The 57,671-nt window shown below is 28.1% G+C and carries 43 protein-coding genes and 1 other annotated feature (1 of these 44 running past the window's edge); of the genes, 40 read left to right on the forward strand and 3 right to left on the reverse strand.

Annotation, left to right across the window (positions count from 1 at the left end):
- Positions 1-1,038 (reverse strand): SLC13 family permease (locus I4V63_RS04760; RefSeq protein ID WP_196000157.1); only part of this gene is annotated, 1,038 nt, incomplete at its 3' end.
- Positions 1,039-1,272: 234 nt separating this feature from the next.
- Here I4V63_RS04760 and I4V63_RS04765 point away from each other — a divergent pair.
- From I4V63_RS04765 to I4V63_RS04855, 19 genes are all read left to right on the forward strand, one after another.
- Positions 1,273-2,103 (forward strand): hypothetical protein, encoded by an 831-nt coding sequence (locus I4V63_RS04765; protein WP_196000158.1) that lies wholly within the window; start codon positions 1,273-1,275, stop codon positions 2,101-2,103.
- A gap of 94 nt (positions 2,104-2,197) precedes the next feature.
- On the forward strand, positions 2,198-3,340 hold the full coding sequence (locus tag I4V63_RS04770) for a glycerate kinase (protein WP_196000159.1): 1,143 nt from the start codon (positions 2,198-2,200) through the stop codon (positions 3,338-3,340).
- Between the two features lie 174 nt (positions 3,341-3,514).
- Positions 3,515-4,630: a deaminase domain-containing protein gene (locus I4V63_RS04775; protein WP_196000160.1), complete on the forward strand. Its 1,116-nt coding sequence runs from the start codon at positions 3,515-3,517 to the stop codon at positions 4,628-4,630.
- Positions 4,631-4,705: 75 nt separating this feature from the next.
- Positions 4,706-4,932, forward strand: a binding site (T-box leader).
- Between the two features lie 145 nt (positions 4,933-5,077).
- Positions 5,078-6,982 carry a threonine--tRNA ligase gene (thrS, locus tag I4V63_RS04780; protein WP_196000161.1) on the forward strand — a complete coding sequence of 635 codons (1,905 nt, stop codon included), beginning with the start codon at positions 5,078-5,080 and terminating at the stop codon, positions 6,980-6,982.
- Between the two features lie 211 nt (positions 6,983-7,193).
- Entirely contained in the window at positions 7,194-9,689 is a 2,496-nt protein-coding gene (locus I4V63_RS04785) for an SBBP repeat-containing protein (RefSeq protein ID WP_196000162.1), read from the forward strand.
- Between the two features lie 189 nt (positions 9,690-9,878).
- A complete protein-coding gene (locus tag I4V63_RS04790) occupies positions 9,879-10,595 on the forward strand; it encodes a hypothetical protein (protein ID WP_196000163.1) in 717 nt (238 codons plus the stop codon).
- 155 nt (positions 10,596-10,750) lie between these two features.
- On the forward strand, positions 10,751-11,047 hold the full coding sequence (locus I4V63_RS04795) for a hypothetical protein (RefSeq protein ID WP_196000164.1): 297 nt from the start codon (positions 10,751-10,753) through the stop codon (positions 11,045-11,047).
- 475 nt (positions 11,048-11,522) lie between these two features.
- Positions 11,523-12,359 (forward strand): PRD domain-containing protein, encoded by an 837-nt coding sequence (locus I4V63_RS04800; RefSeq protein ID WP_196000165.1) that lies wholly within the window; start codon positions 11,523-11,525, stop codon positions 12,357-12,359.
- A gap of 369 nt (positions 12,360-12,728) precedes the next feature.
- Complete coding sequence (locus tag I4V63_RS04805; protein WP_196000166.1) at positions 12,729-14,606, forward strand: beta-glucoside-specific PTS transporter subunit IIABC; 1,878 nt, start codon at positions 12,729-12,731, stop codon at positions 14,604-14,606.
- A gap of 22 nt (positions 14,607-14,628) precedes the next feature.
- A complete protein-coding gene (locus I4V63_RS04810; protein ID WP_196000167.1) occupies positions 14,629-16,068 on the forward strand; it encodes a 6-phospho-beta-glucosidase in 1,440 nt (479 codons plus the stop codon).
- Positions 16,069-16,223: 155 nt separating this feature from the next.
- Positions 16,224-17,084 (forward strand): Cof-type HAD-IIB family hydrolase, encoded by an 861-nt coding sequence (locus I4V63_RS04815; RefSeq protein ID WP_196000168.1) that lies wholly within the window; start codon positions 16,224-16,226, stop codon positions 17,082-17,084.
- A 799-nt stretch (positions 17,085-17,883) separates the two neighbouring features.
- The gene (gene glmS, locus I4V63_RS04820; protein WP_196000169.1) at positions 17,884-19,710 is read left to right on the forward strand and encodes a glutamine--fructose-6-phosphate transaminase (isomerizing); all 1,827 of its coding nucleotides are present in this window, start codon (positions 17,884-17,886) and stop codon (positions 19,708-19,710) included.
- 108 nt (positions 19,711-19,818) lie between these two features.
- Positions 19,819-21,168, forward strand: a complete 1,350-nt coding sequence (locus tag I4V63_RS04825) for a glucose-6-phosphate isomerase (protein ID WP_196000170.1) — start codon at positions 19,819-19,821, stop codon at positions 21,166-21,168.
- Positions 21,169-21,294: 126 nt separating this feature from the next.
- Positions 21,295-21,567 (forward strand): DUF4176 domain-containing protein, encoded by a 273-nt coding sequence (locus tag I4V63_RS04830; RefSeq protein ID WP_196000171.1) that lies wholly within the window; start codon positions 21,295-21,297, stop codon positions 21,565-21,567.
- A gap of 242 nt (positions 21,568-21,809) precedes the next feature.
- Positions 21,810-23,924 (forward strand): PRD domain-containing protein, encoded by a 2,115-nt coding sequence (locus tag I4V63_RS04835; RefSeq protein WP_196000172.1) that lies wholly within the window; start codon positions 21,810-21,812, stop codon positions 23,922-23,924.
- 2 nt (positions 23,925-23,926) lie between these two features.
- Entirely contained in the window at positions 23,927-25,765 is a 1,839-nt protein-coding gene (locus I4V63_RS04840; protein WP_196000173.1) for a PTS mannitol transporter subunit IICBA, read from the forward strand.
- A 95-nt stretch (positions 25,766-25,860) separates the two neighbouring features.
- A complete protein-coding gene (locus tag I4V63_RS04845) occupies positions 25,861-26,307 on the forward strand; it encodes a hypothetical protein (protein WP_196000174.1) in 447 nt (148 codons plus the stop codon).
- Between the two features lie 162 nt (positions 26,308-26,469).
- Positions 26,470-27,630 (forward strand): mannitol-1-phosphate 5-dehydrogenase, encoded by a 1,161-nt coding sequence (locus tag I4V63_RS04850; protein ID WP_196000175.1) that lies wholly within the window; start codon positions 26,470-26,472, stop codon positions 27,628-27,630.
- A gap of 213 nt (positions 27,631-27,843) precedes the next feature.
- On the forward strand, positions 27,844-29,661 hold the full coding sequence (locus I4V63_RS04855; protein WP_347707722.1) for a PTS mannitol transporter subunit IICBA: 1,818 nt from the start codon (positions 27,844-27,846) through the stop codon (positions 29,659-29,661).
- Between the two features lie 508 nt (positions 29,662-30,169).
- Here I4V63_RS04855 and zupT read toward each other — a convergent pair.
- Complete coding sequence (zupT, locus tag I4V63_RS04860) at positions 30,170-30,949, reverse strand: zinc transporter ZupT (protein WP_196000176.1); 780 nt, start codon at positions 30,947-30,949, stop codon at positions 30,170-30,172.
- A 119-nt stretch (positions 30,950-31,068) separates the two neighbouring features.
- On the opposite strand from zupT, the gene I4V63_RS04865 reads away from it, so the two are divergent.
- The 12 genes from I4V63_RS04865 to I4V63_RS04920 all read left to right on the forward strand — a co-directional run bounded on the left by I4V63_RS04865 (position 31,069) and on the right by I4V63_RS04920 (position 44,957).
- Positions 31,069-31,752, forward strand: coding sequence for a DUF554 domain-containing protein (locus tag I4V63_RS04865; protein WP_196000177.1), 684 nt, complete (start codon positions 31,069-31,071; stop codon positions 31,750-31,752).
- Between the two features lie 57 nt (positions 31,753-31,809).
- The gene (locus I4V63_RS04870; protein ID WP_196000178.1) at positions 31,810-32,517 is read left to right on the forward strand and encodes a hypothetical protein; all 708 of its coding nucleotides are present in this window, start codon (positions 31,810-31,812) and stop codon (positions 32,515-32,517) included.
- A gap of 189 nt (positions 32,518-32,706) precedes the next feature.
- The gene (locus tag I4V63_RS04875) at positions 32,707-34,041 is read left to right on the forward strand and encodes a CoA-disulfide reductase (protein ID WP_196000179.1); all 1,335 of its coding nucleotides are present in this window, start codon (positions 32,707-32,709) and stop codon (positions 34,039-34,041) included.
- Between the two features lie 336 nt (positions 34,042-34,377).
- Positions 34,378-35,880, forward strand: a complete 1,503-nt coding sequence (locus tag I4V63_RS04880) for a DUF1846 domain-containing protein (RefSeq protein WP_196000180.1) — start codon at positions 34,378-34,380, stop codon at positions 35,878-35,880.
- A gap of 195 nt (positions 35,881-36,075) precedes the next feature.
- A complete protein-coding gene (locus tag I4V63_RS04885) occupies positions 36,076-37,227 on the forward strand; it encodes a LysM peptidoglycan-binding domain-containing protein (protein ID WP_196000181.1) in 1,152 nt (383 codons plus the stop codon).
- A gap of 346 nt (positions 37,228-37,573) precedes the next feature.
- Positions 37,574-39,235, forward strand: a complete 1,662-nt coding sequence (locus I4V63_RS04890; RefSeq protein WP_196000319.1) for a ribonuclease J — start codon at positions 37,574-37,576, stop codon at positions 39,233-39,235.
- A gap of 96 nt (positions 39,236-39,331) precedes the next feature.
- Positions 39,332-40,153 carry a hypothetical protein gene (locus I4V63_RS04895; RefSeq protein ID WP_196000182.1) on the forward strand — a complete coding sequence of 274 codons (822 nt, stop codon included), beginning with the start codon at positions 39,332-39,334 and terminating at the stop codon, positions 40,151-40,153.
- Positions 40,154-40,402: 249 nt separating this feature from the next.
- Entirely contained in the window at positions 40,403-41,080 is a 678-nt protein-coding gene (locus I4V63_RS04900) for an NAD(P)/FAD-dependent oxidoreductase (RefSeq protein ID WP_196000183.1), read from the forward strand.
- Positions 41,081-41,335: 255 nt separating this feature from the next.
- Entirely contained in the window at positions 41,336-42,775 is a 1,440-nt protein-coding gene (locus I4V63_RS04905) for a DEAD/DEAH box helicase (protein WP_279325742.1), read from the forward strand.
- Positions 42,776-42,998: 223 nt separating this feature from the next.
- The gene (locus I4V63_RS04910; RefSeq protein WP_196000184.1) at positions 42,999-43,388 is read left to right on the forward strand and encodes a GH36 C-terminal domain-containing protein; all 390 of its coding nucleotides are present in this window, start codon (positions 42,999-43,001) and stop codon (positions 43,386-43,388) included.
- A gap of 122 nt (positions 43,389-43,510) precedes the next feature.
- Positions 43,511-44,197, forward strand: a complete 687-nt coding sequence (locus I4V63_RS04915; protein WP_196000185.1) for a YjjG family noncanonical pyrimidine nucleotidase — start codon at positions 43,511-43,513, stop codon at positions 44,195-44,197.
- Positions 44,198-44,219: 22 nt separating this feature from the next.
- Positions 44,220-44,957: a GNAT family N-acetyltransferase gene (locus I4V63_RS04920; protein ID WP_196000186.1), complete on the forward strand. Its 738-nt coding sequence runs from the start codon at positions 44,220-44,222 to the stop codon at positions 44,955-44,957.
- Between the two features lie 215 nt (positions 44,958-45,172).
- On the opposite strand, the gene I4V63_RS04925 is transcribed toward I4V63_RS04920, so the two are convergent.
- Positions 45,173-45,844 carry a helix-turn-helix transcriptional regulator gene (locus I4V63_RS04925; RefSeq protein ID WP_196000187.1) on the reverse strand — a complete coding sequence of 224 codons (672 nt, stop codon included), beginning with the start codon at positions 45,842-45,844 and terminating at the stop codon, positions 45,173-45,175.
- A 129-nt stretch (positions 45,845-45,973) separates the two neighbouring features.
- On the opposite strand from I4V63_RS04925, the gene I4V63_RS04930 reads away from it, so the two are divergent.
- The 9 genes from I4V63_RS04930 to I4V63_RS04970 form a co-directional block, all read left to right on the forward strand.
- Positions 45,974-47,698: a glycoside hydrolase family 13 protein gene (locus I4V63_RS04930; RefSeq protein WP_196000188.1), complete on the forward strand. Its 1,725-nt coding sequence runs from the start codon at positions 45,974-45,976 to the stop codon at positions 47,696-47,698.
- A 286-nt stretch (positions 47,699-47,984) separates the two neighbouring features.
- Positions 47,985-49,205, forward strand: a complete 1,221-nt coding sequence (locus I4V63_RS04935) for an ROK family transcriptional regulator (RefSeq protein ID WP_196000189.1) — start codon at positions 47,985-47,987, stop codon at positions 49,203-49,205.
- Positions 49,206-49,277: 72 nt separating this feature from the next.
- Complete coding sequence (galT, locus tag I4V63_RS04940) at positions 49,278-50,801, forward strand: UDP-glucose--hexose-1-phosphate uridylyltransferase (RefSeq protein WP_196000190.1); 1,524 nt, start codon at positions 49,278-49,280, stop codon at positions 50,799-50,801.
- 169 nt (positions 50,802-50,970) lie between these two features.
- Entirely contained in the window at positions 50,971-52,137 is a 1,167-nt protein-coding gene (locus I4V63_RS04945; RefSeq protein WP_196000191.1) for a galactokinase, read from the forward strand.
- Positions 52,138-52,391: 254 nt separating this feature from the next.
- Positions 52,392-53,249, forward strand: coding sequence for an S-adenosyl-l-methionine hydroxide adenosyltransferase family protein (locus I4V63_RS04950; protein WP_196000192.1), 858 nt, complete (start codon positions 52,392-52,394; stop codon positions 53,247-53,249).
- Between the two features lie 42 nt (positions 53,250-53,291).
- Positions 53,292-53,843, forward strand: a complete 552-nt coding sequence (locus tag I4V63_RS04955; protein ID WP_196000193.1) for an ECF-type riboflavin transporter substrate-binding protein — start codon at positions 53,292-53,294, stop codon at positions 53,841-53,843.
- 346 nt (positions 53,844-54,189) lie between these two features.
- Entirely contained in the window at positions 54,190-55,896 is a 1,707-nt protein-coding gene (locus I4V63_RS04960; protein ID WP_196000194.1) for an ABC transporter ATP-binding protein, read from the forward strand.
- On the forward strand, positions 55,893-56,720 hold the full coding sequence (locus I4V63_RS04965; RefSeq protein ID WP_196000195.1) for an energy-coupling factor transporter transmembrane component T: 828 nt from the start codon (positions 55,893-55,895) through the stop codon (positions 56,718-56,720). Before I4V63_RS04960 ends, I4V63_RS04965 begins: the two co-directional genes overlap by 4 nt.
- Positions 56,721-56,935: 215 nt before the next feature.
- Positions 56,936-57,671: the 5' portion of a polysaccharide deacetylase family protein gene (locus I4V63_RS04970; protein WP_196000196.1), read on the forward strand. It continues 188 nt past the right edge of the window; only the first 736 of its 924 coding nucleotides appear in the window; its start codon is at positions 56,936-56,938; its stop codon lies beyond the right edge, outside the window.

Consider the following 57,671-nt stretch of genomic DNA (forward strand, 5'->3'; position numbering starts at 1 on the left):
AGCTAAAAGAATTAAAAATACGTTATCGGAAGTAAATGAGATAATATATTTAACTATAGTATCAAGTATACCTGATTTTTCTAAAACACTAGATAAAATAAATAATGTTGAAATAAAAACTAATGAATCAAGTACTGGAACTGTATTTAATATATTATCCGGTTTATCTATAGTAATTAACAAAAGCAATCCTATATAAATAATAGAAATAAATGAAATAGAAATAGAATAAAAAGGTGCAATACATATAGCAATTATAAAGGAAATAAATAAAATAATTGGGCAATATATCTTTTTAAATTTACTTGCATTAATATGCCTATCATGAAGTATAGGGGGTGTAGGTGGTGGAATATGATTTGGATGATGTGGAGGTGGTGGATCAGTAAATTTATTTTTTAAATACGCATCATCGGATATATTCATAATTTCATTTTTCTTATCATAATTTTTTACCCACCAAAGTGTATATGGAACTAAAAGTCCTGCCAATAGAGCACATGGAATAAATAATTTTGTTAGAAAATCCATAAGGTTAAAACCTGAATAGAGTGTTAAAATTACTGCAGGTGTATCAGCCCAAGGAAGTGGACAACCACCTATATTTGAAGCAATTAATCCAGAAACTAAAATTGGTAAAGGGGAAAGTTCTAACTTTATGGATAACTCTAGGCATATAAAGGTAAATAATAGAATTACACTTAAATTATTCATGAAAAGTGAAGTAAAATACATGACTAAAGGCAAAAGAATATATATAAAAGTCTTTTTACCTTTAGAAATGCTTAGAAATTTATCGCCAATATATTTAAAGAATGAGTTATTCTCAAAAGTTTTAGAAAATAGCCCTAAAGCAAGAATAAGTGTGATTATTTCTATAGGAAAATTTGAAAGAACATCGGATATGGTGAAGGTATTAGTTACAGTTCCATATATTAATATTGCTCCTAATCCAATGCTTGTTATAGCGGTACGATACTTAATAGAAAAAATCATTGTAATATATACTATTAAGGCTACTATTATTGCAAATGTCATATTATCCCTCCTAATTTTTTCTTAGGTTATTTTTAGATAAATACTATGAACACATATTACATAATATGATTTTCTATTAAAAGTGTTAATTAATAATTGATTTAAAATAAGCTATAGTATGTTGTAAGGAACAAAAAGTATAATTGTTAATAATATATAATATAAATTAAATCCATGATTATCTAAATAAAATGAATTTGATATGAACATAGAAATTTTAAGAAGGGAGCGAAAATGGATTATATATTATTAGTTCTTCTTATTATCTTATTTTTAAATAAGCAAAATAAAGATAGATTAATAAAACTTAATCATAAAGAAAAGCCTTATGATGAGAATAGGACAAATAATATAATAGGAAATAATTATAAAAAGTCAAGTAATGATAAGTATTCGAAAAATGAGATAGTAAGAACTAAAAAGTATAATGAAAAGGAATGTGACCTTGATAATTGCGATAATACCATGCAAACAAGGAGTAATAACTATAAAGGGTATTATGAATTAGATAGTAATATAAAAAATGAATCAGATAAAATTGAGATAAATAAGAAGATAGGTGGCAAAAATAAACATAATAAAAAATCAACTTATACTGATTATGATAAGAATAAAAAGTATGAAAAAGAGTATATTGACTTGAATAATAATCAACAATATAAGGTTGTAGATATTTCTGAAAGTAACCAGGAGCTTAAGGAAAGTCAGGAGTTATATAAGGAAAGTGTAATAAATAATATAAGTAATGAAACAATTGATAATATAAATGAAGTTATAACATATAGGGAAGATGAAGAAATTCATATACAAGATAAGGAAATAGATGAGAAAGATAAAGATATACAAACAGACGAAATAAATAAAGAGGGTAACGTTGAAAAGAACAGAAACAAATTTAATAAATTAAAAAAGAGGTATAAGGGGGTCAATGTTTCAGTTTTAGTATCGGGAGTAGGAATTATAGAAGGAGAAATTGTATTTGATTTTCCAAATATAATTGCAGTTAAAAACAAAGAAAATATAATCATATTTATTGATGAATCTAAAATATTAGGTATATATTAAAGAGTAAGTTTTATAGCTTGCTCTTTAAGTAATTATTAATTTATATTAGAAAGTAGAGAAAATTTTAAATATGTGGTCAAATTGGGAGAAAAGAATGAAGAATGATTTTGTTATTGTATTAGCACCTGATTCTTTTAAAGAAAGTATGAGTGCAAAAGAAGTTTGTATTGCAATGGAAAATGGAATAAGGAAAGTAGATACTAGTATAAAATGTATACATGTTCCTATGGCAGATGGTGGAGAAGGTACAATGCAGTCATTAATAGATGCAACTAATGGACAAATATATGATTTGAAAGTTACTGGGCCTTTAGGAAATAAAATTAACGCTAATTATGGAATTTTAGGTGATGGAGAAGTAGGAGTATTAGAGATGGCTAGTGCAAGTGGAATACATTTAGTTCCATTAGATAAGAGGAATCCATTAGTTACTACTACTTATGGTACTGGCGAACTTATTAAGGCTTGTTTAGATAAGGGGGTAAAGAAGTTATTAATAGGTATTGGAGGAAGTGCAACAAATGATGGCGGAGCAGGTGTTATTCAAGCTTTGGGTGGAAAGTTATTAGATAAAGAAGGAAATGAATTGGGATTTGGTGGAGGAGAGTTAGGTAAATTACATACTATAGATTTAACTAATTTTGATTTTAGATTAAAAGGTGTTGTTATTGAAGTAGCATGTGATGTTAATAATCCTTTATGTGGAGAAGATGGAGCATCACATGTATTTGGGCCACAAAAAGGAGCAACCTTAGAAATGGTTAGTATTTTGGATAGAAACTTGAGGCATTATGCTGATATAATTAAAGAACAACTTGGAAAGGATATTTTGGATATACCAGGGGCAGGTGCAGCAGGCGGCTTAGGTGCAGGGCTTATGACATTTTTTAATGGAACATTAAAAACGGGAATTGAGATGGTAATTGAATATACTAGTTTAGAAGAAAAGATTAAAGAAGCAGATATGGTTTGGACAGGTGAAGGAAGTATAGATTTTCAAACTCAATATGGTAAAACTCCATTGGGGGTTGCAAAAATAGCTAAAAAATATAACAAACCTGTTGTAGCTTTTGCTGGAAAAATTGGAGACGATATAGATATTTTATATGAAAAAGGAATAGATTCTGTATTTGGAATTATGAAAGGGGTAACATCTATTGATGAAGCACTTAAACAGGGAAGGGAAAATATAGAAAAAACAGCCGAAAATGTAATACGACTTATTAGATTAATATAAGTATATTGTTTAATAGAACTATTATTTTGATCAATTTGGAAAGATTAAAGGCAAGTAATACAGTCAATTAGTATATTACTTGTTTTTTATTATTTATATAGTATTAAATAATAAATTATTATCTTATAATATTAAATGTAATACTGAAGTAGTCACTCGAGATAAGAGGTAAATATGCAAATAAAAGATAAGAAAAATAAAAGAATAAAAATTAGTAATATAAATGATTTAAATAAAGCATTAAAGTTAAATGGATATAATCTTGAAATATCAGATTTTGATAAATTTAAAGAAGGTTTTATAAAAACTTTTAATATAAGTAATGAATTATTTAATAAGATTTATAAAACTGTAAATGAAGAAGGTATTACTTATAAGGTAAGTGATATTAATGATTTTATAAGATATATAGAAAATATTACGATATTTGAATATGAGCATAAGAAATTATGTGAGAAAATAAGTAAAATGAAAAGACTACATATTGATAGAGTTGAATATGATAGAATACCAAGTACTCAAGATGATGTTCAACATATATTAAAGGTAATAGAAGAAACTAAAAAGCTTATATCAAAAAAAATTAATGATGAAGGAAAGATAAAATTAGAATCTTTAGAAGATGAAATTAATAGAGATTATGTTTATACAAAAGATATTGAGTTGTTAAAAAGAATGTTGATTTTTAATAATGAAAATGTAAATGAAGAGTATGATGAAAAGAATCAAATAAAAACTTTATTTATTAAAGTACCTGAACAAATAGGATTTGCTTATGTAAAAGCAGAAAAGGGTACTGTTGAATATCACCAGCACATAAAAAGTTATATTCCTAGGATGAAGAGATTAATTAAAAATTTAGATAAATATATTATAGAAGAGGAGAAAGGTACATTTAAAATAAATCAAAGTATAGCGATACAGGATTCCGTAAATATGGCAGTTGTAATATTTAATAATATGGAGTTTAGAGCTGTTAGTGGGAAAAATGATATTAAAAATAGTTGTACATTAATACCGTCAGGACAAGATTATTTTAAAAGTTGTAAGGTTAATAAGCTTGGTAAATTAGGAATTGGATATAATAGAATTAATGATAGTGAAAAAAAAATAATTGAAGAGATACATAAACTTATAACTAAGAGAAAGTTAAAAGCAGAAGGTGATTTCATTTTATATAGTAAATGGGAACCATGTCCTAGCTGCTATTATGTTATTAGTCAATTTATTGAAAAGTACCCTAAGATAAATTTGGAGGTTATGTATTATAAAGAGTATGGAGAAAAATAAAAATATTTACAAATAAATGAAAAAAGTAGTATTATTTTAATGTAATTGTATATAATAGTAAATGAGATTAATATTAGTTATACGTTGATAGGGAAAAGTATTATGGAATACAGTTTTAAGAGAGAAAGTGTTATAAGCTGGAAGCACTTTTAAATATGACTATAAGAAAACTACCCTGGAGTTATGGTTAAGTATCATTAAGTGAGAAATACCATCGGTGAAGATCGATAAAACTTTTAAAGATGAATTGAATTTTTTAATTCAATTTGGGTGGAACCACGGATATAGCATTCGTCCCAAGCATTGGGATGGATGTTTTTTTATATCAAAAAATATATATTAACCAGGAAACACCTTCTAATAAAAATGAAGGTATAAGTTTGATTGATGCAATTATCAAGTAGAAGTTGAAATTTGGAATATCAGTTAAAGGAGGTAGAAAGTGAAATGATTAACGTAAAATTAAAAGATGGATCTGTAAGAGAAATTGAAGAAAATTCAACTATTTTAGATCTAGCTAAATCAATTAGTAAAAAGTTAGGAAAGTCGGCAGTAGTAGGTGAAGTAAATGGAACCTTAGTTGACTTAGCTTATAAGCTTCAAAATAATGATGAGGTTAATATAGTAACTTATGATGATGAAGCAGGTATTGAGGTTATGAGACACACTACCTCACATGTAATGGCTCAGGCTGTAAAGAGACTTTATAAAGATGTAAAATTAGCTATAGGACCAACAATAGAAAATGGATTTTATTATGATTTTGATATAGAAACTCCATTTAATAACGAAGACTTAGTTAAAATAGAAGAAGAAATGAACAAAATAATAAAAGAAGATATTTCATTAGAAAGAATGGTAGTAAGTAGAGAAGAGGCTTTGAAATTAATGGAAGATAGAGGAGAGCCTTATAAGGTAGAACTTATAAAAGAACTTCCAGAAGGAGAAACAATTTCACTTTATAAACAAGGTGATTTTATAGATCTTTGTAGGGGACCACATCTTTTATCAACTAAGGGGATAAAAGATTTTAAATTAACTAGTGTTGCAGGAGCTTACTGGAGAGGGAATGAAAAAAATAAAATGCTACAAAGAGTTTATGGAGTAGCATTTGCAAATAAAGATATTTTAAAGACTTATTTAAATAATATAGAAGAAGCAAAAAAGAGAGATCATAGAAGGTTAGGTAAAGAGTTAAAGCTATTTACTTTTGTTGATGAAGGACCAGGATTCCCATTTTTCTTACCAAAAGGAGTTGTTCTTAAAAATAATTTAATTAATTATTGGAGAGAATTACATCAAAAAGCCGGATATGTTGAAGTTGAAACTCCAATAATGCTAAATAAGAAGTTATGGGAAACTTCAGGGCACTGGGATCATTATAAAGAAAATATGTATACTTCAATGATTGATGAAGAAGAATTTGCATTGAAACCTATGAATTGTCCAGGTGGAATGCTTATTTATAAAACAGAAACACATTCTTATAGGGATTTTCCAATGAGAGTTGGAGAGCTTGGAAGAGTTCATAGACATGAACTTTCTGGTGCTTTACATGGCCTTATGAGAGTAAGGGCATTTACTCAAGATGATGCTCATATATTTATGTTACCAGATCAAATAAAATCAGAAATTAAAGGAGTTGTTGCTTTAATTGATGAAGTTTATTCAAAGTTTGGATTTAAATATAGTGTTGAGTTATCTACAAGACCAGAGGATTCAATGGGAAGTGATGAAGATTGGAATATGGCAGAAGATTCATTAAAGGCAGCTCTTGAAGAAATGAATTTACCTTATAAAATTAATGAAGGCGATGGAGCTTTTTATGGACCAAAGATAGATTTCCATCTTGAAGATAGTTTAGGTAGAACATGGCAATGTGGAACTATTCAATTAGACTTCCAATTACCACAAAGATTTGAATTAGACTATATTGGTAGTGATGGTGAAAAGCATAGGCCAATAGTTATCCATAGAGTTATCTTTGGAAGTATTGAAAGATTTATTGGTATATTAATTGAGCATTTTGCAGGTAAGTTCCCAACATGGCTTTCACCAGTTCAAGTTAAGATCTTACCTATTTCAGATAAATTTGTAGATTATGCTAATAAGGTTAAGAGAAATCTAGAGTCAAATGGATTAAGAGTTGAAGCTGATTTGCGTACTGAAAAAATAGGATATAAAATAAGGGAAGCAAGAAATGAAAGAGTACCTTATATGATTATTATTGGGGAAAAAGAAGAAAATGATAAGACTATTTCAGTAAGAAGCAGAGATAATGGTGATGAAGGAGCTGTTGATTTAAATAGCTTTATTGATAGAGTAACTACTGAAATAAAAAATAGAAAATAAAAAATATTATAAGTAAATATATAGGGTTTAACTTACTATATAAAACTATAATTAAAGTTATTTATTGATTAAGAAAAGAGATTATCCTGAGTGATAGTCTCTTTTTATGCATTTAAATGCAATTATATATAAATAGGAATGTAGTGATAATTAAAAATTAATGTACATAAGTTAATATATAGTAGAAATAATGTTAAAGGGATGAGCGAATATGAGTAATGTTAAGATAGCAAATGTATTGAATAATTTACCGTTGATATTTGAAAGAAATATGGGTCAATATGATAATAAAGTACAATTTGTGTTAAATAAAAAAGAATGTACAACCTTTTTTACTGATAAGGAGATAGTATTAGCATTTAGAAGTAATGAAAAAATACAAGAGTTGAAAGAGTTAGATAGCAGTAGCTTATATGATACATCACTAAAAAAAATAGAAGAGTATCAAATTAATGTTTTGAGAGTTAATTTTAAAAATTCAAATAAGGTTCCTCAAATAATAGGTAAAAATGAATTTAATTGTACATTAAATTATTTTAAGGGAGAAGATATTTCAGATTGGAAATGTTCTATACCATTATATGAAAAGTTATTATACAAAGAAGTATATAATGGAATAGATATATTATATTATGAGTGTGAGGGGATTATTAAATGGGAATTTATAGTTCAACCTAATAAAAGTATAAATAACATATTATTAAATTTAAATGGCACAAATAACATAGAGTTAACTGATAATGGAGATATAAATATCAATATACAAGAAAGAATATTAAAAATATTAAAACCTGAGGCTTATCAAAGTAATAATGATGAAAAAATAGAAAGTAACTTTGTAATAGATGAGGATGGGAATATAAGATTTAATATAAGTGATTATAATGAAGAAGATAGTTTAACAATTACCATATCAGTATTATTTGATGACTTTAATTCTACTTGTGTAGTTGATAGGGCAAATTCAATAGCTGTAGATGAAAATAAATGTGTATATATCACAGGAGAAGTAGGATTTCAAAAATTTCCAGATAAGAAGATTTATAAAAATATTTTAAATGGAAAGGATTATGGAGCTTTTTTAGTGAAAATAGATACTAGTAAAAAGGGACAGTCAGCATTAAAGTATGCAGCTTATATTGGGGGAGAAGGTATTGATGAGGCTGTTGGAATAGCTGTGGACAATGAAAAAAATGCATATATAGTAGGAGCAACAAATTCCAGATATGAATTTCCAGTAACAGAAAAATCATATGCATATAGTTATCCAGGAGGAAGTAAAACAGGTTTTTTAATTAAAATAGATACCAAAAAGATTGGATCAAGTAGTTTAGTTTATGGAACATATTTAGGTGGAAATTCGTATGATTATGCCTATTCGGTGGCAATAGATAAGGATAAGAATGTATATGTAGTGGGATTAACTAATTCAAATTTTGGATTTCCTATAAGTGAAAGTGCGTATGAAAAAAATAATGATAAGGCTGTAGATGTTGGATTTTTATTAAAACTAGACATAAAGAAAAAAAGGAAAGATTCATTGTTATATGGAACATATTTTGGTGGTAATGACTCAACTAGTTTTTCAGCATTAGCAGTAGATGACAATGATTATGTATATGTTACAGGCGTTACTCAATCAAAAGACTTTCCTGTAACACAAAATGCTTATGAAACCAAATTTGAAGGAGGATTAAGTAGTACTTTTATATCTAAATTTGATTTGAATAAGACAGGAAAAGAGAGCTTAATATATTCCACATTTTTATGTGGAGATGGGGAAGAAGCTGGATATGGAATTGCAGTTGATTCAAGAGAATGTGCTTATATAACAGGAGTAACAAATTCTTTGAATGATTTTCCTATAACTAAAAATGCATTTAGAAATAGTATATCTAACATAGAAGGTTCAGGATTTTTTATTAAGTTAGATACAAAATTATCAGGAGAAAAGGGATTAGTTTATGGAAGTTATATAGATGGAAATGGAAGTGATGTATGCTCAGATATAAAAATTGATTATAATAATTACGTATATATATGTGGTTTTACAACATCAACTGATTTTCCTGTGGACAGTTATGAAAATGGTTGGGTAAAAAATGGATATAATTCTTTTTTATTAAAATTAGATCCGAATAAAGAAGGAAGAAAAGCTTTATTACTTGGGACATTCTTAAGAAAAAATATCAATGATTTTGCATTAGGACTTGCATTGGATAAGGAATTAAACACATATATTACTGGATATGCTTATCCAATTTCTGAAAGTAGAATTAAAGAAAAAGAAGATTATTATGAAGAAAGCTCAATATCTATCATTAAAGTAAATACTAGAATATGCAATTTAAGTATAGAAAAATCGAGATATAATATTGATGTTGAGCTTGGGGGAACAACTCAATATGAAATAAATATTATAAATAATGGTCCAGATGTAGCAACTGATATTAGAATTAACGATGTATTAGAAAGAGGAGTAACAATAAAAGAAATAAATGTATCAAAAGGTGCAATTCATCAAATAGGAAAGGAAATAGTGTGGAAGGTTAGTGAGTTAAATATTGGTGAGGCAGCTAATGCAACTATTAAGGTTAGAGTTTTAATAAAAAGTGAAGTATTAGAAAATGAAACTTTTATCAATGTAAAAGATAATAAATACTATTCAAAGAGTAGTATTAAAAAAAGCATTACTAGTTATTTATAAATGGTATTATAATTATCTTATTAGCTTATAAAAATTAGCTAATAGGATAATTATAAAAAATTATTTATATTTTTTGACAATAATAATAATTTTTTATAAAATAAAATATGTACACTTAAATAATAAAAATATTAAATAGTCATAGCATTTAGTCAAAGAAAAAAAACATAATAGTAAAGGGTGAAAAGGTTGAAAAAATCAATTGATTTAATTAAAAGATTAGTATTGTTTTTCATTGGAATGAGTATAATTCAATTTGGGGTGGCTTTATTTTTAAAGACAAGCATTGGTTCAGATTCATTTACTGTTTTTACAGAAGGATTGGCAACGGTTCTAAATAAAACAGGATTAAAAGATTTATCAATAGTTCATATGATTGCAGGAAGAGCTGAAGTTACTCCCGGTGTAGCAAATATGATAATATTAATAGTATTATTTATTGGAATACTGATAGTTGATAGAAAACGTATAAAAATAGGAACATTAATATGTGTTATTGGAGTAGGACCAATAATTGATTTAGGTGTAAAAGCAGTATCATATTTTCCGGTAGAATCTGCAAATATATTTGTAAAGATGCTATTAGTATTAGGTGGATGTTTTATAATTGCGGTAGGATTTTCAATAATGTCTGAAAGTGATATAGGAGTAGCACCAAATGATATTGTTCCATTTATAATTAAAGACAAGCTAAATTGCCAATATAGATGGGTTAGAATAGCATTTGATGCAACTTTTTTAATTGTTGGATTTATTCTTGGTGGAAAGGTTGGAATCGGCACTATTATAGCAATGTTGGCGATAGGACCATTCATTCAATTCTGCTTACCTTATGGTAAAAAGTTTGTTGGAATTATACTTAACGGTAAAGAAGAATTAAATAATGAATCAACTGTGAGTGCATAATTAAGTTAACAATTTTATGTGTAAATGATAAATAATAGATAATAGTAATGTTTTTTTATATTGCTATTATCTATTAATTTTTTATGATCATATCTATAGAAGAATTTATAATGAAAATATTTAATAAAATAAATATAAATTTTTGAGGAATATAGATGAAAAATATAAACAGAATAGTTATTTATATTTGTGGTATATTTTTGCTAGTTTTAGGTGGGGTATTAGCAATAAAGTCTAACTTAGGAGAATCACCAGTAAGCTCATTATCATTAAGTATAAGTAAAGTTAGTAGCATTAGTTTAGGAACGGCAGCAGCAATTTTATTTACTATTTATGTAGGTATACAAATAATAATACTAAGAAAGGATTTTAAAGTTATTCAGCTATTACAAATTATATTTGCTATATTATTTGGGCAAATTATGATTTTTTTAATGCAATTATTAATATAAATGTTGATAGTTTTTATATTAGAATAGTAATTTGTATATTAAGCTTTTTTATAACAGCTTTTGGTGTTACATTTATTATTACAGCAAATATTGTACCAGTAGCTCCAGATGGATTAGGTATTGGAACTGTTTTATCGGCGTTATTAGTAGGAAGAATAGTAGCTTATATAAATAAAAATTTAAAGCATAAAATTGAAGATATATGCTTTGTAGAAGCTGCATAAAATTTAAATAAATATATTGACAATGTTTACATTAGTTGATAAAATTAAGACAAGTTAATAGTGGAATCCATTTTGGGATTGTTACTGAGTAAGCAGGCAAAACCTAAATTGATACCAAATATATGTATATTAATTATTTTTATATGATAATTATATGCATTATTTGATATTGATTTAGGTTTTTTTGTATAACTTTAATTAAGTTTAATATCTTAAATTAGTAAATATAAAAATGAGGGGATTATACTGATATGATCATAAATAAAGTATTAAATAACAATGTTGTGACAATTATAAGTGAAAATAGTGAAGAAGCAGTTGTTATGGGAAGGGGTATAGCTTTCCAAAAGAAAAAAGGCGATGAGATTGATGAGAGTAAAATAGAAAAAATATTCGTCTTAGAAAATAAAAGTATAAATGAAAAGTTGCTTACTTTAGTGAATGATATTCCAGCAAAGTATTTAGAAGTTGCAGAAAATATAATAAAATATGCAGAAAATAAGTTGGGTACAAAGTTAAATGAAAATATTTATTTAACACTTACAGATCATATTAGTTTTGCAATTAGTAGAGCAGAAAAAAACTTAGAAATAAAAAATGCAATGCTTTGGGATATTAAGAGACTTCATAAAGTTGAATTTGAAATTGGGATCCATGCATTAAAGATTATTGAGGAGAATTTAAATTTTGAGTTACCAGAAGATGAAGCAGCATCAATAGCAATGCATATTTTAAATGGTGAACTTGATCAAGAAATGCCAGAAATAGTAGATATGATTAAATTAATTGAAGAAATATTAAAGATGGTAAAGTATCATTTTAATATTGAATTTGATGAAGAATCAATTAATTATTACAGATTTATTACTCATTTAAAATTCTTTACTCAAAGACTATCTAGTGGAAGATATTATGAAGATAATGATAATGACTTATTTGACATGATAAAACTTAAGTATCCAAATTCTTATGAGTGTGTAAAAAGAATTGAGGGATTTGTAAAGCAAAAATATGGTACTCAATTAACTAAAGAAGAAATGCTATATTTAATAATACATACAGCTAGAGTAGTATATGAAAATTGTTAAAATTAAATATAACTTTAATACTTTCCATTAGGATTGTTACTGATTCGATCAGGCAAAACCTAAATTAATAATTAAAATTAAGCAGTAGATATGATAATTCATTAGAATGATTTATTAAAGTATTTATCATTTTATTTGAAGTATAATGCTAGAAGTAAGTATATCTGTAGTTTTAATTTTAAAAGTTAGTTTAGGTTTTTTATATAATTTTTATTAACTGATAAGTAAATTGTGGAGGTGATGATCAGGAAAATTAATATAACCTTAGAAGTTTCATAGGATTGTTACTAGGTTAGGCTAGGCAAAACCTTAATTCTTCAAAATTTTAAATTTGAGAAAATTAAAATATTGAAAGCGAGGAATTAAGCTATGAATTATGAAAATTTAGCAAAACAAATATTAAAAAATATCGGTGGACAAGAAAATGTATCAAATTTAACACATTGTGCAACAAGATTAAGATTTAACTTAAAGGATAAATCAAAGGCTAATACAGAAGTAATAAAAAGTATTAGCGGTGTTATGGGTGTTGTAGATAAAGGTGGACAATATCAAGTTATTATAGGAAATGATGTAAATAATGTATATAAGGAAGTAATGAAAATTGCTAATATTGAAGGAAATGAGGGTAACTCATCTGAAGAAGTAGACGAACGTAAGCCTATTGCAAACGTAATAGATACAGTAACAGGAATATTTACACCTATTTTACCAGCTATAACAGCTGCTGGTATGATGAAAGCTGTACTTGCGTTGTTAACTGCTTTTAAACTAATTTCTACTGATTCTCAAAGTTATCAAGTTTTTAACTTTATGGCAGATGCTGCATTTTACTTCTTACCAATATTTTTAGCAAGTTCAGCAGCTAAGAAGTTTAAATGTAATGCATATTTAGCTATGATGCTTGGAGGAATGTTGCTACATCCAACATTTGTAACAATGGTGAATGCAGCAAAAGAAACAGGTGAACCATTATCAGTATTTGGATTGCCTATTACTTTAGCTTCTTACAGTTCAAGTGTTTTACCAATAATACTTGGTGTTTGGTTTATGTCATATGTTGAACCAATTGCAGATAAGATATCACCAAAAGCAATCAAATTCTTTACAAAGCCATTAATTACAGCAGTTGTTTCAGGAATAGTAATTTTAGTTGTAATAGGACCTATAGGATATATAGTAAGTGATAAGATTGGATTAGGGATAAAAGTTTTAGAATCTTATGCTAGTTGGTTAGTACCAACTTTATTAGGTGGATTAACTCCTTTATTAGTTATGACAGGGACTCATTATGGACTTGTTCCAATTGGAATAAATAATCGTATGACTATGGGATATGATACTGTAATATATCCAGGGATGTTAGCTTCAAATGTATCTCAAGGTGGAGCTGCATTAGCTGTAGCGATTAAGAGTAAGAACAAGGAAATTAAGCAATTAGCTTCTTCAGCTGGTATTACAGCGGTTTGTGGTATTACAGAGCCAGCTTTATACGGTGTTAATTTAAGATTTAAAACACCATTATATGCATCAATGATAGGTGGAGCAATTGGTGGATTATTTTTAGGATTATTCAGAGTATCTAATTATTCAGGTGGTTCACCAGGATTTTTAACTTTACCAAGTTATATTGGTGGTGAAACAATGATGAATTTTGTATATGCATGTATAGGAGCAGTAATAAGTGTAGTTGCATCTTTTGTTGTTTGTTTAGTTTTATATAAAGATAAAGAAGAAAAGGCTGAAGTATATAACAATATAGAAGAAGTTGCAGTAGATAAAGAACCATTAATGAATAAAATTACTATTGCTAGCCCATTAAAAGGAAATATAGTTCCTTTAAATGAAGTTAAGGATGAAACATTTGCATCAGAAATGATGGGGAAAGGTATTGCTATTAATCCAACAGAAGGAAAGGTAGTATCACCAATAAACGGTACAGTTCAAATGATATTTAAAACAAAGCATGCAATTGGATTAAAATCAGAAGATGGAGCTGAAATTTTAATTCATATTGGTATGGATACAGTTCAATTAGATGGTAAGCATTTTACTGCACATGTTAAATATGGAGATAAGGTTAAAGTTGGAGATACTTTAGTTGAATTTGATATGAATGCTATAAAAAATGAAGGTTATGAATTAATTACACCTGTTATTATCACAAATACTATGGAATATTTAGAAATAGTACCAAAGGACATTAAATCAGTTAATATAGGAGAAACATTGATTACAATACTTTAGTAAATAAAAGGGGAGGATAGTTATGAATAATAATTTTAATAAATTTCCAAAAGATTTTTTGTGGGGAGGAGCTTTAGCTGCAAACCAATGTGAAGGTGGATACAAAGAAGGCGGAAAAGGATTAACAACTGTTGATCTTTGTCCAGCTGGAGAAAATAGAAGAAAAGTTATGGAAGGTAAAATTGATATTTTAAGACCTATTGAAGGAGAGTATTATCCATCACATGATTCTATAGATTTTTATCATAGATTTAGAGAGGATATAGCATTATTTGCAGAGATGGGATTTAAATGTTTAAGAATATCAATTGCTTGGTCAAGAATATTCCCTCAAGGAGATGAAGAAACTCCAAATGAAGATGGATTAAAATTCTATGATGAAATGTTTGATGAAATGATTAAACATGGAATAGAACCAGTAGTTACAATATGCCATTTTGATACTCCAATTGGAATTATCGAAAAGTTTGGTGGATGGAAAAATCGTAAATTTGTAGATTTCTATTTAAATTATTGTAAGGCTATCTTCACAAGATATAAGGATAAAGTTAAGTATTGGATGACATTTAATGAAATTAATATGATATTACACCTACCATTTATGGGTGCTGGTGTTAGATTTGAAGAAGGGGATAATGAACTTCAAATTAAGTATCAATCAGCTCATCATGAACTTATAGCAAGTGCATTAGCAACTAAAATGGCACATGAAATAATTCCAGGGTCTATGGTTGGATGTATGCTTGCAGCTGGAGCAACTTATGCATATAGTTGCAATCCAGAAGATGTTCAAAAAGCTATGGATAAGGAAAGAGAAAATTTATTCTTTATAGATGTTCAATCAAGAGGAGAATATCCAGGTTATGCAAAGAGATTCTTAAGAGAGAATGGAATTGAGATTGTGTTTGGTGAAAATGATGATGAGATATTAAAGAATAATACTGTAGATTTTATTGGATTTAGTTATTATTCAAGCAGATGTGCAAGTGTTGATCCAGAAATAGTTAATGGAAAAACTTCAGGAAATGCATTTAAAACTGTTAGAAATCCATATTTAAAAGCATCAGAATGGGGATGGCAAATAGATCCCCTTGGATTAAGAATAACAGCAAATCAACTATATGATAGATATCAAAAGCCATTATTCATAGTTGAAAATGGATTAGGTGCTGTAGATATTCCAGAAGAAGATGAAACTATAAATGATGATTATAGAATTGAGTATTTAAGTGAACATGTTAAAGCAATGAAAGAAGCAATTGCAGATGGGGTTGATTTAATAGGATATACTCCATGGGGATGTATAGATTTAGTATCAGCATCAACTGGAGAAATGAAAAAGAGATATGGATTTATTTATGTCGATAAAGATAATGAAGGAAATGGTACTTTAAATAGAAGTAAAAAGAAGAGTTTCTATTGGTACAAAAAAGTTATAGCAACTAATGGTGAAGAACTTTAATAATTAGGGAAATGGACTACATTTTATTTATAATATGTAGTCCGTTTTTTATACCACTTATAAATTTAACTTTATTATTTATATTTTATATAATAAAGTTTGGTATAATAAATAGTATAAAATAACATTAAAGATAAGGAGTAGGAGAATAAGATATGATAAAATTAATTGCAAGTGATATGGATGGGACTTTACTAAATGATGATCATATGATATCTGAAGAAAATTTAAAGGCTATAAGAAAAGCACAAGAAATGGGAAGGCACTTTACAATTGTAACAGGAAGAGATTATGGGGCAGTAAAGTCATATTTAGAAGAATGTAATTTAAAATGTGAATGTATTTTAAGTAATGGAGCAGAGTACAGAGATGTAAATGGAAATGTTATTGAGAGTGTTTATATGAATAAAGATAGCGTAAAAATAGTATTTGACATATTAAATGATGCTGGATTATGTATTCAATTAATGACTAATAATGGATCTTATGTAACTAATAAAGAAAGTGATAAAAAAGCTATTATTGATAGATTTAAATTGTTTAACCCTAAGATGAATGAAGAAGAAGTAATAGAATTCGTTGAAAAGTTCCATGCTGAAAGAGGAATGAAGTATATAGATGATGTTTATGAAATTTTAGAAAGTAATGTAGAGGTATTAAAAATAGTTACTTTCGATAATGATGAGAAATTAATAGCAAATTTAAAAGAAAAATTAAAGAAAAGCACAAGTGATTTAGCAGTAGCATCAACTTTTTCTAATGATATTGAAATAAGTGATATTGAGGCTCAAAAGGGATTAATATTAGCTAAGACAATTAAAAAAATGGGAATAGATAAGAGTGAAGTAATAGTTCTTGGGGACAGCTTTAATGATTATTCAATGTTTACTGAATTCGAAAATTCTTATGCCATGGAAAATGCAATTCCTGAGATTAAGGAAATAGCTAAATATATTACTGATAGTAATAATAATGATGGAGTAGCTAAGGCAATTTATGAGTCTTTAGAAGCATAGTTTAAAAAAGCAACCATTTTACAATAAAAGTGTAAAATGGTTGTTTTAAGTTTTGTGATAAATTAGTGTTCTGTGTATTTCATAACAGTTGTTTTTAAAAAGTTATTAAATTTATTATATAGGGAAAGCTATGGAGTACGTATTAGCAGAAAGGAAATATTAAGTAAATTCGGTGATTTTATCAGTAAAGCTGCCGGACTAAGCTCAAATGCAATATCTACTAATTGAAGGAATAATTTTACTGGTATAAAATTGATATTGGTTATATTTATAAAAATTAAAATTAAAATTTTAATTTTATTTGTTATACATTATACGACTAAGGATTATTTCTGTTATTATAAAAATTTTAACTTTAATGATTTATAAATATAACTTAGTATTTCAAAAAAGGAGGGATTAGTAATAAGTTTAATTTAAAATATAAAGCGCCAGAACTCTTATGAGTTGACGAGGATGGGGAGTATCGAATTCTTCGGCGGGTGCCCCACGGTATCGCACTACCGTTAGCGACTAGTAAAACTATGAAGTGATTTGTAGGACAAGTCTAGTCTGGTGTTAAAACCTTAATTGTATTTTTTATGTTCGAGCATTTGTATGTATTTTTTATGTTCGAATTAAATTATTACAATAAAATTTTATCTTATGGTTAGTAGTTGTAAAATTCAATCTCCTTAGGAGAAAGATAACAATGGAAAGGCCGCTAGATAATGAATTCTAACCTTAAGGTGGAGTTAAAATTCAATCTTAAGATTAAGCTCAGTTTATAAAAAGTTAAAATAAGGAAGGTAGAAAATATATGTGCGGAATAGTTGGTTATGTAGGAAATAAGAAAGCAAGTGATTTCTTAATAGAAGGATTATCAAAACTAGAATATAGAGGATATGATTCAGCAGGGATAGCAGTTATTAATAATAGTAAAGTTGAAATAAGAAAGCATAAAGGTCGTTTATCAAATCTTGTTGAAGAATTATCTAACAATTCAGCAGAAGGAACAATAGGAATTGGACATACAAGATGGGCAACTCATGGAGAGCCTTCAGATGTAAATTCACATCCACATCAAACATCAAAAGGGGATATTACTGTAGTTCATAATGGAATCATTGAAAACTATAGTGAGCTTACAAAATGGTTAAAAAGTGAAGGATATGAATTTAAGTCTGCAACGGATACAGAGGTAATTCCAAACCTAATTCATTATTATTATAAGGGCAATCTTTTTGAAGCGGTAGTAAAGGCTACTGAAAAACTAGAAGGTAGTTATGCTTTAGGAGTGGTTTCAGGACAAGAACCAGATAAGATAGTGGCTGTTAGAAAAGATAGTCCATTAATAGTTGGAATAGGACAAGGTGAAACATTTATAGCATCAGATATACCAGCAGTATTAAATTATACTAGAGATATTTATCTTTTAGAGGATAATGAATTTGTTGTATTAACAAATCAAGGCGCTGAAGTATTTGAATCAAATGGAGATAAAATAGATAAAGAAATATATAAAGTAACATGGAATGAGGATGCAGCAGAAAAGGGTGGTTATGATTCTTTCATGTTAAAAGAAATTCATGAGCAACCAAAAGCAATTAAAGATACAATGACAGGAAGAGTAGCTTTAAATGAAAAAGTTAATTTAGGTGATTTTAAGCTTACATCAGAAGAGTTAGAAAAGATAGATAGAATATATATTATTGCATGTGGAACTGCATATAATGCAGGGTTAATTGGAAAGGTAGCTATTGAAGATTTAGCAAGAATACCTGTCGAAGTAGCAATTGCATCTGAGTTTAGATATAGAAATCCAATAGTAACTAATAAAACACTTATAGTTACATTAAGTCAGTCAGGAGAAACAGCTGATACATTAGCAGTTCTTAGAGATGCAAAGAAAATAGGTGCTAAGACATTAGCTATAACTAATGTTGTTGGAAGCAGTATTTCTAGAGAAGCAGATAGCGTAATATACACTATGGCTGGACCAGAAATTGCAGTAGCATCAACTAAAGCTTATACAACTCAAGCGGTTGTAATGAACTTATTAGGAATGTATTTAGCTGACTTAAGAGGATTATTAAAATCTGAAGAAGAAGCAGAAATTAAGAATGCATTATTAGAGTTACCAAGTAAGGTAGAAGAAGTGTTAAATAATAAAACTCAAATTGCTAAGATTGCTAAACTTATAGCTCAAGAAAAAGATTTGTTCTATTTAGGAAGAGATGTTGATTATGCATTAGCAATAGAAGGGGCTCTTAAAATAAAAGAAATAGCTTATATTCACTCTGAAGCATATGCTGGTGGAGAGCTTAAACATGGAACTATAGCATTAATAGAGCCAGGAACAAAAATAATAGCATTATTAACTCAAACTAATTTAAAAGATAAAATGATTAGTAATATCAGGGAAGTTAAATCTAGAGGGGCTGAAATTATTGGTATAGCATATGAAAATCAAGAATTAGATTTATCTGTTTTTGATGAAATTATAAGAATACCACAAATTTCAACTAGAATAGCACCTGTATTAGGAGCAGTTGTATTACAGTTATTAGCATACTATGTAGCAACTGAAAGAGGTTGTGATATAGATAAACCAAGAAACCTTGCTAAGTCAGTAACTGTTGAGTAATAAATAAAATTTATAAGTAAGTGAATGGATTATATCGAATTATAATGTAAATTAATTTTGATATAGTCCATTTTATTAAAAAATAAATTATTATGGGAGAGTGTGAGTATGAGAAGTTTATCGTTAGATGTATCAAAGTTACAAGGATTTGTTAATGAAAATGAAATTGGATATATGAAGGCAATGGTTAATAGTGCACATGAAGTTATCCATAATGGAACAGGAGCAGGAAATGACTTTTTAGGGTGGTTAGACCTACCAAAAAATTACGATAGAGAAGAATTTGAAAGAATAAAAGTTACAGCAGAAAAAATAAAAAACAACTCAGATGTATTAATAGTAATCGGAATTGGTGGGTCGTATTTAGGATCAAGAGCAGCTATTGAAATGTTAACTAGTAATTTTAATAATATGTTACCTAAGTCAAAATTAAAGGCTCCAAGGGTATTCTTTGTAGGAAATAGTATAAGTTCTACTTATATATCAGAATTATTTGAAGTTATTGATGGTATGGATATTTCAGTAAATGTAATATCTAAATCAGGAACAACAACAGAACCAGCTATAGCCTTTAGACTATTTAAGAAGTATATGGAAGAAAAATATGGAGCTGATGAAGCTAGAGAAAGAATTTTCGTAACAACAGATAGAGAAAGAGGAGCATTAAAGGGATTAGCAAATGAAATGGGATATGAAACATTTGTTATACCTGATAATGTGGGAGGTAGATTTACTGTATTAACAGCAGTTGGATTACTACCAATTTCAGTAGCTGGAATTAACATTGATGAAATTATGAAAGGTGCAGCAGATGCAAGAGAAAAATATTCTAGCAGCTCATTAGAAGAAAATGATTGCTATAAATATGCAGTATTAAGAAATATTTTATATAACAAAGGAAAATCAATTGAGGTATTAGTTAATTACGAGCCATCATTACATTATTTTAATGAATGGTGGAAGCAATTATATGGAGAATCAGAAGGAAAAGATAAAAAAGGAATTTTCCCAGCTGCAGTTGACTTTTCAACAGATTTACATTCAATGGGTCAATTTATTCAAGATGGAAGTAGAATAATGTTTGAAACAGTTCTTAATGTTGAGAATGTTAGTAAAAATATAGTTATTGGAGAAATGGAAGGTAATGTTGATGGATTAAACTTTTTAAAGGGGAAAACTATTGATTATGTGAATAAAAAAGCCTTCGAGGGAACTGTATTGGCACATAATGATGGGGGAGTACCTAATATTATTATAAATATACCTGAATTAACTCCATATTATTTTGGACAATTAGTTTATTTCTTTGAAAAATCATGTGGAATTAGTGGGTATTTATTGGGAATAAATCCATTTAATCAACCAGGAGTAGAAGAATATAAAAAGAATATGTTTGCACTTTTAGGAAAACCGGGATATGAAGACCTTAAAGAAGAATTAGAAGATAGGTTAAGATAAAATTGTATTATTATTAGAAATAAAAGCTATAGATATTTATTAAATTAGCTATTATAATTTACTAGAAATATGTATAATCTATAATGATGATATATAAGAAGTATTGTATTATAGGGGGTACATAAATTGGAGAATAATAAGCAAGAACTTTTAGCACTAGGATCTATTGTAGTTTTAAAAGGTGGATATAAGAAGTTAATGATAATGGGTAGAATGCAGCTACAGGGTGAAGAAGAAAAACTTTGGGATTATCTAGGTGTTTTATATCCAGAAGGATATTTAGGAAATGATTATACGTTTTTATTTAATAATGAAGACATAGAAGAAGTTATTTTTAAAGGATATTCAGATTTAGAAGATGAAGCTTTAAAATTAGCAATAAAGAAGTATAATGAATAATAGAAGTGTTTTAAGGCACTTCTTTTTTTCTTCAATAATTATGAGAAGAGCCTAAAACTTAAAATATATAAAGTTAAATAAGCAATAGAGCCATATTTGGAATAAAATATAAATATTTTTAAATTTGTCACTAAGTGATAGGGACATTTATGGCATATGAATAGATTGATGTAAACGAATAATAGAGATAAAATAAACTTGTAAGTAGTTGATATTTAAAAATGTCACTAATAGGAGAGCCTATGAGAAAGAAAAAATTAATGTCTAGACAAAAACAAATTATACAAATTTTAACTAAATCAACTAGCAAAAATCCTATAACTATTTCCAAAATTGCTGAAAGCTTAAATATAAGTTCAAGAACTGTATTAAGAGAGATGCCTAAAATTGAAGAATGGTTAGATGAAAATGGATTTAATTTCATTAAAAAGCCAGGGGTTGGTTTGATAATAGATGAAAATCTAGAAAACCAGCAATTAATATTAGAACTTCTAGAAGTTGAAAATATTCAAAAAGAATATACCAAAGATGAAAGAAAAAAAATTATTTTAGGTGAGCTATTAGTAAATAAAGAACCATTAAAATTATTTTATTTTACTAATCAATTAAAAGTTTCCGAAGGAACTTTAAGTAATGATTTAGATGGAGTTGAAGAGTGGTTAAAGGAGTTTGATATAAAACTTATTAGAAAACAAGGTTTAGGGATTTATCTAGAAGGTAATGAAAAGAATTATAGAAAAGTACTAGCAGATATTTTGTACAAGACTCTAGATGAAAAAGAGTTAATAAAACTTTTAAAAAAATCATTGAATAGTTCAAATACTGAAAATAGTATAGAGTTTTCAATAGAAAATAGAATGCTTAATTTTATTGATAAAACAATAATTAGAGACATAGAAAAGATCGTATCAGAGTTAGAGGAAAAATTTAATTTTAAACTTATAGATAGTGATTATATTGGATTAGTTGTTCATATATCGTTAGCAGTTCAACGAATAAAAAATGGTGAAAAAATTTCAATGGATAAAGATTCATTAAGTGAATTAGAACTATTACCAGAATTTGCAGTTGCAACTGAAATCACAAATGAATTAGAAAAAATATTTACTATCGAAATCCCTAGAGATGAAATTGGTTATATAACAATGCATTTAAAGGGGGCTAGATTAAGGTTAAGCAAGGTAGAAAATGATATTGATTTAGACAACCTAGATATTAAACAAATTTCTAATTATATAATATCAGAGGTTGAAAAAGACTTTAATATTGAAATAATTAATAAGCAAAAATTAAGCAAAGATATATATAATCATTTGGTTCCTGCAGTTAGCAGAATGACTATGAAACTTAATATTAGAAATCCATTATTAGAAAATATAAAGGAACAGTATAAAGAAATTTACGATTCTTGTGAAAATGCTTGCGAAATATTAAAGAGAATTACTAAAGTAGATAAGATACCAGAATCTGAAGTTGCATATATAGCAATGCACATTGCTGCTGCAATAGAAGAAAATATAAAAAGAGAAAACTTATCAGTTGTAATAGCATGTCCAACAGGAATCGGAACATCAAGATTATTAGCTGTAAATATAAAGAAAGAATTCCAAAACTTAGATATTAAAAGTAGTATATCTGCTATAAATATTGATACAAATAAGTTAACAAATGAGGGTATAGACTTTATAATATCAACAGTGGAATTAGATGTAGATTATAAGTATATTTGTTTAAATCCAATGTTTTTACAAAAAGATAAAATGAAGTTAAAGGAGTTTATTCATAGATATTCTAAAGATATAATATTAAAAAAAATAGTAAAAAAAGAAGTTAAGTGTGACAAAGATAAGATAAAAAGTATAACAAATTTGGGCACTGAAATAATTTCAATAATAGAAGAAGTAAAAGTAAGAGAAATTAATTGCGTAGAATCGGTAAACGATTTGATAGGAATAGCTAGTAGTATTTTTGCTAATAATGTCAATCATTCAAAAGAAATAAAAAAATCATTGATTGAAAGAGAAATGAAGTCTAGCACTTATTTGAATGGATTCAATATGATGTTACTGCATTGTAAAGATGAAAAGATTACTTCTTGTAAATTTGGAGTTATAAGATTAAAAGAAAAATTAATAGAAAATAATAAGAAAATTGATTTTGCAATTGTTTCTTTAATTCCAGAAAAGAATACACAAACTCAGATAAATATAATGAGCTATATAAATGGGGAAATAATAGAGAAAGAAAGTTTTAGGAAATCTATTAAAAAAAGTAGTGAAGAAGAGTTAACTAATATTATAGAAAAGATTTTAGGTGATTTATACAGGAAGGAATTAAAGAGTATTATGGAGGAATAGAGATGATTAAGGAGAAAGTTCAAAAATTTGGTAAGTTCTTAAGTGGAATGGTAATGCCTAATATAGGAGCATTTATAGCTTGGGGATTAATTACTGCATTGTTTATCGAAACTGGATGGTTTCCTAATGAGCAATTAGCAAGTTTAGTTGATCCAATGTTAAAGTATTTACTTCCATTATTAGTTGGATATACTGGTGGTAGAGTAGTTGGAGACGTAAGAGGTGGAGTAATAGGTGCAATTGCAACTGCTGGTGTTATAGTTGGAGCAGATATTCCAATGTTCATTGGAGCAATGATAATGGGGCCATTAGCTGGATACACTATTAAGAAGTTTGATAAGGCTATTGAAGGTAAAGCTCCAGCTGGATTTGAGATGTTAATTAACAATTTCTCAGTAGGAATTATTGGATTAATACTTGCTATAGTTGGATTTTACGCTATAGGTCCAGTGGTTGTTATTGTAACTGAAGGGCTTAAGTTGGGGGTTGAAGTAATAATTTCTAAGGGATTACTTCCTTTAGTAGCAATATTTATTGAGCCAGCTAAGGTATTATTTTTAAACAATGCAATAAATCATGGTATTATTGGTCCAATTGGTATTGAGCAAACAAAAGAATTTGGACAATCTATAATGTACTTATTAGAAGCAAATCCAGGTCCAGGGCTTGGAGTATTATTAGCATATTGTTTCTATAGTAAAGGTGGAATGAAGCAATCAGCACCAGGAGCGGCAATTATACATGCATTAGGTGGAATTCATGAAATTTACTTCCCATATGTATTAATGAATCCATTATTAATAATAGCACCAATAGTTGGTAGTGCTGCAGGGATATTAGTATTTTCAATTTTTAATGCTGGATTAGTAGCAACTCCATCACCAGGAAGTATATTTGCTTTAATGGCATTAGCACCAAAGGGTGGAATGATTGGAATTTTAGCAGGGGTTGCGGTTTCTACAGCTGTATCATTTGTTGTTGCAGCACCATTAGTTAGAAAAGCTGCTAAAAAATTAAGTGATGATAATGACGAAACTGTTGTTGATAATGAAGAGGTAGTAATTAATAAAGCAGTAATCAATAAAATAGTATTTGCGTGTGATGCTGGAATGGGCTCTAGTGCAATGGGAGCAACTAAGTTTAGAAATAGAATAAAAGGTTTTGCTTCAAATATAATAGTTATTAATTCATCAGTAGATACAATACCAGCTGATGCAGATATAGTTGTAAGTCATAAAAAATTAGCGGAAAGAGCAAGAAAAAATTCTCCGCAAGCAGAGCATGTGTTTATAGAGAATTTCTTACAAGATAGTAAATTAGACAAGCTATATTCTATATTAGAAAACAGAGCAGATGGAAACATAGAGTTAGCAGAAGTTGCTGTAGCAGAAGTAGCGGCATCAGCACAAGTTAAAGAAACTTCTATATTAAAAGGGGATAATATAATTTTAGGATTATCAAGCGAAAGTAAAGAAGAAGCTATAGAGAGAGCTGGGAAGATATTAGTTAAAGAAGGATATGTTAATAATAACTATATAGCTGCAATGCAAGAAAGAGAAAAAATAGTATCAACTTATATAGGAATGGGAATAGCAATTCCACATGGCGTAGGTGAAGCAAAAAAAGAAGTTGAGAAGTCAGGAATAGTTGTCCTTCAGTATCCAGATGGTGTAGTTTTTGGTGATGATTTAGCATATTTAGTTATTGGTATTGCTGGAGTTGGAGATGATCATTTAGAAATATTATCTAATATTGCAACATCATTAGAGGATGAAGCATTAGTAGATAAGCTTAAAAATACAAGTGATAAATTTGAGATATTAAAAACTTTTAATAAATAGTAAGAGGCATTCTTGTGAAAAAAGCAATTTAATTTGGAGCAGGAAATATAGGTAGGGGAGTTATAGGACCATTACTTTCAAAGTCTGATTATCAAGTGATTTTTGCTGATATAAATAATGAAATAAAAAAATACTTAAATAGAGATGAAATAAATTATTTGGATGAGTATATTGGATTCCCAGAGTGTTTAGTTGATAGAATAGTGATACCAAACAACAATGAAAACGTTTTGGGAATTCGGGTAGAGAAGTATTGCCAGTGGGTAATACAGAAAAATGCATTTAAAGGTGATATATCAAATATAGAAGCTGCTAATTTCGCAGGTGATTTAAATTCATATATTGAAAGAAGTATATTTACACTAAACACAGTGTATGCTATGACAGCGTATTTTGGAAAGCTAAGAGGATATACATCTATAGCAGAAAGTATAAATGACAAGTGTATATATGATTTAGTAAAAGAAAGTGAATCGAAAATAGCAGTTAAATATAATTTTGATGAAAAAAGTAATTTAGGGTATATAGAAAAAAACGATTAATAGACTTAAAAATCCATATTTAAAAGGTAAAAGAATAAGAACAGGGAAAAGTCAATTAAAAAGATTAAATGAATACGCTAAGATAACTAATAATTTTAATAGTTTTAATGGTGGCTTAGGGATATTTAATATGTTAAATGATGATATGAGGAGGAATTATTAATGAAAAAAGCAATTCAATTTGGAGCAGGAAATATAGGAAGAGGGTTTATCGGATCATTATTATCTAAGGCAGGATATCATGTAGTATTTGCAGATGTAAACACTGAAATAATCGATAAGATTAATAATGATAAAGAGTATACAATTCATGTAATGGATACTGTGTGTTCAGAAGAGAAGGTTAATGATATAAGTGGCGTTATATCAATAAATAATGAAATATATAAAGAAATAGTTGAAGCAGAAATTATAACTACTGCAGTTGGGCCTGTTGTTTTACCAAGAATAGCACCAACAATAGCAAAAGGTATAGCTCTTAGAAAAGAAAAGGGAGTAAAGAGCTACCTAAATATAATTGCATGTGAAAATGCAATTAAGGCTAGCTCACAACTTGAGGAAGAAGTTAAGAAGTATTTAACTAAAGATGAAGTTGATTATTTAGATGAATTTATAGGGTTCCCAAATTGTTCTGTAGATAGAATAGTTCCACCTGTGAAAAGCGAAAATATTCTAGATGTTGTAGTTGAAAATTATTATGAATGGAATGTGGAAGAAAAAGCTTTTAAAGGTGAAATACCTAAGATAGAAGGTATGAATTTAGTAGATGATTTAATGGCCTATATTGAAAGAAAGTTATTTACGCTAAATACTGGACATGCAATAACAGCTTATTTTGGATACTTAAAAGGTTATGAAACAATAGAAGAAAGTATTAAAGATGAAGTTATTTACGATTTTGTTAAAAAGGCAATGATCGAAAGTGGAAAAGGATTAATTGCTAAATATAACTTTGATGAAGAAGCTCATTATAAATATATAAATAAAATAATAGATAGATTTAAGAATCCATATTTAAAAGATGATGTGGCAAGGGTTGGAAGAGAACCTTTAAGAAAATTAAATGAAAATGATAGATTAATAAAACCATTAATTACTGCAAGAGGATTCAATATTAATACAGATAATTTACTACTAGGGGTAGGAGCAGCACTTCATTATGATAATAAAGAAGATGCTCAAAGTGTACAACTACAAAGTTTAATTAATGAAAAAGGTATTAAAGAATCTTTAGCTGAAATATCAAAAATATCAGGTGATACTGATGTATTGGATAAGGTAGAAAAATATTATGATGAAGTTAAGAAATTAATAGGAGCATAATATTTCTATATAAATATTTAAAACTCAAAATTTAATCTCTAGAAGTTTAACACCAAAAGTAAAAATTAAAATGCTTTTGGTGTTATTCTTTATATAATATTTTAAAAAGAATACAATTTCAAATATCATTTATAAAATAATTGATATAAAAGAAATATAAGGATAGAATTAGTGTATGGGATGTAAAAGGAAACTAGAGAGGAGAAAGAGGTAGTGATTAAGGAAAGAGCACAAAGTTTTGGAAACTTTATAAGTAGTATGATCATACCCAATATAGGTGCATTTATAGCATGGGGATTCATAACTGCTATATTTAGTCCTACAGGATGGTTTCCAAACGAAAAGATAGCTTTATTAGTAGAACCATTAACACAGTATTTATTACCGTTATTAGTAGGATTTACAGGAGGTAAAGTTACTGGAGGAGCAAGAGGAGGCGTGGTAGCAGCTATAGCAACAGTTGGTGTAATAGCTGGTACTAATATACCCATGATTTTAGGAGCAATGGTAATGGGTACCTTATCTGGATGCATAATAAAGAAATTTGACAAAGTAATAAAAAACAAAATTCCAATTGGATTTGAGATGTTAGTAAATAATTTTTCACTTGCTATTATAGGTATGATATTAGCTATAGTAGGATTGTTTGTAATTGGTCCGAGCATGGCTATTATTGCAGGAATAATGAATATAGGTGTAGCTTTTATTGTTAAAAATGGACTATTGCCATTATTAGCAATTTTTATAGAGCCAGCAAAAGTACTATTTTTAAATAATACAATAAATCATGGAATAATAGATGTAATAGCAATAGATCAAGTTAATGAATATGGAAAGTCAATATTATACTTATTAGAAGCAAATCCTGGTCCAGGATTAGGTGTAATATTATCTTATTTTATATATAGTAGAGGAACAATGAAACAATCAGCACCTAGTGCGGCTATAATTCAGCTTTTTGGAGGGATACATGAAATATATTTTCCATACATATTATTAAATCCATCATTGCTATTAGCAGCAATTATGGGAAGTATGTCTTCTATAATAACTTTCTTAGCTTTAAATTCAGGATTAATATCAACAGCATCTCCAGGAAGTATTTTTTCTATAATGATGTTATCCCATAAAAGTGATGTTTTAACAAATTTATTAGGCGTTTGTGTTGGTGCAGTAGTTTCATTTTTTATATCTGCATTTTTACTGGAAAGAAAATATAGTAAAAAAGATGATAAAAATACTAATAGTGAAAATATGCAGGAATTAGACTTAGATATTAAATATATAAAGAAAATAGTGTTTGCCTGTGATGTGGGAATGGGCTCAAGTGCTATGGGTGCAACAAATTTTAGAAATAGGATAAAAGATTTTGATTTGGATATAGAAGTGGTTAATTCATCTGTATCAAATATACCTAATGATGCCGATATAATAATAACGCATAAAGGGTTATTGGGTAGTATAAAAAGTGATATTAATAAGGATAAAATTATTTTTATAGAAAATTTCTTAGAGGATGATAATTTAGAAGCTTTATATGAGAAGTTAGGTAAAGAAGATGAAAATGATAAAATTAGTCATAGGGAAGAGAGAGTTAAAGTTGAAAATAATACATTACTAAAGGAAGCAAATATTTTGTTAGGGTTAGAAAGTGAATCTAAAGAAGAGGCTATAATAAGGGCTGGTGAACTTTTATTTAATAATGGTTATACAAAATATGAATATATAGATTCAATGTTAGAAAGGGAAAATATAATATCTACGTATATTGGGCTCGGAATTGCTATACCTCATGGTACAGAAAGTGGAAAGAGCGAAGTTAAAAAAGCAGGAATTGTAGTTTTACAATATCCTGAGGGAATAAAATTTAGTAGTCAAACAGCATATCTAGTAATTGCTGTTGCAGCTAAAGGTGATGAACATTTAGAAATAATATCAAGTATAGCGAAATCATTAGAAGATACTAAATTAATAGAAGAAGTTAAAATAACTAAAAATCCAAAGGATGTATTAAAAGCATTTAATGTCTAATTATTACTATAAAAAAGGTCAAAATATTATTATAGAAACTAAATTAATAATTTGTTAGAATGAGGTACAATTATAAGTTGTTATGAAAGAGAGTGTGAGAAAATATGGGGAACTTTAAGATGCCTAAAGGATTTTTATGGGGAAGTGCATCTGCTGCATATCAAGTAGATAGAGAAGAAGAAGAGGGTTCTTCAATGAATCGTTATAAAAAAAGATAGTTATTATTGGTACAAAAAAGTAATAGAAACAAATGCTGATGAACTATAAAGTTATAAAATAATTATGCCATTCAAATTAATCTAGGATTTAGGTTAATTTGAATGGCAATTTTTTAGGGAATTGTAATATTATTTATAAAATTATATGCAATTTCAATTATAGTATATCCAATTCCAACTAGTGCAATTGCGGCTAATAAAATCATATAATCCTCCTAAGAATAATCTTATATTATTATAATTGTAAAGGATGAAAAAATATACATTTATTTAAATTGATTATATTAATTCTAAACAAAGATATGGGTCAATGGCATTATACAAAATCCTAAGAATATTGATACTAATGCAATTTTAGAGTAACCATATTTTTGAGATGAAGGAATAAGTTCTGCAAAAGAGATATATAACATTATTCCACAAACTACAGCAAAGATTATTCCTAAAATAAGATCATTAATAAATGGTTTCAAACATATAAATGCAATTAAGGCACCAAATGGTTCGGCCATACCTGAAATAAAAGAGTACTTAAGAGCTTTTTTTCTGCTTTTGCTTGCAAAATAAATTGGCATTGCAATTGCTATACCTTCAGGAATATTATGGAGTGCAATTGCAAGTGTTACAGTGATTCCAAGTCTAGTATCTTGATAGCCAGAAACAAAAGTGGCTATACCTTCAGGAAAGTTATGTATCATCAAAGCGATAGTTGATACTAAGCCAACTCGGAAAATATCAAAGTTATTATCATATTGAGCAATTTTGTTGCTGTTACCTTCTGGAATTAAAAGGTCTATTAAATAGGCCATTATAGCACCAATCAACATGAATAAAATAGACCATAGTACTCCAGGTGTATTTCCATGATATTTAGATATAGCTGTTTGGGCAGTAGGAAATAAATCAGTAAATGATACGGCAATCATGACACCAGCGGAAAAGCCAAGAGCAAATGTTAAAAATTTTTCATTTCTTGACTTAGTAAAAAATATGATGATAGCCCCAAAAACAGTAGATAACCCTGCTATAGTAGAAAGAAGCAGGGGAAATAATGAGTTATTATCAAACATTTCACACCTCTCAAATTATTGTTACATAATTATTTTATGAGAGAGAGTATATAAAAAGAATATAAAATATTACAAAATATTGGTATAATTATATGAAGTAAACTAATAAGGGGGTAAATATGTTAGGAACTATAGTAAATTCAATAGCAGTAATAGTTGGATGCTTAGTTGGTCTTTTAGTAAAAGGAAGATTAACAGAGAAAATTAGTACAACAATAATGAATGGATTAGCATTATGTGTAGTATACATAGGAATATCAGGGGCTTTAAAGGGAGAAGATACTTTAATAATTATTATATCAATAGCTATAGGGGCTTTAATTGGAGAAATTATAGATATCGATAAATGGTTAAATAAATTAGGAGATTGTTTAGAAAGTAAATTTAAAAGTATAAAAGGTAATAATATATCAATAGCAGAAGGATTTGTAACATCAAGTCTTTTATTTTGTGTTGGAGCTATGGCCATAGTTGGAGCATTAGAAAGTGGACTTAAGGGTAATGATGATATTTTATTCACTAAATCAATTTTAGATGGAATATCAGCTATTATTTTTACATCATCTTTGGGAATAGGTGTAATATTCTCTGCAGTAACTGTATTTATATATCAAGGGGCAATAACGTTAGGAGCAGGACTTTTATCTGGAGTTTTAAGTACTACAGTAATTACAAATATGAGTGCAATTGGGGGATTATTAATTGTAGCACTTGGATTTAACATGCTAGGAGTGACTAAAATAAAGGTAGCAAATTTACTACCGGCTATATTATTGCCAATATTTTTTAAAATATTTATTTAGAATGTATTATAATATATGCTATTATATAGAAAGGAGTAAAATTTTGGGGGGTAAATAATGAAAAAAGATTATTCAGCGCTTATTTGGGGACTATTATTTGTAGCTGTTGGTATTATATTTGGTGGAAATGCACTTGATATCTGGGATATAGATGTATTTTTTCCAGGATGGTGGACTTTATTTTTAATTATACCTGGATTAATATCTATGGTTAGGTATGGATTTAATTGGGGATCAGGAGTACTAATTATAGCAGGAATTATATTACTTTTTGATAGTTTAGATATTATAAGTGGAAGAGTTATGTGGAAATTAGTTTTTCCATTAATATTAGTAGCTATAGGTATTTCCATACTAGCAACATTTTTTAGATCAGAGAAAAAAAGGGGAATTGAATCAGACGAGGATATTAGGAGTAAATCTTATATGTATGATTCAACTCAATATCCAAGATATACTGCAATTTTAGGCGGAGGAGATTATAAAAATACATCTGAAGATTTAAAGGGAATTATTGCAGAAGCAATACTTGGAGGGTTAGATATAGATTTAAGGGAAGCCAAAATAACTGAAGATATAGTATTAGAGCTTACTGCAGTTTTAGGGGGTATAGATATATTTTTACCCGATAATGTTAGAGTGGAGATAATTTCAGGGACACCTATACTTGGTGGATTTGAGCACAAAATAAATAGAAATGCTTTATCAGGACCTAAAGTAAGAATTAAGTATACTGCGGTTTTGGGTGGAATTGAAGTTAAGTAAAATTAAAAATAATAAAATAATTACTAATAAAAGTAATAGTTCTAAATTTAGGGCTATTATTTTTTTTTATTTCATTTATAATGATAATAAATATTACTTAATATGTGGTTTATTTTGATATTAACATAAGATAAAGAGTAAACTATAAATAATTAAGATTTTAATTATAATAAGAGGATGGTGTTTTAGATGAAGGTTGTAATCATCGGTGGTATAGCAGCAGGAATGAGTGCTGCGGCTAAATTTAAAAGACTTTCACCAAATGATGATGTAGTAGTTTATGAAAAAGGAGACATAGTATCTTTTGGAGCATGTGGGCTTCCATATTATGTTGGAGGATTCTTTGAAGATTCAAATGAAATGATAGCAAGAACTCCAGAAGCGTTTAGAGAATCAGGTGTAGAAATACATACAAAGCATGAAGTAACAAATGTAGATTTTGCTAATAAAAAGTTAACAATAAAGAAACTTGATAGTAATGAAATAATAGAAGAAAAATATGATAAGTTAATGATTGCAAGTGGTGCAAGAGCAATTATACCACCAATAAAAAATGTTAACTTAGAAAATGTAGTTACATTAAAATCAATGGATGATGGTAATAAATTAAGAGAATTAATGGCAATGGAAGAATATAAAAAAGTTGCTATCATAGGTGCTGGGTTTATTGGACTTGAAGCTGTTGAAGCTGCAAAGCATAGAGGTAAAGAAGTTACTGTTATTCAACTTCAGGATAGAGTCCTTCAAGAAGTGTTTGATAAAGATATAACTGACCTGTTAGAAGAGGAGTTAAGAGATAGTGGAGTTAATCTTCTATTATCGGAAACTGTAACTGAACTTATTGGTGATGGAAGAGTTTCTAAGGTTAAAACTGATAAAAGAGAAGTAGAAGCAGATATAGTTATACTTGCTACAGGTGTAAGACCAAATACTGATTTCTTAAATCCAGATGAAATAAAAATGATTAGAAATGGAGCAATTGTAGTTGATAAGTATGGAAGAACATCAGTAGAAGATGTATATTCTGCAGGTGATTGTGCAACTATTAATAGCTTAATTACTGATAAGGAGGTATATGTACCTCTTGCAACAGGAGCCAATAAGCTTGGAAGAATAGTTGGTGAAAATTTAGCAGGGCAAAATAATTCATACCAAGGATCACTAGCATCTAGCTGTATAAAGGTTATGAATATGGAAGCAGCAAGAACTGGACTTTCAGAAAAAGAAGTTTTAGATTTAGGTTTTAATTATAAAACTAAATTTATAACAGATATGAATCAAACTAGTTATTATCCAGGAAGAGAAAGAATTTATGTTAAGTTAATATACGATGCACATACTAAAGTAATTTTAGGTGGTCAAGTAGCTGGATATAAAGATGCTGTTCAAAGGTGTAATGTATTAGCTGCTTGTATTTATGCAAAGATGACTACAGATCAATTAGGAATGTTAGATCTTTGTTATTCACCACCATTTGCAAGAACTTGGGATGTATTAAATGTTGCAGGTAATGTGAGTAAGTAAAGCTATATGCGAAAGGTAATGTGATTTTTAGTGGTAAGCCTATGGGCCTACCACTTTTTATTTATACTAAGGTTATAATTATGTAGATAGAGTAAAATTATTTAATAAAAAGTAATTGATTTTAAAATTTAATGACGAATTATAAATATTCTGAATTAAATTAATTTCGTATTTTGTGATTTACTTTATCAAGAATTTGTGTAATAATATTATAGATTTTGTGCCTAAATAATGATAAAAGTAAAATTTTATTATTAATAGTTGCAACTAGTATGAGTAGTTTCACAATAGAAAGAATTCATACTAAAAAAAAACTATAAAATTAGGAGTGGACATATGAAAATAGGATTTGATCATGAAAAATATTTAGAAGAGCAATCTAAGTACATATTAGAAAGAGTTAATAACTACGATAAGTTATACTTAGAGTTTGGTGGAAAGCTTTTATTTGATTTACATGCAAAAAGAGTTTTACCAGGATTTGATGAAAATGCAAAAATTAAATTATTACATAAACTAAGAGATAAAGCAGAAGTTGTTATAGCAGTATATGCTGGTGATATCGAAAGAAATAAAATAAGAGGAGATTTCGGTATAACTTATGATATGGATGTTTTAAGACTTATTGATGATTTAAGAAGTTATGAACTAGAAGTTAATTCAGTAGTTATCACTAGATATAATGATCAACCTTCAACTACAGTTTTTATTAATAAATTAGAAAGACGTGGAATTAAGGTTTATAAACATAGAGCTACTAAAGGATACCCAACAGATGTAGATACTATAGTTAGTGAAGAAGGATATGGACAAAATCCATATATTGAAACAAGTAAACCAATAGTAGTTGTTACTGCACCAGGACCAGGAAGTGGGAAGCTTGCTACATGTTTAAATCAATTATATCATGAAAATAAAAGAGGAAATGTAGCTGGATATTCTAAGTTTGAAACATTCCCAGTATGGAATGTTCCATTAAAACATCCATTAAACATAGCTTATGAAGCTGCTACAGTTGACTTAAAAGATGTTAACATGATAGATTACTTCCATTTAGAAGCATATGGAGAAACAGCAGTTAACTATAATAGAGACTTAGAAACATTCCCAGTACTTAAGAGAATTATTGAAAAGATTACTGGAAAAGAATCAGTTTATAAATCACCAACAGATATGGGTGTTAATAGAGTTGGTTTTGGTATAGTTGATGATGAAGTTGTTAAAGAAGCTTCAAGACAAGAAATAATAAGAAGATACTTTAAAACTGGTTGTGAATATAAAAAAGGTTATGTTGATAAAGAAACATTTGAGCATGCGAAGCTTATAATGGAGCAAGTTAATCTAAAAGAAGAAGATAGAAATGTTGTTGTTCCAGCAAGAAATCGTGCTATTAAATTAAAGGAATTAAATAGTGATATCTGTACAGCAGTTGCTATTGAGTTAGAAGATGGAACTATTCTTACAGGTAAGGGATCAGAGTTATTAGAGGCTTCTGCAGCAGCATTATTAAATTCAATAAAGCATTTAGCTAATATTGCAGATGATATGCATTTAATTTCGCCAGTTATTTTAGAACCAATTTTAGATTTAAAATCTAAGACTTTAGGAAATAAAAAAGTATCATTAAATTGTGAAGAAGTATTAATTGCATTAAGTATTTCAGCTGCAACTAATCCTACAGCTCAAGTAGCGATGGAAAAGTTAGCTATGCTTAAAAATTGTCAGGCTCATTCAACAACAATATTACCAACTAGTGATGAGCAAACATTTAGAAAACTTGGAATTGATGTGACATGTGATGCAGAATACGCATCAGAGAGTCTTTTCTATAATAATTAATAAGTATATTTAGTAATATTATATAAGAGTTAACTATATTTTTTGAAGAAATATAGTTAACTTTTTTATTATTTGAAAAGTAAAGTTCTGAGATGAATCTGAAAAGTCAGAAGTTAATAATTTATAATCACTAATTGTATATATCGGAATATTATAAGATTAAGGATAAATTATATAACTAAGGAGGAACTTAATATGTCAAGTTACAAAGGAATAGATATAAGCAATTGGCAAGGTAGTATAGATTTTTCACAAGTAAAAAATAGCGGCACACAAATAGTATATATATTAGCATCTCAAGGAAATTATTTTATAGATTCTTATTTACAAGAATTTTATAATGGCGCTATTAGTAATGGATTATTAGTTGGCTTTTATCATTTTTTTGATCCAGCAGTTTCAGTAGAGTCTCAAGCAGAATATTTTATAAATGCTATAAAGGGACTAACTAGTAATTGTAAGCTTGTTTTAGATTTAGAGAAGGCAGGAAGTTATGGAGCTAGCGAGTTATCGAAGTTAGCAGTTGAATTTTTAGAAAAGGTAAAAGAGCTTACAGATACAGAGGTAGCTATATATACTTATGTGAGCTTTGCTAATAATAATATAGTGTCTGGATATGGATTAGAAAATTATCCTTTATGGATAGCAGAATATGGGGTGAATTCTCCGCAAGGTAATCCTATATGGGGAAATAGTTATGCTGGATGGCAATATTCAGATACTGGTAGTGTAGCCGGTATTAATGGGAATGTAGATATGGATGTATTTACTGAAGAAATGTTATTAGTAGAAAGTAGTAAAATAGTAGGAAATAATAGTAGTAGTAACAACAATAATTTTAATTCAAGTAGTAGTTATATTTATTACAAAGTAGAATCAGGCGACACATTAAGTGGAATAGCAGAAAAGTATGGAACAACAGTAAATACTTTAGTATCTTTAAATGGAATATCAAATCCAAATTTAATATATGTGGGTGAAGTACTGAAAATTCCAGCAACAGGATCTGGTGCAGATATATCAAAGTCATCTACAATAAATTATACAGTACAATCAGGAGACACATTAAGTGGGATAGCAGCAAGATATGGAACAACAGTAAATACTTTAGTATCTTTAAATGGAATATCAAATCCAAATTTAATATATGTGGGTGAAATACTAAAAGTTCCAGTATCAGGATCTGGAGCAACATCCAATTTAACATCTACCACTTATAAAGTACAAACAGGAGATACACTAAGTGGAATAGCATTAAAATTTGGAACAACAGTTAATCATTTAGTAGCCATAAATGGGATAGCAAATCCAAATTTAATATATGTAGGACAAGTCTTAAAAATATAAGAGTTAATAAATAAGTATTAAAGTCTTTAATAAAAGAGTGAATAGTTATAAGTAGCATATTACGTATAACTATTCACTCTTAATTTTATATTAATATAAATTTTGGAGTAGCGATTAAGATTTAGGAGTGGAATAGTTAGTAACCAATGCTAAATAATATATAAGAAGTAGAGAATGGTATATAGTTAGAAAATATAATTTTAAAATAAAACAATTATAACAATAAAATTAGTAACCAATGTTTTGTCAAAATATTATTTGTTAAGCAAAACTAAGAATAACTGATAAATTGGCAAGGAATAATAAATATAAGGAAATTAATAAAATAGTGAAAGGAACTGTTTTAATGAGGGAAGAAAAAGTCAAAATAATTCCACTTGGTGGGCTAGGTGAAATAGGTAAAAATATTACAGTTTTTGAATGTGATGATGAAATTATTGTTGTTGATTGTGGGATAGCATTTCCAGATGAAGAGATGTATGGAGTAGATTTAATAATACCAGATATATCGTATTTGAAGAATAATGCTAAAAAGATAAAGGGAATCTTCTTAACGCATGGACATGAGGATCATATAGGTTCATTGCCATATGTATTAAAAGAAATAAATGTGCCTATATATGGAACTAAGTTAACTATAGGTATAGTAAAGACAAAGTTAGAAGAGCATAACTTATTATCAGAAGTTAAATTACATAATGTTGAAGCTGGAGATATAATTAAATTTGATAAATTTAAGATTGAATTCATAAGAAATACCCATAGTATAGCTGATTCTTGTAGCTTAGCGATATTTACTCCAGTTGGTACAATATTGCATACAGGAGATTTTAAAATAGATTATACACCGATTGATGGAGAAACAATGGATTTACAAAGGATATCTAATTTGGGTAAAGAAGGAGTAGCCTTACTTATGGCTGATAGTACTAATGTTGAAAGAAAGGGACATTCTTTATCAGAAAAAAGTATAGGGTACACATTAGATAGAATTATTAGTAAAGCTAAAGGAAGAGTTATTGTAGCAACTTTTGCATCTAATATACATAGAATGCAACAAATTGTTGATGCTTCCATTAAAAATAAAAGAAAAGTTGTTTTTAATGGAAGAAGTATGGAGAATATATCAAAGGTTGCAATGAACTTAGGATATTTGCATATACCAGAAGGTAGTGTATTAAGTATTGATGATTTAAAGGATTATGATAATAGTAAAATCACATTAATTACAACAGGAAGTCAAGGAGAACCAATGGCTTCTTTAGCAAGAATAGCATTTTCTAATCATAGAAAAATAGCTATAGAGCATGAAGATACTTTCATAATTTCTGCATCTCCAATACCAGGAAATGATAAGCTTATTTCAAGAGTTATAAATGAATTATTCAGAAAAGGTGCAGATGTTATATATGAAGATTTAGCAGATGTTCATGTATCAGGGCATGCATATCAAGAGGAGTTAAAGCTTGTACATACGTTAGTTAATCCCAAATATTTCATGCCAGTTCATGGAGAATATAGGCATTTAAAACATCATGGTGATTTAGCAGAAAGTTTAGGGATGGATAAAAATAATATATTTATTTTAGAGACTGGAAATGTGCTAGAACTAACTAAACATGCCTGCAAAAAAGAAGGAAAAGTGAAAACAGGAGCTGTATTTGTTGATGGATTAGGTGTTGGAGATGTTGGAAATATAGTATTAAGGGATAGAAGGCACTTAGCACAAGATGGAATGTTAACTATAGTTGTTGCAATTGAAAGAGAGACATTAAGTATAGCTTCAGGACCAGATGTTATTACAAGAGGATTTGTATATGTTAAAGAGTCAGAAGAGTTAATTAATAAAGTTAAAGAAATATCTGTAGTTGAGGTGGAAAAATGCTTAGAGATTGGTGTTATTGAATGGTATGTATTAAAAAGTAATGTAAAAAAGGCAGTAGAAAATTATATTTACGAAAAAACAAAAAGAAGACCAACTATAATTCCAATAATAATGGAGACATAAATATATTTTTAAAAGCTACAATTGCATATTTGATAAAATAAAAGAAAGTGTGTATAATTATTATGTAAACATTTAAAGTGGGGAAGGGTAATAAATATGAATATAGGAACAGTTAAAAAATATCAAGAGTTAATGCAAGAATTTTCAAAAACTCCAAGAGAAGATGTTATTAGATTTAAAAAGAAATATGAAGAAGTTTTAAATGAATTTTTGAAATTGGAGGAAGTTTATACTATAGCTTCAAAGAAATCTTCATTAGAAGAGGTAAAAAATAATGTAGCTAAACCATTATGTGCGTTAAATCATAAAAAGATGCCTGGAATGTGGTTCTTTTCTGAAAGAGAATTTGCACAAGATTTTGTAAATCATTTTGGATTAATAAAAGATGGAGTTGAATATATAAGAGTATTAAAAGGTGAAGAAATTATAGAAGCAATTAAATATGGAGTATTTAATGGAATTTATCAGTTTTCTATAGATGAAGGTAAATGTACTATGGTTATGGTTCCATATGATTTACTAAATGCGTATTTGAATAGCAAAGGTCAAGAAAATTTTTTAGAAAGAAATCAGTATGAGTTAATGATTTTATTTACTATGATGAAGTTCCATGGAAAACTTGTGTATGGGATTGAAAGTGATGACTTAGGGAAAAATGAAAAAAATAAGTTAGCTTGTGATAGAAAAGGTGTACTTAATTTATTTGAAAAGAAAGATGATGCCGATATACATAAATATGATATTGGATATGGTAGAAAAGAAGCAAAAGGATTAAATATAATTGAATTAAAAAATTCAATTAATGAAATTTTAGAAGAAGTAGAAGAAGTAAAGATTGAAATTAAAGAAAATGTATTTGAAATAAGTAGTAGAAAGTTAGCGTATATATTAAATGAAATGACTAAAATTAATCAATAACATATTTAGAGGGCAACTGAACTTAAAACTATATTAAATATTAAAGGGGATATAAAAGATATTATAAATATTAGATATAGTTAGGATAAATACACTTTGTTGCTAATTTAAAGAATAAAATGAGTTGTTTCCATTATATTGTTAGCATAGATTGCTTTTTACTTTTTAATTTAAATTATATATAATACTTAAATGAAAGTTATTATATTAAGAGTTTTACTTTTATAAGATTGAAAGGAGAATTTATCTATGAAAGATTTATTAGATAAAGGAGCTGTAGTACAAAGGGATATGGAAACATATGCAATAGCGCCACATTTGACAGGAGGTTTAATTACTCCAAAGCAATTAAGAGATATAGCTGATGTAGCAGAAAGATATAATGCTTCTGCTGTAAAGGTCACTGGGGCTCAAAGAATTGCAATAGTTGGAATAAAGGAAGAAGATATAGATAAGGCATGGGCTGATTTAGGAATGAAACCGGGAGCAGCTATTGGCTTATGTGTTAGAAGTGTAAAGATATGTCCAGGAACTACTTTCTGTAAAAGAGGATTACAAGATTCAGTTGCAATAGGATCTAAATTAGATGGAGCATTCCATGGAAGAAATCTTCCTAATAAATTAAAAATTGGTGTAAGTGGATGTCCAAATAGTTGTGCTGATAGTCATACAAGAGATATAGGTTTAATTGGAGGACCTAAAGGATGGATACTTTACCTTGGAGGAAGAGGTGGAGTTATTCCTAGATTAGGTGATAGAATAGCTATGAATATCCCAGATGATAAAATCTTTGATGTAGTTGAAAAAGTAATAGATATTTATGCAGAACATGGTCAAGGAAGAGAGAGATTAGGGAATTATATAGATAGAATTGGATTAGAAGAATTTAAAAAGCAATTAAACATTGAAGAGTTTTTAAATGCATAATTTAAATTAATATAAACAAATATTAAGGTATGATTAGTACAATCAACTTTAATATTTGTTTTTTTAATTATTTAAAATAGTTATATAAAAATTTATATAACATTTAAAAGTAGCAGAAATACATATTCTGTGAAGTTAATTCTTTAATTATAAAAAAGTATTTCTATAATTAAAGTTATTTACTTAATATAAATATAGGTTATACTAATTAAATGAAATAAAATAATAAATTTTTATAAAGATGAGGGAAGTATATTGAATAATACATTTAGTAAATATAATTTATGTAATGAAATAATGAAAGCATTAGATGGAATAGGATATAAAAATCCATCAGATGTACAAGATAAAGTAATTCCAGAAGTGCTTAAAGGTAATGATATTATAGTTAAATCTCAAACAGGGAGTGGAAAGACAGCTGCATTTGGAATACCTTTAAGTGAAAAGGTACTTTGGGAAGAAAATAAGCCACAGGTATTAATATTAACTCCAACTAGAGAACTTGCAATTCAAGTAAAAGATGAAATTAAAAATATAGGAAGATTTAAAAGATTAAAGGCAGTTGCTGTATTTGGAAAACAACCTTTTTCAGAACAAGCTAGAGAGTTAAAGCAAAAATCACACTTTGTTGTTGGAACTCCAGGAAGAGTATTTGATCATATTGACAGGGGAACATTGGATACTTCAGAGATTAAATATTTAGTAATTGATGAAGCAGATGAAATGTTAAACATGGGATTTATAGATCAAGTAAGAGATATTATTAATACTTTAAACAAAAACAGACAAACAATGCTGTTTTCGGCAACTATTCCCCAGGAAATAATATCATTATGTAATATGTACATGAAGAATCCTATAAATATTGAAATAAAGTCACAAAAATTAATAACTGATAATATTGACCATCAATTATATAGGTTTGAAGAGTTTTATAAACTAGATAATTTAAGTAAACTTTTAATAAGTGAATCACCAGAGACAGCTGTTATATTCTGTAAAACTAAAGAGAATGTTGATAAGGTTTTTGAAAGTTTAAATAAAAAGGGATATTCAGTTAATAAAATTCATGGAGGAATGCTTCAAAAGGATAGACTTGATGTTATGGATAGGTTTAAAAAAGGAAGCTTTAGAATTTTAATAGCTACGGATGTTGCAGCAAGAGGAATTGATGTTGAAGGTATTACTCATGTTATAAATTATGATTTGCCAGTTGAAAAGGAAGCATATGTACATAGAATAGGAAGAACAGGAAGGGCAGGAGCAAGCGGAAAAGCAATATCTTTTGTAAATCAATACGAAGATAGATTGCTTGATATGATTCAAGAATATATAGGTTTCAAAATTCCTGTAAGTAATGAGTTTCCAGAAGTAACGTCTGAAAAAAGAAGTGAGGCTATTAAGTTATTAAAATCTAGACCAAAAATGAAAAGAGAAAAAGATAAAGTAATTAATAAGAATATTACTAAGATATATTTCAATGGAGGTAAAAAGAAAAAATTAAGACCAGGAGATTTTGTAGGTGCTATTTCAAGAGTAGAAGGAATTACTGCTGAAGATATAGGGATAATAGATGTTCAAGATACTGTGTCTTATGTTGATATTTTAAATGGAAAAGGAAACAAAGTTATAGAAGCGCTTAAGAATTCAACAATAAAAGGTAAAAAGCTTAAGGTGGAAAAGGCGAGAAAATAATAAGGTGTTAAGAGGTTGTATCAAATTTGATACAACCCTTTTGTATAAAATAGAGAAATTTAATATAAAAAACTAACATTTATTAAGAAAATTAAACAAATTTTATTTAAACTATTGATATTAAGGTAAAAATAGTATATCCTAATGGTAACGTTAACATTAACATTGAAAAATAATATATATAATATAGAGTTTAATAATTATACAAGGGGGCAGAGTGATTATGGGAATAGCTGTTATAGAAAATAACAATAGATTTAATATAGTATGTAGTAACATTAATGATAGATCCTCAAAGAGTGAAACATATAATAGTAAGGATGGCAAAAGATTTTATAAAATAAAAGGTTTTTCTAGAGAGAAATCTGTAGAATGCATAGAATTAATATCTAAGGATAAGTTAGAAGTTGTTCTTACTTTTAAAGGGTTATCATTACAAGATAGTACAGATTTAAAAAGATTAAAATTAAAAGGTTTAAAAGAAGATGCAATTTATAAGAATATAAGAACAAAGCAGGTATTTTCAGGTGGGGCATTAATGAATTTAGGAGTAAATATTAATACACTATGTGGAGATATTGACGGTAGTGTTATTTATTTAAAAGCAATATAAAATATGATGAAATAGATATATTTGTTAGGAAGCTTAAATTGGCTTCCTTTTTTGTTTGTGAAATATACTATATAATTATTATATAAGAATAAATTGAAAATAGAATTAAGGAGAAAATGATTATGAAATACAAAGTGATATTATTTGATGCAGATGAAACTTTATTTGATTTTAAAAAAACAGAAAGGGAAGCTTTTAAAAATGCTATGATAGATTTTGGGGTTGATTATGATGAAGGTTATCATTTTAGTATATACAAAGAAATAAACACTGCTATTTGGAAAGAACTTGAAGAAGGGTTAATTACTCAAGATAAATTAAAAGTAGAAAGGTTTAAAAGATTAAATGATAAGTTAAATGCTGGATTTGATGAAGAGGAATTCGCAAAGGCTTATATGATGCACTTAGGTAATGGATCTTTTTTACTAGATGGAGCAATTGAACTTATAGAGGATTTAAGTAGTAAATATATTCTTTCTATTGTAACTAATGGTCTTACTAGTGTACAAGAAAGAAGAGTTAAAAAGTCAGTTATCGCAAAATATTTTAAGGAGATAGTAATTTCAGAGGAGGTAGGAATATCAAAGCCAAATCCTGAAATTTTTGAATATGCTTTAAGAAATATTGAAGGTATAAATAAGGGTGAAATTCTTATGATTGGAGACAGTTTGAGCTCTGATATAAGGGGCGGTATTAATTATGGTATTGATACTTGTTGGTTTAATATACATAAAGAAAAAAATAATATGGAGTTAAATCCTACTTATGAAGTATCTAGTTATAAAGAATTAGCAGATTTATTAGCATAAATAAATTGGAGGAAATAAAGCTATGGAGCTAGAAATATTAAAAAGGGTTAAAGAACAGTTGGCCAAGGATTATAATTGTTCTATTGAGGATTTTGATAATAGAAAGAATTTAGTGACAGATATTAAGTTAAATGAAGGTACTAGAAAGTATACTGATGATAAAGAAATATTGAAAATACTTATTTTTAATGGAAAAGCAGTTTTATCTGCTGATGAATGTATTAAAGAGTGGTGTGTTGAAAAGTTTTCTAATAGAAATGGTGATTGGATGTTTTTATATTCAGTTTTAAGGGCTATAGATAAAAAGTTAAATGAATTTGGATATGAAATAGAAAATACCCATCATTATTATTTGCCATATGGTATAGATGATGATATATCAAATGACTTAAAATGGTATAATAAAGAGGAAATAAAGCAGTTTAAGGATGATAATAGATTTGATGAAGCATTTGCATTCGATAATAATTTTCCAGATGTACTTGCTGTAGCTAAGCTTGATGATTATGGGAATATATTAGGAATAGCTGGAGCAAGTAAGGATAGTGATATAATGTGGCAAATTGGGGTTAATGTTTTAGAGGGAGCTGAAGGACAAGGTATTGCTAAAAATGTAGTTAAAGCATTAAAAAATGAAATACTACGTAGAGGAAAGGTTCCTTTTTATGGTACAGTAGAATCACATATAATATCACAAAAGGTTGCATTAGCTTCAGGATTTTATCCTGCTTTTGCAGAAGTGAAAATAAGAAAAATATAATAGTTATATTAAAGATAAGTGTAAGGTGTATCATACAGTAGATCTAATACTTGTACTATTTGTAGTAGTACAAACATTAACTTACTTTTAAAATAAGGGTGGGATGTGGCTTTTTAGCTGGTGATAAAGAAAAAGGAAAGATTATATTTAATGAGAAATTTCACTAATTCCCGGAAAGATAATCTTTCTTTTTTCGTCTTACCATGATGCAACTATTAGATGTAATGCGTATTCCTAAATTCTGATGGAGTAACACCTTCAAAAGATTTAAATGTCCTAGAAAAATGGCTTTGATCATAAAAACCAAGAGATATAGCAATATCAAGCATACTTTTATTAGTTGTAAGTAATAAAACCTTAGCTCTATCTATTTTAATTTTCTTAGAATACTTCATTAAGGAAATACCCATGTGCTTTTTAAAGCAAGTAGAAGCATATTCAGGAGTTATTCCTAAATGCTCAGATATTTTATCAAGAGACATAAAGCTTTCAATATTCATATGCAAATGTTGAAGAAGTTTGTTTACTATAAAGTTGTCTTTAACTTCAATATCACTAATTAAAAATTCAAGATATGCTTCGGCCATTTCAAGTTCAAGTGCTTGTAAGGATTTTAAATCATTTAATGTAGGTATTTTTTCATAATACTTATTGTATAAAGTATGTAAGTATTTCTTTGAAATACCATGTCTTATAATTTCTTTAGAAAATATAGCATTCCAAATATATAAATCTATCTTTTTATCTTCAATGTTTAGATCATCTTCCAACTCACCAATATGTTTCTGATGGATCTTGTAAAGTATAGCAGGCCTATTACTGGTATCTATGAAAGATGAAAATTCATTGCTAAATATATTCAAATCTGAAATAAAGCTTTCATACATAAAAAAATCCTCCTATAAAAAATAAAATATATTAATTATATAACTATTATATTATAAATATACAAATTATCTCAACTTAAAAATTTATAATTATGTATATAGAAATTATAATATAGATGAGGTGGTTATATGAATAAGCATGCAGTTTTTCATGTTTTAGATACTCCTTATGCTTATGGTAAGGATAAAGATACATTAGTAGTTAGAGTAAGGGTAGCAAGGAATGATGTTAATGAATGTTATATCTATTACAAGGATAGGTATGATTGGGAAAATCCATATTTAAAAAAACAAATGATAGTTGTTGCTGAAACTGAGCTGTTTACGTATTATCAAGCAGAAATTTCAGTGTTTAGAAATAGATATAGATATTATTTTGAGTTTATAGATAATAATAATCAAAGGTTTGAATATAATGAACGAGGATTTGTTAATCGAGAGTTTAAATATAATGATATGAATTCATTCCAATTTCCATATATAGCAGAAGAAGATTTATATTATGAAGAAAAGTGGCTTCAAGAGTCAGTTGTATATCAAATTTTCCCTGATAGATTTTGTAATGGAGATAGTAGTATAAATGTTGAAGGAACAATGCCTTGGGGGAAAGGTAAAGTGCATAAAAGAAGTATGTATGGTGGTGATTTAAGAGGGATAATAGATAAATTACCATATTTAAAAGATTTGGGGATAAATTTAATTTACTTAACTCCTATTTTTAAATCAACAACTAATCATAAATATAATACAAAGGATTATTTTGATATAGATCCTCAATTTGGTACTTTAAGTGAAGCAAAGAAGTTGATTGAAAAGGCACATAGTAATGGAATTAAGATAGTATTTGATGCTGTTTTTAACCATTCAGGATCAGATTTTTTTGCATTTGAAGATGTGATTAAAAATCAACAAGAATCAAAATATAAGGATTGGTACTTTATTGATTCATGGCCAGTTAGTAAGTCAAAGAATAAGTATTATACATTTGCAAACGGTTGTGATAATATGCCAAAATTAAATACAAATAATGAAGAGGTTAAAGAGTATTTACTTAAGGTTGGAGAGTATTGGATTAAAGAAATTGGAATAGATGGTTGGAGACTTGATGTTTGTGATGAAGTTGGTCATGAATTTTGGAGAGCTTTTAGGAAGGTAGTTAAGAAAGCTAATAAAAACGCTGTTATTATTGGTGAAATAATGCATGAAGCAAATTCTTTCTTAAAAGGGGACCAATTAGATGGAATTATGAACTATCCATTTAAAAATGCAATTATAGATTTCTTTGGTAAAAATATTATTACAGCAAGAGAGTTTTTAGATATAATGGCTGAAAATAGGGTTTTATATATGGATAGTATAACTAAGCAAATGTGGAATTTGGTAGGAAGTCATGACACTAAAAGAATTTATGATGAATGTGAAGGTGATATAGATAGAATTAAATTAGCAATTGCATATCAATTTTTATATTTAGGTGTTCCATATATTTATTATGGAGATGAAGTTGGTTTAGATGGAGGAGATGATCCTCAAAACAGGAAATGTATGATTTGGGATGAAGAAAAGCAAAATAAAGAGTTGCTTAAGTTCTACAAAACAATGATTAAAGTTAGAACCTCAAATAAAGCGCTTGTTCATGGTGATTTTGAGGAGGTATATTGTGAAGGGGATTTATTAGCTTTTAAAAGGGTATTAAATGATGAAAGGCTAATGATTATATTCAACAATAGTGATGAAGATATTGATATAGAATTAAATTTAAAATGTAGTGCAAAGAATGTAATTACAGGTGATATTGAGGAACTAAATAAAGTAAGTTTAGTAAAAAAATCATTTAAAGCTTTTAAATATTAAAAATAAACTAAATTCTTAGCTTGAGAAGGAGATTAACTAAACCTTAAGCTAAGAATTTGTTATACCCCAGAAACGTTCTTATCTACAAGTAAAAAAGTGGTAGTATTACAATGGCTAGCCATAGAAGGGATAAAAATTAATTCTAAATTGAAGTGATTTGAGTATAATTATATTGACAAACTGTAAAAATATGATAATATAAAATCAAGAAAACAATTTCATAAGTCCTAATGGAGAAAAATTTTTTTGAGGACTTTATTAAAATAATTAATAAAGAAGTGATGTAATGAATAAAGTAGTAAGAGGTAGCTTTGAACTTATGAAACAGTTAAATGTTTCAGCGGTACTTAAGGTTATTAGAGAAAATGGAAGTTTATCGCGTGCAGATGTTGCAAAGATAACAGGATTAACACCAGCAAGTGTGACTAATATTACTAAAATGCTTATAGAAGATGAATATTTAGTTGAATGTAAAGTAGGACAGTCAAGTGGAGGAAGGCCACCAATAATACTTGAGTTAAATCCAAATGCTAGATACGTAATAGGTATTGGTATTGGCGTAGGAGTAATAGATGTTGTCATAACAAATCTTTCGGCAGAGATTATATTAAAAAAATCTATTGAAATTAATGAAGAAAGATATGATTATGATTTTGTTTTTAAAAAGTTAGTTAAATTAATTAATGAAGTTATAGAATATAGCAAAATTGAAAGAGAAAAAATATTAGGGGTAGGGGTAGCTTTACATGGAATAGTAAATGCTAAAACAGGAATGTCTATATACTCACCTTACTATGGATGGAAAGAAAAAAATATTAAAGAAGTATTAGAAAATGAATTAAATTTAAGTGTTTATGTTGATAATGATGTTAGAGCAATGGCTTTAGGGGAAAGTTGGTTCGGAATTACCAAGGATATAACAAACTTTGTGACATTAAATATATCAAATGGTATAGGTGCTGGAATTATTATAAATAATAAACCTTATTATGGAGTTGATTTTAGTGCAGGAGAAATAGGTCATATAGTTGTTGAAGGTGATGGAGATAAATGTAATTGTGGTAATTATGGATGTCTTGAGACCGTTGCATCTAATAATAATATTACCAAAAAAGCTATTAAACTTATTAAACAAGGTGCAAATAGTATTTTAAAAGAATTAAAGGATAATATTAATGAATTAACAATAGAAGATATTTGTGAAGCAGCTAAGTTAGAAGATGAGTTAGCGATATCTATAATAAAGGAAGCTGCAAGATATATAGGAATAGCAATTACAAATTTAATAAATATATTAAATCCTACATCAATAGTAGTTGTTGGTGAAATATTTGAAAATACATCTTATGCAATTGAGACATTAAATGAAATTGTTAAAAATAGAGGGATGAAGCTTTCAAGTGAAAATGTAAGGATAATTAAAAGTATGTTAGGAAGAGATGCAGCAGTAGTTGGTGCTACAACATTAGTAATACAAGAAATATTTAATGGGATGAGTATTAATTAAATATGAAGTAGAAAAATAATAAAATTTGTTAAATCAATTAGAAGAATAAAAATAAAAGTGGATGGTGAGATTATGAATAAAATTGGGTACGAAATTGAGAGGCTTTTAAAATTTGCATTGAGTAAAGATATGATTTCTAAGTGGGACGTAATTGCATCAAGAAATGCATTAATTGATTTATTAAAGGTTGAAGCACCATTTGAAGGTGAAGTAGAAGAGGTAATTGAAGAAACACCTGTTAAGATATTAAATAATATTTTAGATTATGCAGTTGAAACAGGATTGATAGAAGAAAATACAACAACACATAGGGATTTGTTTGATGCTAAGATTATGGGCTTATTAATGCCAAGAGAAGGTGAAGTTGTTAAGAGTTTTTATGATAAGTATGAAAATGAATCTAAGGAAAAAGCAACAGATTGGTTTTATGATTTAAGCAAATCATCAAATTATATTATGACAGAAAGAATAGCTAAAAATCTTTGGTGGCCTGCAGAAACAGAATATGGGAACTTAGAGATAACAGTTAATTTATCTAAACCAGAAAAAGATCCTAAAGAAATTGCAAAGGCTAAGTTAATGAAGCAATCAACATATCCTAAATGTCTTCTTTGTAAAGAAAATGTAGGATATGCAGGTAGACTAAATCATCCAGCAAGACAAAATCATAGAATTATACCTATGATTTTAGATAATAGAGATTGGTTTATGCAATACTCACCATATGTTTATTATAATGAACATTGTATTGTTTTTAGTGGTGAACATGAACCTATGAAATTAACAAGAGGTTCAATTGAAAGACTTGTTGAATTTACAGAAGTTTTACCACATTATTTTATAGGATCAAATGCAGACTTACCAATAGTAGGTGGTTCAATATTAACACATGATCATTATCAAGGAGGAAGACATGAATTTCCAATGGAAAAGGCTAAGGTAGAAAAATACTATGAAAGTAGCAAATATAGAAACCTTGAAATTGGAAGTGTTAAATGGCCAATGTCTGTAGTTAGAATTAAGGGGAATAATAAAAATGAAGTTATAGATGCAGCAATGGATATATTTGAATCATGGAAAGTATATTCTGACGAGGAAAATGATATATTAGCATTTTCAGGAGAGACACCTCATAATACAGTAACACCAATAGCAAGAAGAAAAGGTGATGCTTTTGAGTTAGATATAGTATTAAGAAATAATAGAACTTCTGAAGAGCATCCAGATGGAATATTCCATCCACACAAGGAGCTTCATCATATAAAGAAAGAAAACATAGGATTAATTGAAGTTATGGGACTGGCTGTTTTACCAGGAAGATTAGAAAAGGAATTAGATATTATAGCTAATATACTATGTGGTGAATTAGCTTATAAGAGAGAAGAAGCGGAAAAAAATGATGAAATTAATAAACATATCCCATGGATAGAAAAAATGTTAAGAGAAAACTCATCATTAAATTATATTGAAGCAAAGGAAGTGCTTAAGAAAGAAGTTGGTGCTATATTCTCAAAAGTACTTGAAGATGCAGGTGTATTTAAGAGAAATGAAAAGGGACAAGCTGGACTAGATAAATTCTTAAGCAAAGTACTTTAGATAGTGATAAGAGTAGTAAGTGACAAGTTTCAAGTGATAAGTTAAGGAATAAATTTTTAAAACTTCATAATAGATTTCAATTTTGACTTATCACTTATAATTTGACAATTACTAAGTTTGTTATTTAATTTTATATAAATAGATTGTTGTGAGAGAGGTTGAATAGAAAATGAATAGAGAAGAAATGTTAGTGTTATTTAAAAATGAATATGGTGTAGATAATAGAGAAATAAAAACTTTCTTATCTCCAGGAAGAGTTAATTTAATTGGAGAGCATATAGATTATAATGGCGGATTTGTATTTCCAGGAGCGCTTACTGTTGGTATTTATGCAGCATTAGCATTAAGAGATGATAGCAAAATAAGAATGAGATCAAAGAATGTTGCTGGTGAGGTTATAATAGATTTAGGAGACGAATTAGTATATAAAAAGGAAGATGATTGGGGGAATTATCCTAAGGGGGTTATTAAGGCTCTTAAGGATTTAGGGCATAAAGTGCCTGGGATGGATATTGTGTTATTTAGTAATATTCCAGATGGTGCAGGACTTTCATCTTCAGCAGCACTTGAAGTATTAATGGCATATATTATTCTTTATTTAGAAAATCCAGAGAAAATTAATAGAGTTGAAGTAGCTAAGATTTGTCAAAAGGTAGAGAATGAATTTGTAGGTGTTAATTGTGGTATAATGGATCAATTTGCAGTAGCTGTAGGAAAGAAGGATCATGCAATATTATTAGATTGCGCTTCTCTTTATTATGAATATGCTCCATTAAATTTAGGGGAATATAGCTTAGTAATAATGAGCACTAATAAGAGAAGAGAACTTGCAGATTCAAAGTATAATGAAAGAAGAGCAGAATGTGAAAAGGCACTTGAAATTATAAATAATAATAAAAAAGAAAAGATAGAAAATTTATGCCAAGCAACTTTAGCGGATATAGAAGAATTCATTACTGATAAAACTATAAAAAGTAGAGCTATACATGTAGTTAGTGAAAATGAAAGAGTTAAAAAGAGTATGGAAATGCTTAAGAATAATGATATCTTAGGTTTTGGAAGTCTTTTAACAGCTTCCCATATGTCTCTTGAAAAGGATTATGAAGTTACAGGGCTTCATCTTGATACTTTAGTTCATGAAGCTTTAAAGATCGAAGGGTGCATTGGAGCTAGAATGACAGGAGCTGGATTTGGAGGGTGTGCAATTGCTTTAGTTGACAACACTAAGGTAAGTGAATTTAAAGAACAGGTATCTATAGCATATGAAGAGGTAACGAAAATTAAACCATCATTCTATACAAGTAATATAGGTGAAGGAACTCATGTGCTTAATTAGTCAAATGCAAAATAAAAAGGGAAACCTCAAGGTGGTTTCCTTTTTTTATTTTGATATAGTATTAGCTAATTAGTAATAGATAAATTTATTGACTACTAACTAATAAAAAAGTATAATTAAAAGGCATTGCTTAAAAAGAGAAAGATGATTAATATTCGTTAAAATGCGAATGAAAAATAGGTTGACTAAAATATAATTCGTGTTTATACTGAGAGTATAACAAAATACGACATAATTTTCAGGAGGCTTATATTATGAAAAATGCTTTAGTATTTCAATCAGATTTTGGTATAGCAGATGGAGCTGTTAGTGCTATGTATGGAGTTGCATATTCTGTAGATAAAACATTACAATTATTTGATTTAACTCATGAAATACCACAATATAATATTTGGGAGGCATCATATAGACTAATACAAACTGTAGTTTATTGGCCAAAAGGAAGCGTATTTGTTTCTGTAGTAGATCCAGGAGTTGGTTCTCATAGAAAGAGTATTGGAGTTAAAACTGCAAAAGGACAATACATAATAACACCAGACAATGGAACATTAACTCATATTAAACGTATGTGTGGAATTGTAGAAGCAAGAGAAATAGATGAAACTATAAATAGATTACCTAATTCAGGTGCATCATATACATTCCACGGAAGAGATATATATGCTTATACAGGAGCTAGACTTGCTGCGGGAGTTATAGATTTTGAACAAGTGGGACCAGAAATTCCTGTTGAAGACATAGTTGAATTACCAGTTGTTGAATCAACAAAAAATAATGATATGGTAACTGGAACAATTGATGTTTTGGATGTTAGATTTGGTAGCCTTTGGACAAACGTTGGAAGAGAATTATTTACTAGTTTAGGAATAAAATACGGTGATAGAGTAGAAGTTGCAATAAAGAATGATACAAGAGAAGTTTATAGAAATATAATGGTATATGCAAAATCTTTTGCAGATGTTCATGTTGGAGAAACTTTAGTATATGTTAACTCATTAGATAATTTAGCAGTTGCTATAAATCAAGGTTCTTTCTCAAAAGCATATAATATTCAGACGGGAACTAATTGGATAATTTCTATTAGAAAAGCGCCAAAAGTGATTTATGAATAAAATTTGAAATTTCATATAGTATATTTGGAAGGAGGAAACAATATGGGTAACAAATTATCTATTAAAACAATTGTAGCAATTGGTATTGGTGCTGCGGTATTTATGATATTAGGGCGTTTTGGATCTATTCCATCTGGAATACCAAATACTAATATTGAAACATGTTATGCATTTTTAGCATTAATGGCAATTTTATATGGACCAATTGCAGGTGCTGCTATTGGATTTATAGGTCATGCATTAAAGGATTTAGTTTTTTATGGTTCACCATGGTTTAGCTGGGTTATTGCATCAGCTACAGTAGGACTTATAATAGGATTAGCATGGAAGAGATTAAAAGTTAATGAAGGTGAATTTGGAAATAAGCAAATGATATTATTTAATATTTACCAAATTATAGCTAATGCAATGGCATGGCTTTTAATCGCACCAACATTAGATATAGTTATATATGCTGAACCAGCTAATAAAGTTTATTTACAAGGTGCTGTAGCAGGAGCTTCAAATGCAATTACGGTTGGAATATTAGGTACTATATTATTATATACTTATTCTAAGACTAGAGTTAAAAAGGGAAGCTTAGATAGAGAATAATATCTATTAAAAATACCGGGGACTTTATGTCTCTGGTATTTTTAATGATTTGGAAAATAATTTGTTTCACTAAAATTTGTTTCATAATATACATATGATTAAAAATATAGTATTATCTTTAAGTGAGATTATAAATTTAGTTAATCGAATCTTCTTGAAGCTACAAATTTTAAATTGAGTTAGCTGTCAGAGAAGTAGGTAATATACTTAAATATAAAAAGAAATATTTACTAAATATAAGTTGAAAAAGTATATTTATTATATAGTAGTATAAAGTTTATTATATTTAAGAAATCAAATAATAATTAATATATTGTAATTTACATAAAAACGAGGGAGATTTGCTATGAAAAAACCTGTAATTGAGTTCGTGGATTTTTCTTTTCAATACAGAGCTCAAGCAAAGCCAACATTAAATAACATAAATTTAACTATATATGAAGGAGAAAAAGTGCTTATAGTGGGGCCATCTGGATCAGGCAAAAGCACTCTTTCTAATTGCATAAATGGGCTTGTGCCATTTTCTCATGAAGGTGAAATTTCTGGAAGTTTAAAGGTTAATGGAAAAGAAACTAAGAAAATGAGCATATTTGAGTTATCAAATTCAGTAGGAACTGTACTTCAAGATCCGGATGGACAGTTCATAGGATTAACAGTTGGGGAAGATATAGCTTTTAAATTGGAGAATGATTGTATATCTCAAGAAGAAATGAAAGAAAAAGTTAAAGTAGTTTCTGAAATTGTTGGAATAGATACTCATTTAGATGCTGCACCATATAGTTTGTCAGGAGGACAAAAACAGCGTGTTACATTGGCTGGTGTTATGGTAGGAGATGTTGACATACTTTTATTTGATGAACCACTTGCAAGTTTAGATCCTGCAACAGGAAAAAGTGCAATTGAGTTAATAGATCAAATTCAAAAGAAAACTAAAAAGACTATATTAATAATAGAGCATAGATTAGAGGACGTATTACATTGTCCTGTAGATAGAATAATAGTTGTTGACAATGGTGAAATAGCAGCTGATATAACTCCATCAGAATTATTAAGTTCAAATCTTTTAGCTGAAACGGGAATACGTGAGCCATTATATATTACAGCTTTAAAATATGCAGGTTGTACCATTACTTCAGAAATGCAACCAGAGCATATTGACACTTTAAATATAGATTCATGTAGGGAAAAATTAAAAACTTGGTATGAAGAAACTTCTGAAGAAGAAAAGCAAGTAAGTAATGAAGCTATTCTTGAAATGAAAGATGTAAAATTCTCATACGAAAGTGGAAAAGAAATATTACATGGTATTTCATTTAAAGTTAATAAAGGTGAAATGGTTAGTATTGTAGGGAGAAATGGAGCAGGAAAATCTACTATTTCTAAATTAATATGTGGTTTTTATAAGCCAACTGAAGGAGAAATATTATTTGATGGTAGGAATTTAATAAATGATACTATTAAGGAACGTGCAGAAAAAATAGGTATTGTAATGCAAAATCCAAATCAAATGATATCTAAGACTATGATTTTTGATGAAGTAGCTTTAGGGCTTAAGGTTAGAGGAGTTCCTGAAGAAGAAATTAAAAATAGAGTATTTGAAACGCTAAAGATTTGTGGATTATATCAATTCCGTAATTGGCCAATTTCAGCTTTAAGCTTTGGTCAAAAGAAGCGTGTTACAATAGCATCAATATTAGTATTGAATCCTGAAGTTATTATTTTGGATGAACCTACAGCAGGTCAGGATTTTAAACATTACACTGAAATTATGGAATTCTTAAAAGAGTTAAATAAAAAAGGTGTAACTATAGTTATGATAACTCATGATATGCATCTAATGCTTGAGTATACTAATAGAGCAATAGTACTATCAAATGGATTAAAATTGGCTGATGATATTGCAGCTAATGTTCTTACAGATGAAGAAGTGATCAATAAGGCGAATTTAAAAGAAACATCTTTATATGAATTAGCTGTAAAAGCTAAATTAGAAAATCCAAGAATGTTTGTTAAGAAGTTTATTGATTACGATAGGAGGATTAGAAGAATATGAGTACGATGATTGGATATTCAGATATAGATTCACCGATTCATAGACTAACAGGAGCATCAAAGCTAATTGCTTTAATTATTTGGGCAGTAGCTTCAATGGTTACATACGATACACGTATACTTTTAGGAATGTTTATTGTAAGTATAATTGTGTTTAAAATTTCAAAGGTAAAGTTTAAACAAATTTCATTTGTTTTATATTTTATATTAATATTTTTATTACTAAATAATTTAGCTATATTTATCTTTTCTCCATATGAAGGAGTTCAGATATATGGAAGTAGAACAGATTTATTTAAGATTGCAGGGCCGTATACAGTAACTACACAACAACTGTTTTATCAGTTTAACATAACATTAAAGTATTTTTCTATAATACCAATGGCGTTATTATTTATGGTGGCAACTAATCCAAGTGAATTTGCTTCATCATTAAATAAAATTGGTGTAAGCTATAAAATAGCATATTCAGTTTCTATAGCATTAAGATATATACCAGATGTTCAACGAGATTATCAAGATATATCATTTGCACAACAAGCTAGAGGAATAGATATGTCTAAGAAGGAAAAGGTTACTAAAAGAATTAAAAATTCAGCATCTATATTAATGCCACTTATCTTTTCAAGTTTAGAGAGAATAGAAACTATAAGTTCAGCCATGGAATTAAGAGCGTTTGGTAGTAATAAGAAGCGTACTTGGTATAATGGTAGACCATTTAAAAAAGGTGATTATATAACAATAATATTAGTTAGTATAATATTGTTGATAGCTATTATTGCAACAGTAATTAATGGTGGGCGTTTTTATAATCCATTTATTTAAAGAATAATAAGTTAGCACTATTGAAAAAATAATAGTGCTAACTTATTCTATTAATAGGAGAATATTAATAGAAAAAATATAAAAATTGTGTATATATTGAGGGATTTATGCTAAATATAATATTTTTATAATTATTTTGCAATTTAATTGTATGTATATATAGTTATAATAAAGATATAAATGATAGTAGAAAAATATAGGGGGAGTCTTGAGAAATGAAAAAATCAAAGAGGATTACTAATGAAGATAGTGATAAGAAGCAGAAAATGATTATTGGAATTTTAGCAATTGTAATAGTGACTTTGGTTGGTGTAGTGGCTTTGAATATTAATAAGGATGAAGCTAAACAAGTAAGTGCTCAGCAAGGAGAAGAGTTAGAAAGTAGAGATAAAGATGATCATTCAAGTTCATTAAAAGAAGAAAGATTAACGTATACAAGTTATGAAAATGATATAAATGCAGATAATGCTAGAGAAATTGAAAATATGTTAAATAAGTGGAATTATGTAAGATCAGATGGAAAGAAAATAGTATATTTAACATTTGATGATGGGCCATCTATTGAAACAACTCCTAAAATATTAGAAACTCTAAAAAATAATGATGTTAAGGCTACATTTTTTGTGCTAGGAAGTAATGTTGAAAAGAGTGACACACAAAAAGAGTTATTAAAAGAGATGGTAAAAGAAGGTCATGCTATTGGGAATCATGGCTATTGTCACGATTATAGTATTTTATATCCAGGGAGAGTTGCAGATGCTACAGCATTCATAAATGATATGGAAAAATCAGAAAATGTAATGAAATCAGTTTTAGGAGATGATTTTAGTACTAAAGTAATTAGGTTTCCAGGTGGTCATATGTCATGGAAAACAGGAGAACTTGATCCGATTCTTGAGCAAGATGGATACACTTACATAGATTGGAATGTTTTAAACGGAGATGCTGAAG

The sequence above is a fragment of the Clostridium sp. 1001271B_151109_B4 genome (genome assembly GCF_015670405.1).
Lineage (GTDB): Bacteria > Bacillota > Clostridia > Clostridiales > Clostridiaceae > Clostridium.

Excerpts from the sequence above, each read along its gene's own strand:
- I4V63_RS04765 (WP_196000158.1), top strand. The coding sequence starts at position 1,273 with ATGGATTATATATTATTAGTTCTTCTTATTATCTTATTTTTAAATAAG.
- I4V63_RS04770 (WP_196000159.1), top strand. The coding sequence starts at position 2,198 with ATGAAGAATGATTTTGTTATTGTATTAGCACCTGATTCTTTTAAAGAA.
- I4V63_RS04775 (WP_196000160.1), top strand. The coding sequence starts at position 3,515 with ATGCAAATAAAAGATAAGAAAAATAAAAGAATAAAAATTAGTAATATA.
- thrS (WP_196000161.1), top strand. The coding sequence starts at position 5,078 with ATGATTAACGTAAAATTAAAAGATGGATCTGTAAGAGAAATTGAAGAA.
- I4V63_RS04785 (WP_196000162.1), top strand. The coding sequence starts at position 7,194 with ATGAGTAATGTTAAGATAGCAAATGTATTGAATAATTTACCGTTGATA.
- I4V63_RS04795 (WP_196000164.1), top strand. The coding sequence starts at position 10,751 with ATGAAAAATATAAACAGAATAGTTATTTATATTTGTGGTATATTTTTG.
- I4V63_RS04800 (WP_196000165.1), top strand. The coding sequence starts at position 11,523 with ATGATCATAAATAAAGTATTAAATAACAATGTTGTGACAATTATAAGT.
- I4V63_RS04805 (WP_196000166.1), top strand. The coding sequence starts at position 12,729 with ATGAATTATGAAAATTTAGCAAAACAAATATTAAAAAATATCGGTGGA.
- I4V63_RS04810 (WP_196000167.1), top strand. The coding sequence starts at position 14,629 with ATGAATAATAATTTTAATAAATTTCCAAAAGATTTTTTGTGGGGAGGA.
- I4V63_RS04815 (WP_196000168.1), top strand. The coding sequence starts at position 16,224 with ATGATAAAATTAATTGCAAGTGATATGGATGGGACTTTACTAAATGAT.
- glmS (WP_196000169.1), top strand. The coding sequence starts at position 17,884 with ATGTGCGGAATAGTTGGTTATGTAGGAAATAAGAAAGCAAGTGATTTC.
- I4V63_RS04825 (WP_196000170.1), top strand. The coding sequence starts at position 19,819 with ATGAGAAGTTTATCGTTAGATGTATCAAAGTTACAAGGATTTGTTAAT.
- I4V63_RS04835 (WP_196000172.1), top strand. The coding sequence starts at position 21,810 with ATGAGAAAGAAAAAATTAATGTCTAGACAAAAACAAATTATACAAATT.
- I4V63_RS04840 (WP_196000173.1), top strand. The coding sequence starts at position 23,927 with ATGATTAAGGAGAAAGTTCAAAAATTTGGTAAGTTCTTAAGTGGAATG.
- I4V63_RS04850 (WP_196000175.1), top strand. The coding sequence starts at position 26,470 with ATGAAAAAAGCAATTCAATTTGGAGCAGGAAATATAGGAAGAGGGTTT.
- zupT (WP_196000176.1), bottom strand. The coding sequence starts at position 30,949 with ATGTTTGATAATAACTCATTATTTCCCCTGCTTCTTTCTACTATAGCA.
- I4V63_RS04865 (WP_196000177.1), top strand. The coding sequence starts at position 31,069 with ATGTTAGGAACTATAGTAAATTCAATAGCAGTAATAGTTGGATGCTTA.
- I4V63_RS04870 (WP_196000178.1), top strand. The coding sequence starts at position 31,810 with ATGAAAAAAGATTATTCAGCGCTTATTTGGGGACTATTATTTGTAGCT.
- I4V63_RS04875 (WP_196000179.1), top strand. The coding sequence starts at position 32,707 with ATGAAGGTTGTAATCATCGGTGGTATAGCAGCAGGAATGAGTGCTGCG.
- I4V63_RS04880 (WP_196000180.1), top strand. The coding sequence starts at position 34,378 with ATGAAAATAGGATTTGATCATGAAAAATATTTAGAAGAGCAATCTAAG.
- I4V63_RS04885 (WP_196000181.1), top strand. The coding sequence starts at position 36,076 with ATGTCAAGTTACAAAGGAATAGATATAAGCAATTGGCAAGGTAGTATA.
- I4V63_RS04890 (WP_196000319.1), top strand. The coding sequence starts at position 37,574 with ATGAGGGAAGAAAAAGTCAAAATAATTCCACTTGGTGGGCTAGGTGAA.
- I4V63_RS04895 (WP_196000182.1), top strand. The coding sequence starts at position 39,332 with ATGAATATAGGAACAGTTAAAAAATATCAAGAGTTAATGCAAGAATTT.
- I4V63_RS04900 (WP_196000183.1), top strand. The coding sequence starts at position 40,403 with ATGAAAGATTTATTAGATAAAGGAGCTGTAGTACAAAGGGATATGGAA.
- I4V63_RS04910 (WP_196000184.1), top strand. The coding sequence starts at position 42,999 with ATGGGAATAGCTGTTATAGAAAATAACAATAGATTTAATATAGTATGT.
- I4V63_RS04915 (WP_196000185.1), top strand. The coding sequence starts at position 43,511 with ATGAAATACAAAGTGATATTATTTGATGCAGATGAAACTTTATTTGAT.
- I4V63_RS04920 (WP_196000186.1), top strand. The coding sequence starts at position 44,220 with ATGGAGCTAGAAATATTAAAAAGGGTTAAAGAACAGTTGGCCAAGGAT.
- I4V63_RS04925 (WP_196000187.1), bottom strand. The coding sequence starts at position 45,844 with ATGTATGAAAGCTTTATTTCAGATTTGAATATATTTAGCAATGAATTT.
- I4V63_RS04930 (WP_196000188.1), top strand. The coding sequence starts at position 45,974 with ATGAATAAGCATGCAGTTTTTCATGTTTTAGATACTCCTTATGCTTAT.
- I4V63_RS04935 (WP_196000189.1), top strand. The coding sequence starts at position 47,985 with ATGAATAAAGTAGTAAGAGGTAGCTTTGAACTTATGAAACAGTTAAAT.
- galT (WP_196000190.1), top strand. The coding sequence starts at position 49,278 with ATGAATAAAATTGGGTACGAAATTGAGAGGCTTTTAAAATTTGCATTG.
- I4V63_RS04945 (WP_196000191.1), top strand. The coding sequence starts at position 50,971 with ATGAATAGAGAAGAAATGTTAGTGTTATTTAAAAATGAATATGGTGTA.
- I4V63_RS04950 (WP_196000192.1), top strand. The coding sequence starts at position 52,392 with ATGAAAAATGCTTTAGTATTTCAATCAGATTTTGGTATAGCAGATGGA.
- I4V63_RS04955 (WP_196000193.1), top strand. The coding sequence starts at position 53,292 with ATGGGTAACAAATTATCTATTAAAACAATTGTAGCAATTGGTATTGGT.
- I4V63_RS04960 (WP_196000194.1), top strand. The coding sequence starts at position 54,190 with ATGAAAAAACCTGTAATTGAGTTCGTGGATTTTTCTTTTCAATACAGA.
- I4V63_RS04965 (WP_196000195.1), top strand. The coding sequence starts at position 55,893 with ATGAGTACGATGATTGGATATTCAGATATAGATTCACCGATTCATAGA.